The 52,069-nt window shown below is 54.1% G+C and carries 48 protein-coding genes, 1 tRNA gene and 1 pseudogene (1 of these 50 cut by a window edge); 17 read left to right on the top strand and 33 right to left on the bottom strand.

Translation table 11 applies throughout. The features are described from left to right. From ACN08V_RS02785 to ACN08V_RS02745, 9 genes and pseudogenes are all read left to right on the top strand, one after another. Positions 1 to 706, top strand: a pseudogene (locus ACN08V_RS02785) (hypothetical protein); the annotation flags it as partial. Positions 707 to 1,107: 401 nt separating this feature from the next. Then, on the top strand, positions 1,108 to 1,854 hold the full coding sequence (locus ACN08V_RS02780) for a CDP-alcohol phosphatidyltransferase family protein (RefSeq protein WP_419104464.1): 747 nt from the start codon (positions 1,108 to 1,110) through the stop codon (positions 1,852 to 1,854). Positions 1,855 to 1,859: 5 nt separating this feature from the next. Next, entirely contained in the window at positions 1,860 to 2,783 is a 924-nt protein-coding gene (locus ACN08V_RS02775; RefSeq protein ID WP_419104463.1) for a glycosyltransferase family 2 protein, read from the top strand. Between the two features lie 6 nt (positions 2,784 to 2,789). Then, on the top strand, positions 2,790 to 4,079 hold the full coding sequence (locus tag ACN08V_RS02770) for an O-antigen ligase family protein (RefSeq protein ID WP_419104462.1): 1,290 nt from the start codon (positions 2,790 to 2,792) through the stop codon (positions 4,077 to 4,079). Beyond that, positions 4,079 to 5,605 carry a lipopolysaccharide biosynthesis protein gene (locus tag ACN08V_RS02765; RefSeq protein ID WP_419104461.1) on the top strand — a complete coding sequence of 509 codons (1,527 nt, stop codon included), beginning with the start codon at positions 4,079 to 4,081 and terminating at the stop codon, positions 5,603 to 5,605. The genes ACN08V_RS02770 and ACN08V_RS02765 overlap by 1 nt, the downstream gene beginning before the upstream one ends. Positions 5,606 to 5,647: 42 nt before the next feature. Beyond that, a complete protein-coding gene (locus ACN08V_RS02760) occupies positions 5,648 to 6,856 on the top strand; it encodes a YveK family protein (protein ID WP_419104460.1) in 1,209 nt (402 codons plus the stop codon). Between the two features lie 6 nt (positions 6,857 to 6,862). After that, complete coding sequence (pssD, locus tag ACN08V_RS02755) at positions 6,863 to 7,312, top strand: PssD/Cps14F family polysaccharide biosynthesis glycosyltransferase (protein WP_419099844.1); 450 nt, start codon at positions 6,863 to 6,865, stop codon at positions 7,310 to 7,312. 14 nt (positions 7,313 to 7,326) lie between these two features. Continuing rightward, positions 7,327 to 7,902 (top strand): glycosyltransferase, encoded by a 576-nt coding sequence (locus tag ACN08V_RS02750; RefSeq protein ID WP_419099845.1) that lies wholly within the window; start codon positions 7,327 to 7,329, stop codon positions 7,900 to 7,902. 169 nt (positions 7,903 to 8,071) lie between these two features. Continuing rightward, the gene (locus ACN08V_RS02745) at positions 8,072 to 8,578 is read left to right on the top strand and encodes a DUF2505 domain-containing protein (protein ID WP_419099846.1); all 507 of its coding nucleotides are present in this window, start codon (positions 8,072 to 8,074) and stop codon (positions 8,576 to 8,578) included. Between the two features lie 77 nt (positions 8,579 to 8,655). On the opposite strand, the gene ACN08V_RS02740 is transcribed toward ACN08V_RS02745, so the two are convergent. The 7 genes from ACN08V_RS02740 to rfbB form a co-directional block, all read right to left on the bottom strand. After that, a complete protein-coding gene (locus ACN08V_RS02740) occupies positions 8,656 to 9,084 on the bottom strand; it encodes an adenylyltransferase/cytidyltransferase family protein (protein WP_419099847.1) in 429 nt (142 codons plus the stop codon). A 238-nt stretch (positions 9,085 to 9,322) separates the two neighbouring features. Next, positions 9,323 to 9,781 (bottom strand): Fe-S cluster assembly sulfur transfer protein SufU, encoded by a 459-nt coding sequence (sufU, locus tag ACN08V_RS02735; RefSeq protein WP_419104459.1) that lies wholly within the window; start codon positions 9,779 to 9,781, stop codon positions 9,323 to 9,325. Positions 9,782 to 9,880: 99 nt separating this feature from the next. Next, on the bottom strand, positions 9,881 to 11,188 hold the full coding sequence (locus ACN08V_RS02730; RefSeq protein ID WP_419104458.1) for a SufS family cysteine desulfurase: 1,308 nt from the start codon (positions 11,186 to 11,188) through the stop codon (positions 9,881 to 9,883). A gap of 115 nt (positions 11,189 to 11,303) precedes the next feature. After that, on the bottom strand, positions 11,304 to 11,897 hold the full coding sequence (gene pth, locus ACN08V_RS02725; RefSeq protein WP_419104457.1) for an aminoacyl-tRNA hydrolase: 594 nt from the start codon (positions 11,895 to 11,897) through the stop codon (positions 11,304 to 11,306). A gap of 88 nt (positions 11,898 to 11,985) precedes the next feature. Next, positions 11,986 to 12,609: a 50S ribosomal protein L25/general stress protein Ctc gene (locus ACN08V_RS02720; RefSeq protein WP_419099851.1), complete on the bottom strand. Its 624-nt coding sequence runs from the start codon at positions 12,607 to 12,609 to the stop codon at positions 11,986 to 11,988. Positions 12,610 to 12,846: 237 nt separating this feature from the next. Next, positions 12,847 to 14,265 carry a dTDP-4-dehydrorhamnose reductase gene (gene rfbD / locus ACN08V_RS02715; protein WP_419104456.1) on the bottom strand — a complete coding sequence of 473 codons (1,419 nt, stop codon included), beginning with the start codon at positions 14,263 to 14,265 and terminating at the stop codon, positions 12,847 to 12,849. Next, positions 14,265 to 15,263, bottom strand: a complete 999-nt coding sequence (gene rfbB, locus ACN08V_RS02710) for a dTDP-glucose 4,6-dehydratase (RefSeq protein ID WP_419104455.1) — start codon at positions 15,261 to 15,263, stop codon at positions 14,265 to 14,267. Before rfbB ends, rfbD begins: the two co-directional genes overlap by 1 nt. An 84-nt stretch (positions 15,264 to 15,347) precedes the next feature. Here rfbB and rfbA point away from each other — a divergent pair, with 84 nt between their 5' ends. From rfbA to ACN08V_RS02690, 4 genes are all read left to right on the top strand, one after another. Beyond that, positions 15,348 to 16,208, top strand: coding sequence for a glucose-1-phosphate thymidylyltransferase RfbA (gene rfbA, locus ACN08V_RS02705; protein ID WP_419104454.1), 861 nt, complete (start codon positions 15,348 to 15,350; stop codon positions 16,206 to 16,208). A gap of 127 nt (positions 16,209 to 16,335) precedes the next feature. Then, a complete protein-coding gene (locus ACN08V_RS02700) occupies positions 16,336 to 17,775 on the top strand; it encodes a polysaccharide biosynthesis tyrosine autokinase (RefSeq protein WP_419104453.1) in 1,440 nt (479 codons plus the stop codon). Between the two features lie 94 nt (positions 17,776 to 17,869). Beyond that, on the top strand, positions 17,870 to 18,727 hold the full coding sequence (locus ACN08V_RS02695) for a nucleotidyltransferase family protein (protein WP_419104452.1): 858 nt from the start codon (positions 17,870 to 17,872) through the stop codon (positions 18,725 to 18,727). After that, positions 18,724 to 19,023: a PqqD family protein gene (locus tag ACN08V_RS02690; protein ID WP_419104451.1), complete on the top strand. Its 300-nt coding sequence runs from the start codon at positions 18,724 to 18,726 to the stop codon at positions 19,021 to 19,023. Before ACN08V_RS02695 ends, ACN08V_RS02690 begins: the two co-directional genes overlap by 4 nt. A gap of 67 nt (positions 19,024 to 19,090) precedes the next feature. On the opposite strand, the gene ACN08V_RS02685 is transcribed toward ACN08V_RS02690, so the two are convergent. The 17 genes from ACN08V_RS02685 to ACN08V_RS02605 all read right to left on the bottom strand — a co-directional run bounded on the left by ACN08V_RS02685 (position 19,091) and on the right by ACN08V_RS02605 (position 37,840). Then, entirely contained in the window at positions 19,091 to 20,212 is a 1,122-nt protein-coding gene (locus ACN08V_RS02685) for a glycosyltransferase (RefSeq protein ID WP_419104450.1), read from the bottom strand. A gap of 21 nt (positions 20,213 to 20,233) precedes the next feature. Next, complete coding sequence (locus ACN08V_RS02680; protein ID WP_419104449.1) at positions 20,234 to 21,175, bottom strand: glycosyltransferase family 2 protein; 942 nt, start codon at positions 21,173 to 21,175, stop codon at positions 20,234 to 20,236. A 1-nt stretch (position 21,176) separates the two neighbouring features. Next, positions 21,177 to 22,217: an acyltransferase family protein gene (locus ACN08V_RS02675; protein ID WP_419104448.1), complete on the bottom strand. Its 1,041-nt coding sequence runs from the start codon at positions 22,215 to 22,217 to the stop codon at positions 21,177 to 21,179. A gap of 28 nt (positions 22,218 to 22,245) precedes the next feature. Further along, positions 22,246 to 23,298 (bottom strand): glycosyltransferase family 4 protein, encoded by a 1,053-nt coding sequence (locus ACN08V_RS02670; protein WP_419104447.1) that lies wholly within the window; start codon positions 23,296 to 23,298, stop codon positions 22,246 to 22,248. 278 nt (positions 23,299 to 23,576) lie between these two features. Then, on the bottom strand, positions 23,577 to 24,788 hold the full coding sequence (locus ACN08V_RS02665) for an O-antigen ligase family protein (protein WP_419104446.1): 1,212 nt from the start codon (positions 24,786 to 24,788) through the stop codon (positions 23,577 to 23,579). Further along, positions 24,785 to 25,915, bottom strand: coding sequence for a glycosyltransferase (locus ACN08V_RS02660; protein ID WP_419104445.1), 1,131 nt, complete (start codon positions 25,913 to 25,915; stop codon positions 24,785 to 24,787). The genes ACN08V_RS02665 and ACN08V_RS02660 overlap by 4 nt, the downstream gene beginning before the upstream one ends. Further along, complete coding sequence (locus ACN08V_RS02655) at positions 25,906 to 28,149, bottom strand: N-acetylneuraminate synthase family protein (protein ID WP_419099865.1); 2,244 nt, start codon at positions 28,147 to 28,149, stop codon at positions 25,906 to 25,908. The genes ACN08V_RS02660 and ACN08V_RS02655 overlap by 10 nt, the downstream gene beginning before the upstream one ends. A gap of 6 nt (positions 28,150 to 28,155) precedes the next feature. After that, positions 28,156 to 28,878: a cytidylyltransferase domain-containing protein gene (locus ACN08V_RS02650; RefSeq protein WP_419099866.1), complete on the bottom strand. Its 723-nt coding sequence runs from the start codon at positions 28,876 to 28,878 to the stop codon at positions 28,156 to 28,158. 5 nt (positions 28,879 to 28,883) lie between these two features. Further along, positions 28,884 to 29,981 carry an RNA-binding protein gene (locus tag ACN08V_RS02645; RefSeq protein WP_419104444.1) on the bottom strand — a complete coding sequence of 366 codons (1,098 nt, stop codon included), beginning with the start codon at positions 29,979 to 29,981 and terminating at the stop codon, positions 28,884 to 28,886. After that, a complete protein-coding gene (locus ACN08V_RS02640) occupies positions 29,972 to 30,976 on the bottom strand; it encodes a CgeB family protein (RefSeq protein ID WP_419104443.1) in 1,005 nt (334 codons plus the stop codon). Before ACN08V_RS02640 ends, ACN08V_RS02645 begins: the two co-directional genes overlap by 10 nt. Then, entirely contained in the window at positions 30,977 to 31,990 is a 1,014-nt protein-coding gene (locus ACN08V_RS02635; protein WP_419104442.1) for an NAD-dependent epimerase/dehydratase family protein, read from the bottom strand. Between the two features lie 12 nt (positions 31,991 to 32,002). Continuing rightward, the gene (locus ACN08V_RS02630; RefSeq protein ID WP_419104441.1) at positions 32,003 to 32,551 is read right to left on the bottom strand and encodes an acyltransferase; all 549 of its coding nucleotides are present in this window, start codon (positions 32,549 to 32,551) and stop codon (positions 32,003 to 32,005) included. Then, complete coding sequence (locus ACN08V_RS02625) at positions 32,548 to 33,441, bottom strand: glycosyltransferase family 2 protein (protein ID WP_419104440.1); 894 nt, start codon at positions 33,439 to 33,441, stop codon at positions 32,548 to 32,550. The genes ACN08V_RS02630 and ACN08V_RS02625 overlap by 4 nt, the downstream gene beginning before the upstream one ends. Positions 33,442 to 34,612: 1,171 nt before the next feature. Further along, on the bottom strand, positions 34,613 to 35,596 hold the full coding sequence (locus ACN08V_RS02620; protein ID WP_419104439.1) for a ribose-phosphate diphosphokinase: 984 nt from the start codon (positions 35,594 to 35,596) through the stop codon (positions 34,613 to 34,615). Continuing rightward, positions 35,596 to 37,077: a bifunctional UDP-N-acetylglucosamine diphosphorylase/glucosamine-1-phosphate N-acetyltransferase GlmU gene (glmU, locus tag ACN08V_RS02615; RefSeq protein WP_419104438.1), complete on the bottom strand. Its 1,482-nt coding sequence runs from the start codon at positions 37,075 to 37,077 to the stop codon at positions 35,596 to 35,598. The genes ACN08V_RS02620 and glmU overlap by 1 nt, the downstream gene beginning before the upstream one ends. A gap of 65 nt (positions 37,078 to 37,142) precedes the next feature. Next, a tRNA-Gln gene (locus ACN08V_RS02610) sits at positions 37,143 to 37,214 on the bottom strand. Positions 37,215 to 37,339: 125 nt separating this feature from the next. Beyond that, positions 37,340 to 37,840: a hypothetical protein gene (locus ACN08V_RS02605; RefSeq protein ID WP_419099873.1), complete on the bottom strand. Its 501-nt coding sequence runs from the start codon at positions 37,838 to 37,840 to the stop codon at positions 37,340 to 37,342. 262 nt (positions 37,841 to 38,102) lie between these two features. Between ACN08V_RS02605 and ACN08V_RS02600 the strand changes: the two genes are divergently transcribed. After that, positions 38,103 to 39,932 (top strand): ABC-F family ATP-binding cassette domain-containing protein, encoded by a 1,830-nt coding sequence (locus ACN08V_RS02600; RefSeq protein ID WP_419104466.1) that lies wholly within the window; start codon positions 38,103 to 38,105, stop codon positions 39,930 to 39,932. Positions 39,933 to 40,077: 145 nt separating this feature from the next. Next, positions 40,078 to 40,725 (top strand): SA1002 family membrane protein, encoded by a 648-nt coding sequence (locus tag ACN08V_RS02595; protein WP_419104437.1) that lies wholly within the window; start codon positions 40,078 to 40,080, stop codon positions 40,723 to 40,725. Positions 40,726 to 40,747: 22 nt separating this feature from the next. Here ACN08V_RS02595 and ACN08V_RS02590 read toward each other — a convergent pair whose 3' ends face one another. From ACN08V_RS02590 to rsmA, 6 genes are all read right to left on the bottom strand, one after another. Beyond that, on the bottom strand, positions 40,748 to 40,891 hold the full coding sequence (locus tag ACN08V_RS02590) for a hypothetical protein (protein WP_419104436.1): 144 nt from the start codon (positions 40,889 to 40,891) through the stop codon (positions 40,748 to 40,750). A gap of 93 nt (positions 40,892 to 40,984) precedes the next feature. Further along, the gene (locus tag ACN08V_RS02585) at positions 40,985 to 41,869 is read right to left on the bottom strand and encodes a glycosyltransferase family 2 protein (RefSeq protein WP_419104435.1); all 885 of its coding nucleotides are present in this window, start codon (positions 41,867 to 41,869) and stop codon (positions 40,985 to 40,987) included. Beyond that, the gene (locus ACN08V_RS02580) at positions 41,859 to 43,046 is read right to left on the bottom strand and encodes a glycosyltransferase (RefSeq protein ID WP_419104434.1); all 1,188 of its coding nucleotides are present in this window, start codon (positions 43,044 to 43,046) and stop codon (positions 41,859 to 41,861) included. The genes ACN08V_RS02585 and ACN08V_RS02580 overlap by 11 nt, the downstream gene beginning before the upstream one ends. Next, a complete protein-coding gene (locus ACN08V_RS02575; protein WP_419104433.1) occupies positions 43,043 to 44,854 on the bottom strand; it encodes an ABC transporter ATP-binding protein in 1,812 nt (603 codons plus the stop codon). The genes ACN08V_RS02580 and ACN08V_RS02575 overlap by 4 nt, the downstream gene beginning before the upstream one ends. Positions 44,855 to 44,904: 50 nt before the next feature. Further along, positions 44,905 to 45,828, bottom strand: a complete 924-nt coding sequence (locus tag ACN08V_RS02570; protein ID WP_419104432.1) for a 4-diphosphocytidyl-2C-methyl-D-erythritol kinase — start codon at positions 45,826 to 45,828, stop codon at positions 44,905 to 44,907. Next, a complete protein-coding gene (gene rsmA, locus ACN08V_RS02565) occupies positions 45,825 to 46,715 on the bottom strand; it encodes a 16S rRNA (adenine(1518)-N(6)/adenine(1519)-N(6))-dimethyltransferase RsmA (RefSeq protein ID WP_419104431.1) in 891 nt (296 codons plus the stop codon). The genes ACN08V_RS02570 and rsmA overlap by 4 nt, the downstream gene beginning before the upstream one ends. Positions 46,716 to 46,880: 165 nt before the next feature. On the opposite strand from rsmA, the gene ACN08V_RS02560 reads away from it, so the two are divergent. Next, complete coding sequence (locus tag ACN08V_RS02560; RefSeq protein WP_419104430.1) at positions 46,881 to 48,134, top strand: glycosyltransferase 87 family protein; 1,254 nt, start codon at positions 46,881 to 46,883, stop codon at positions 48,132 to 48,134. On the opposite strand, the gene ACN08V_RS02555 is transcribed toward ACN08V_RS02560, so the two are convergent. Together ACN08V_RS02555 and rsmI are read right to left on the bottom strand one after the other, a co-directional pair. Beyond that, on the bottom strand, positions 48,093 to 49,172 hold the full coding sequence (locus tag ACN08V_RS02555) for a TatD family hydrolase (protein ID WP_419104429.1): 1,080 nt from the start codon (positions 49,170 to 49,172) through the stop codon (positions 48,093 to 48,095). The genes ACN08V_RS02560 and ACN08V_RS02555 overlap by 42 nt on opposite strands. Before the next feature lie 5 nt (positions 49,173 to 49,177). Beyond that, the gene (gene rsmI / locus ACN08V_RS02550; RefSeq protein ID WP_419104428.1) at positions 49,178 to 50,062 is read right to left on the bottom strand and encodes a 16S rRNA (cytidine(1402)-2'-O)-methyltransferase; all 885 of its coding nucleotides are present in this window, start codon (positions 50,060 to 50,062) and stop codon (positions 49,178 to 49,180) included. A 68-nt stretch (positions 50,063 to 50,130) separates the two neighbouring features. Between rsmI and ACN08V_RS02545 the strand changes: the two genes are divergently transcribed. After that, a complete protein-coding gene (locus ACN08V_RS02545; protein WP_419104427.1) occupies positions 50,131 to 51,738 on the top strand; it encodes a dolichyl-phosphate-mannose--protein mannosyltransferase in 1,608 nt (535 codons plus the stop codon). A gap of 14 nt (positions 51,739 to 51,752) precedes the next feature. Here ACN08V_RS02545 and ACN08V_RS02540 read toward each other — a convergent pair whose 3' ends face one another. Then, a protein-coding gene (locus ACN08V_RS02540) for a TIGR01906 family membrane protein (protein WP_419104426.1) crosses the window boundary here: on the bottom strand, positions 51,753 to 52,069 show its 3' portion. The gene runs 709 nt beyond the window's last position; 317 of the gene's 1,026 nt are visible here — the last part of the coding sequence; its start codon lies off the right edge, out of view — the gene reads right to left on this strand; the stop codon is at positions 51,753 to 51,755.

The raw sequence follows: 52,069 nt of genomic DNA, 5'->3' as shown, positions 1-52,069 counted from the left end.
AGGCGAGGATCCGCTTACCCCACCGGATCAGCCGGAGCCCGGGCAGGACCCGGATCAGCCCGCCGATGGAGCTGACCCAGTGGCTCCCCCCATTGGGGAGGACACTCCCGCTGACCCAGAACAACCCGATGTTGAAGATAATCCGGCTCCAGCTGACCCGGTGGAACCGGTTGAGCCGGAGAAACCAGCCGACCAAAAAATCATTGCCTCTGGAGATGACTGGCGGGTAGCTTTTCACCTCTTCAGTGACTTTGACCGTAGCTGGCGCGATACCAATTACAGGTACAACACCGCCTGGCAGTGGTACACGGCACCAACTTCAATCGGTTGGGGTGAAGGTAGCCTGAAGACCCAGCTGACCTTCAACTTCTTCACCCAGCCCTCGTCCTTCTTCTTGCGTAAGGAGTTTACCTTGAACCCCGCCCCCAACCAGGAGCTGGTCCTGACTACCTACGCTGATGATGGCATCGCTATCTATGTCAATGGCAAGGAAGTGGCCCGTCAGAATCTCCCTGCCAATGCCTACCCCAGGACGGCTGCTCTTGCACGAGTTTCTTATACTGATGCAAAGGCTAACCCGCTTACTATCACCATTCCGTCTAAGGATCTCAAAGATGGTAAGAACGTCATCGCGGTTGAGGTTCATTCCTACCGTCGTGGCGAACCTACCACCTTCGATATGGATGCAACTCTGGTAACACGCTAGAGACTGCTCGGGCAAAGAATAGAAAATCCTGCTCCCCAAAGGTTTCCCTTTGATGTGCAGGATTTTCTATATTCGTATACAGCCCGGTAAAAGATTAAGCTCTGGGTCTTCTACATGTTTAGCGGCGGCTTATGAAGACAGGTGATCCTTTCGTCCACCGTTTAGCTGACAAATGATTGGGACAAGTCCTTATAAATATGGGTCTTGTCCCAAGAAGGTCGGCTACTGTTTGAATCTACTCTGACCTAAAATTGAGGGATATACCCCCCACCCTTGAGCGGTATCTACCTTTCCCTACACCTGAGGGGTAAAGCAATGATAGGCCGCCTCAGGGGTTAACAAGCGGTCCGCACACCGCACTTATCTGCTCGCACTTTATTAGGGACTTCCAGGGCATGGCTATGACCTCTTCTTCCTCTGGCACCAAAGGCCGGTTCAGGGAAACACTTTCACATTTGAATGCAGCGCAGAAGCCCGGGGTGGGCGTACCTGCTTACACCCGCTGGGTTAATCGTCGGGTCGCACGCATCTTTGCAGCCGCTGCCGTTAAGTGTGGTATTACCCCAAACGGCGTCACCGCTATCAGCGCCCTCACCTCGCTGCTAGCCATGCTTCTCTTGCTGACTGCCCAGCCCGCTTTGGCTGTGGGCGCGCTTGCAGCTTTCCTCTTTGCCCTGGGCTACGCGCTCGACTCCGCTGATGGCCAGGTTGCCCGCGTGACAGGCAAATCCTCCCCCGCCGGGGAATGGCTAGATCACGTCGTTGATGCTATGCGTACCCCCGCCATGCACCTGACCATCCTGATCGGCTTCATCAAGTACCCCGGCAGCTGGCCTGTGACAGGCTGGCAGCTCTGGTGGCTACCCCTGGCTTTTTCGGTTCTGATGACCGGCCACTTCATGAGCCAGATTCTGGCAGAGCAGCTCCGTAAAAAGCACGCTAGGCAGGAGCCACCCTCGGGGGGAAGTCTTCGCTCTTTTATCAATCTACATATGGATTCCGGTACTTTCTGCTGGGTCTTTATTCTCTGGGGAACGGGCTGGGGCTTCCTCATTGCCTACGGCCTCCTCTTCCTCTCAAACGCAGCAACGGTTCTTCTCTCCATGCGCCGTAAGTTCCTGTCACTCAGTACACCTCAAGGAGCATAGGTCCCATGTCCGACGTTAAAATTTCAGCACTTATTGCAACCGCAGGGGCACGCCCCCAGCTGTTGCGACAGACCGTTCAATCGATGTTTGACCAGGACTACACCGGTCACATCGAGGTTATCGTTGTGTTTGACTACGTTGATATCGATGATCTATCCGATATGACGGTACCGCCCAACCGCTCTCTTAAGACCATTGTTAACTCACATTCGAAGGGTCTTGCCGGCGGACGGAACACCGGTGTGGTTGAGGCCAGCGGTGAATGTGTTGGCTTCTGCGACGATGATGATTATTGGTACCCCACCCGTATCTCTGAACAGATCAAACTCTGGAAAGAGCACCCGGAGGCTATCGCCATTTCATCTGGCATCGTCATTCGTTCTGAAGGTAAGGAGATCGAACGTCTTGCTCCTGCGCTTGCAAGATTCGACGACTTCCTGCGCTCTCGCATCACCGAGATTAATCCCTGCACCACGCTCTTTAAGCGCGATGACCTAGTTCCTGGCGGGCGTATTGGGCTGGTTGATGAAAAGCTCCCCGCTGCCTATGGTGAAGACTACGATCTGCTCCTGCGGGCAACCCGTTGCGGTGATATTTACTCAATTCAGAAGCCCGGCGCGCTCATACTCTGGGATCGCCCCTCCTTCTTTGCGGGGCGCTGGCAGTCAATGGTCGATGGTCTTACCTATATTCTCCAGAAGTACCCCGAGTTTGAGCGTCAGCCCAAAGGCACCGCGAGAATCGCCGGTCAGATCGCTTTTGCACATGCTGCCCTGGGCAACCGCAAATCCGCGCAGGCATACGCGAGATCAGCACTGCGTCGCGACCCCCTACAGGTTCGGGCCTGGGCCGCACGCTGTATTGCAGCGGGACTCATCAAGCCCGAGTTTCTACTGAACCTGGTGAATAAAACAGGTAGAGGGCTCTAGATCCGCATGACGGTTCCACTCTCCCCAACCTCACACTACAATCGATTTCTGTCGGCGGTGCCCCCCACCGTGGACGCACCGCTCCCGGCCTGGCCCATTTTAATCCTGCTCTATGGCTTCCCCCTTGTGTGGGCTATGGGTTTCATGCAGTTCGCCCCAACGGTTCTAGCCTTGATCATGATTGTTCTCATGGTCATGCGCCGACACGTGATGGTTCATTCCACCATGTGGGTCTGGTTCGCTCTCATGTTCTGGGGGCTTATCTGCCTTGTCTCCATCAACACAGGATCGGAGTTTTTAGGCTGGTTCCAGCGCTACATGAACATCTTCAATGTGGGCATCTACACGGTCTATTTCTTTAACGCCCGTGAACGGATCCCTAACCACATCATGCTGGGCGGCCTGCTGACTATATGGGCAACGGTCGTTATCCTGGGCTACGCCGCCCTAGTTTTCCCCAACTTTAGGCTTCAAACGCCCATGAGTTTTGTCTTGCCGGGTTCGCTACTCAATAACGACCTGGTAAAAGCCTATGTGCTCCCCCCCATGGCAGAAGTTCAGCTCCCGTGGGGAGTCGACGTACCCTACAACAGGCCCTCAGCGCCTTTCCCCTACGCCAACTCATGGGGTTTAGCTTATGCGCTACTCACCCCCGTTGTTTTTGCTGTGATTACCGGGGTTCACTCACGTAAAACCCAGATCCTTCTTGTCCTTGCCGTAGTTGTTTCGCTAGTCCCAGCAGTGGCAACCTCAAACCGAGGTATGTTCATTGGCCTGGGCGCAGCTTTTGCCTATGTCCTCTTCCGTTTGCTTCTTCGCGGTGACTGGCGTGCTTTGGGTATAGGCTTTGTGCTCTTCCTTGGGGGCATCACCTACCTCACGGTTTCCGGTGCTATTGAGGAAATCTTGGGCCGCCAGGAGTATTCAAACTCAACCGGTGGTCGGGCCTCACTCTACGAGCTCACTTTTGAGTACACCTTGCGTTCACCACTCGTAGGCTATGGAACCTCCAAGATGGCCGATAACGTCGGTGTTTCAATGGGCACCCAGGGCCAGGTGTGGGCTCTCATGTTCTGCTTTGGTTTTGTTGGTCTGGGGCTCTTCCTACTCTATGTAGTCTCAGTCCTCATCAATACCTGGAACGTTGCATCGCTGACCGGTATGTGGGTTCACTCGGTGATTGTGGCAGCGCTAGCAGTGGTCTTCTTCTATTCCTTCGACGTCATTCAGCTCACCGTTCTTATGCTGACGGTAGCCATGATGATGAGATCTCGAATGTACGGGGAGGGCCTCTAATGGCTCGTTCTCTTGCAAAAAGTGGAGCTTTCTCAACGCTGTACGTCATGTACGGTTCGGCTGCGGCCTTTGTGGCTACGCTTATAGTGTCAAATGGTGTAGGTAAAGCCGGTGCGGGTTCCTTCTTTCAAGTCATGGCACTCTTTGCGATTGCGACTTCGCTCTGTGTCTTTGGTGCAGATACCGGCCTTGTAAGAGCCATGAGCGCACAGCGAGCTCTGGGGCAGTATTCCCTTCTACCGAGGCTCTTACGATATGCTTTTGGCCCCGCAACCCTCATTGCTTTCACGGTTCTTATTGCGGCAACCCTTATCGCGCTACCGGTTGTGACCCCCAATATGGGCACTGAAAACCGAACAGCTATCCTTGCCAGCGCACCTTTTATTCTGGTTGCGGCCTGGATGACACTGTGCTTCGGGGCACTCCGGGGACTGGGCTACACCGTAGAGTTCACCTTTCTCCAAAGCGCGCTCCTGCCTACCCTTCGTATTCTGGCTGTTCTGCTCGCTGTCAGTATCTCGGGGGCCATTCTCTCTTTGGCCCTGGCATGGTCACTCCCCCTGCTCCTTGTCTTTGCAGTTTCAGCGCTATGGGTTCGAAAGTACATGCCTCAGGGTGAAGATCTTCCCAGCTATCCAGCAAAGCATCTAGCTATTGAAGCCATGGCAAGTACACCTGTCACTGCGCCCGAGACCGCAAAAAGTTTCTGGGCCTTCAGCTCAGCGCGCGGTGTCTCGGCCATGGTCGAGGCGGTCCTGGAATGGATTGATGTTCTGCTCATCGGCCTCTTCTTAGGCCCGGCAGCCAGCGGCGTCTACGGCGCTGTCAATCGTTGTGTCCGTGTCGGTGCAATGGTTGAGCATACCGCCCGCGTGGTCACCGGACCAGAGATTTCCTCAGCAATCGCTCGGGGTGACCTTATTAGAGCTCGCCAGATCTTTGTCTCCTCAACCCGGATTCTGGTGGCTGTTGGCTGGCCTTTTTTCATCACCTTGGCGGCCTTCGGCCCCGCGCTACTGGGATTCTTTGGCTCCGGGTTTGTTGAGGGAGCACCGCTCTTTTGGATCATCGGGGTAGCTATGCTGGTTCAGATGGCCGCCGGTGGCGTTCAGAGTGTACTTCTCATGAGCGGGCGTAGCCGCTGGCAACTTTACAACAAGCTCTCCGCACTAGCTGTTGCAGTCGCTCTCAACCTCACCCTGATTCCACTCTGGGGGCTAGCTGGGGCAGCAACCGCTTGGGCCTCAGCCGTCCTCACAGACTGTGTGCTGGCCACGGTCCAGGTCTACGGAAAACTCGGCATCAGGCCCCGCCCTTCCGAGTTGCTCCCGGTCATGGGTCTTGCGGCTGGAACTCCGTCTCTTGGAGCCGTGGGAGTTCACCTCATCTGGGGAAACCAATTCTTAGGACTCATCATCTACCTAGGTACGGTGGTACCGCTCTATGCGGCTCTCATCTACCGTTTCCGACATCAGGTAGGCCTGGAACAAGTCATCGACTCACTCACTCGCAAATTTAGCCGCTAGGCAACAATATCTTGATTAATCTTTAGGGAAGGACTCATACTCATGGAACGCCAATCACGGTTAAGAACCAAGGACCAGCAAGCCACACCCGTATCGCTCGGAGCAGCAGCTCGGCGGGTTCTGCGACACCGCTTTGTGGTTCTTACCAGTTTAATGATCTTCGCGGCGCTGGGCGCTGTGGCAGGGCTTATCCTTCCTAACTCATACCAGTCTAAAGCCGTGATCAATGTAACCCAGCCCAGCTCCGGCGCATCGGGACTCCGTGCTAGCCTGAACACTATTGACATGGATACCGAAGAGGCTATTGCAGGTTCCCGCACTGTACTCGAGGCAGCTGCCGATCAGCTGGGTTTAGATGCTGATGACCTCAAAGATATGGTCAGTGTGGCAGGCCATTCCAACAGCACCATTCTCGATATTATGGTCAGCTCGGATTCACCTGAAAGATCAGCCGAGATCGCTAATACTGTAGCCCACGCTTACCTCAAACACAGGTCAGATACAATCCGGACAACCCGGGAAGAAACCCGCAAAAATATCGACGCTGTCTCTGCGGGGATGGATTCAGGAATCGTCAACCAGGCTATCCTGAGCCTAGAGGCCACCTCCACAGATACCGGCACTATTATCTCAAGCGCCCAAGCCCCTAGCAGACCATCAAATTTCACTCTGGCGCAAACCATCTTTATTGGTGCAGGAATAGGCCTGCTCCTAGGAATTTTTGCAGCCTACATCGTGGATAGAACTTCGAGGGTTCTCGGCTATCCCGAGCGTCTCTCTGAAATTGCTCAGGCTCCCGTCTCTATCATCAAGAGTGGTTCTGAAGAGGAATCTATTGCCCAGCTTCTCCGCCGAATGGATGTTGCCGATGGCAATCTCAAGAAGGCTAACTTTGATGGTGTTACTGTCTTCTCCCCCACCCCTCGCGCGGCAGGTGCGCTGACTACCTTTCTCGTCAAGGGGATTTCTGACCCCGATTTTGTCGTAACCGAGGCTCCGGCTTTCAACTCTCTAACCAACAATCAGGTCAAGGCTCATATCAAGCAGAACAAGCCGCTGATTGTAGAAACTCCGGCCTCAGCCTCTCTTGCAAAGGTCCTCCTTTCAGCTGACCAGAGCGGCGTTCTACTCCTGCCTTTTACCCCCAAAAGCACGGTGAAGAGCGTACAACGCCTGTTTAGTGAGCTCACTCCCTCAAGCTCCACCCAGGTTATCCCTGTTTACTTTGACACGCATACTCACGAGAAATAATCACCCATGAAGGTCCTTCTAACAGCAAGTGCTGGTGGCCATCTGGCTCAGCTTATAGCCCTTGAAAAGTTCTGGAAAGAGCACGATCGGGCCTGGGCAACCTTTGAGCTACCCGAAGTTAAGGCCGCTTTAGACGGCGAGCGCACCTACTGGGTACACTTCCCGACAACCCGGAATATTCCTAACGCAATCCGGAATATCGGTGTTGCCTGGCGGGTACTCCGCAAGGAGCGGCCCGATGCCGTTATCTCAACCGGTGCTGCGGTTGCCGTTCCGTTCTTTATTATCGCCAAGCTTCTTGGCATCAAAACGGTCTTTATTGAGTGCTATGACCGTATTACTATGCCAACGCTCACCGGCCGCATCTGCTACCCCATGAGCGATCTTTTTGTGGTGCAGTGGGAGGAGCAGAAAAAGATATTCCCTGAGGCCGTCAATATCGGCCATATTCTCTGAGCGAGGAGGTAGCTTTGAGCGAGAAAAAATATGATCTGGTTGTATCTCTGGGCACTGATTACCACCATTTTGACCGTCTTGTGCATTGGGTGGATGAGTATCTTGCGGCACGCCCTCAGGTGAGCTGTCTTGTTCAACATGGTTTCACGGCTCCTCCTCAACATGCTGAGGCTGTTGAGCGTTTGCCCCGTGCTGAACTGCTGGAACTCTACCGCTCTGCGAAGGTGGTCTTGGTGCAGGGCGGGCCAGGGTCAATTTTGGATGCTCGTGAGGTAGGTGCGATTCCGCTGGCAGTCCCCCGTGTTGCTGAACTTGATGAGGTAGTTGATAATCACCAGGTTGAGTTCTCTCGTGTGATGCAGACACACGGTGAGACCATCGTGGTCAACAGCGCAGAAGATCTCCTGAATAAGCTTGATGCAGCTTTCGCTGACCCGGATTCTCTGCGAGGAACCTACCGTGTACCCGGCAGTGATAAGGCTGCCGATAATCTTACGGAGTCCTTTAGCCGCATTGGTAGTGGCCAGCCAAGTGGGTTTGTTCGCAGGGTCTGGCAGATTCTGTTGGGAATGTGCAGGCGGCCAAGCTAGGTCTGCCCCCCCTTACCGCTAGCGCATTAAGGTACAAGCCTGTGGATATCTGCTCTTAGGCTCAACGATTTAGCCATCAGTGAGCAGGGCTCGCATTTCTCAGTGTTCAAACATGTTAACCCCGTAGAATGGGGCAGGACAGAAACTATTTGCCCTGAAAGGCTTCACTATGGCTGTTCAAAGCTCCACCACTATTAACGCCGGCATCGATTTGGTTGCACGTGCTTTTGCCGACGAGAACTTTGCCCGTTTTGCAAGTGAAAAGGTACGGGTAACTTTTGAGTCTTTCCAGCTTCAGGGTGACCCTGCGGCAGCTTTTACCACCACCACTGTTCGCTCCGTACCTGCTGATCGTCTGCCCGATATGGCCAAGAAGATCCCCGGTGCTTCTCATGGCATCTCCCTGACCCAGGTCGATCAGGTCTCTGCGCCCGCAGCTGATGGTTCACGCACCGTTGTCTCAGAAGTATCTGTTAAGGGTGTTCCCGTAACCGGCAAAGCTAGCCAGAGCCTTACCCCCCAGGGAGATACGACCGTAGCTAATGTTGAGGGCGAAGTTAAGTGCTCTATCCCGCTGGTAGGTAAGAAAATTGCGGCGGCAGCTGAGCCTCAGATTGGCCGCGTGTTCTCGGCTCTGGGTTCCTGCGCAGAAGAGTTCATTCAGAACAACTACTAGGCCAGATAGCCCCATAAAGCTCAAGAGGCGCCCTACCCATTCGGGTAGGGTGCCTCTTTTCTTGGCTTCAATGGGACTTAGGCCGCAGATGGCATAGAAAGTGCCTTCAGGGCGGCGCGTAACTTAGTGCTGGAGGTGTGAGCGGTGTAGGGGAAGTAAACTACGTGAACACCGACCTCCGCAAAACGGCGCTCTAACTCCTTACCACGAGCAGTACCTTTCCAGTCGTCACCTTTAAAGAAGGTGTTGAAGCGAACCTGTTCCCAGGTCTCTAGCTTATCTTCTACCGTTTCTGCTCGAACTTCATCGACAAAATCAATGTGAGAGACGATTTCCATACGCTCAGCCAAGGGCACGATGGGGCGTCGGCCCTTGGTCAGCTCTAACATTTCATCTGAGACGACTCCTGCAATCAGATAGTCGCAGTTCTTTTTTGCTTCACGCAAGATGTTGAGGTGGCCTACGTGAAAGAGGTCAAAAGCGCCAGCGGCGTAACCGATATTCATTGTTCCCCTGAAGAAAAGTGCGAAAGAACCCGCGTGCGAAAACGGGATGTTAGTGTATTTTCAGTCCTTAAGACTACGGGAGTTAACCTGCTATTGGTAGCCGTTTGAACCGGCTCTTTGGGGGACAGCCCACACTGAAAGAGGCTGGCGTGACCTGCAACAAGACCCGCCCCCTTAGCTATCTTCCATAGCCGGGACGGGCCTTATGTCAGGGGCTAAGCCGCAGATAATACCGGGCCTAGAGGGCAGCGGCTTCCTTAGTGGCTTCTTCTGCCGCGACCCACGAAAGCATGGCACATTTCACGCGGGCCACAAATTTGGAGACACCGGCAAAAGCTGCAGCATCGCCGAGCGCTTCCTCATCGGGTTCAATCTGACCGCGTGAGCGGAGCATCTCGCGGAAGTCATCAACAAGTTTTTGGAACTCTTCTACGGTCATGCCAGGGGCCATCTCCGATAATACAGAAGCCGCCGCCATGGAGATTGAGCAGCCGTCGCCTTCCCAGGAGACCGACTGGATAAGGGGTTGGTTGGTATCAAGAATAATCCGCAGGTTAATCTCGTCACCGCAGGTTGGGTTGTACTGGTGGTTGGTGGCTACCCGTGCCCCTTCTGCCGGTTCAAGCAGGCCCTCACCGCTGCGCTGTTTGGAATGTTCAAGGATAATTTGCTGATAAAGCTGTTCTAGGCCGCTCATTACAGTATCTCTTCTTTCGTCGTAGGTCTTAGAAATGGTGCAGACTAAGCACCCGCCCTCCCGGGTTCTTGCGGAGAGGGTAAGGGACTACAGCAGGTCTTAGTCGGTATACCCGAAGTAGGGGCGTACCTTTGCTAGCTCTTCAATGAAACGCTCAACGTCCTGGGTGCTCGTGTAGATGTAGGCTGATGCTCGCGTTGAGGCGGTGACGCCTAGGGCGCGGTGGAGGGGCTGGGCGCAATGGTGACCCACACGAACCGCAATGCCCTGCTGGTCCAGCAGCTGACCCACATCGTGCGGGTGTACCCCATCGACATGCACGGAGACAAGCCCAGCACGCGGCTGCCCCACTGAGGGACCCAACAACCGCACACCGGGAATCTGGCTCACACCCTCAGCTAGGAGCTGCCCCAGGTGAGCTTCCCAGGCGTGGACGCGGTCCATACCTAGGTGTTGCAGGTAGCGCACGGCCTCGGCCCAGGCAACAGCCTGGGAGACCCGCTGGGTACCGGCCTCAAACTTGATGGGAGCAGGCATCCATTCAGCTTCGGTCATGGTGACCTTGGTGATCATAGAACCGCCCGTGAGGAATGGTGGCAGAGCCTCTAAAAGTTCATGCCGGCCGTACAGGGCACCGATGCCGGTAGGTGCCAGCATCTTGTGCGCAGAAAACACCGCAAAATCAACGCCGAGCGCTTTGACATCGACCTGCATGTGGGGTGCAGACTGGCAGGCATCGAGAACGGTTAGCGCCCCCACCCGCTCTGCCAGCTGGACCATGAACGCCACATCGGTCATGGAGCCAGCAACGTTAGAAACATGGGTGAAAGCTAGGACGCGGGTACGCTCTGTGACGATATTCTCCGCCGCCTGGTAGTCAATCAGCCCATCTGCCGTCACCGGGACATAACGGAGGGTTGCCCCGGTGCGGGCCGCAAGAATCTGCCAGGGAATAATGTTGGCGTGGTGTTCCTGCTCCGTAGTGATGATTTCATCACCGGGCTTGAGCGCAAAAGCTCGGGCGGCTTCTGCCCCAATACCGTCAGATGCGTTGCCCAGGGAGTAAGCCAGGAGATTCAGGGCCTCGGTGGCGTTTGAGGTCCATACCAGCTCGTTCTCCGCAGCTCCAAGGAACCCAGCTACCGTGCGCCGGGCGTCCTCAAAGGCATCGGTTGCATCAACTGCTAGGGTGTGGGCACCGCGGTGAACCGCAGAGTTAGCGCCCAGATAGTAGTTGCGCTCAGCATCAAGGACCTGAAGAGGATTCTGGCTCGTTGCACCCGTGTCGAGGTAAATCAGCGGTTGGTCGTTGACCGTGCGGTCAAGAATGGGGAAATCCTTACGCACTTCGGCCACAAGATCATCTGTGAGTTCCACCCCGGCCGGGGTGCGGTACTGGCTAGCCACTGATATCTGCCCTTCTTTCGAATCCTGCCTGTATAACGGCATGCTTTTATAGCCTATTCCCAAAAAAGGAAGAAAGGTAGTTAGGTGGGGCTGGCCTATTCCAAGTTCACAGCATCTAGGCCTGGTCCCTCTTGACGTGAAAATTTTGTTGGGCCGCAAGAAGCCCATCAGTGATCAGCAGTTCAAGGGCCTGCGCCGAATCAGACACCAGAAAGGGGAGCTCTTTCTTCTCAAGTTGTGAGAAGGGCCTGAGAACGAAATCTGCGGTCTGCATACGGCCTGGGGGTCGGCCAATCCCGGTACGCACCCGATAGTAATCTTTGGTTCCCAGTGCCTTGGTCATGTCGCGGAGCCCATTATGCCCGCCTTCTCCCCCACCGATTTTCAGTTTGATAGTGCCGAAGGGGATATCCAGTTCATCGTGTACTGCGATAATCCGCTCAGGCTCAATACCGTAAAATCGCGAGAGTTCTGCCGCGGGGCCACCCGAAAGATTCATATAGGTTAGAGGCTTTGCCAGGATCAGGCGGGGGCCTCCCATGCCCAGACGTCCTTCTAGCACTTGGGCACGAGCTTTCGTGTGCTTCTTAAAGTTACCGCCAACCTCACGCGCTAATTGGTCTAGGACCATCTGACCTATGTTGTGACGGGTTGCAGCGTACTCAGTACCGGGGTTCCCCAGACCGATCACGAGCCAAGCCTCTGCCATGTAACTCACCTTTCTGAGCTGATGATACAAAGAGGGTCTGCGCCGTAAATGCTACGACGCAGACCCCTGAGGTTAGAAACCTCTAAACTTATTCAGCTTCATCTACCAGGGCATCAGCTTCGGCACCCTCAGGAGCGTTTTCGCCTTCTTCGCCGGTTTCGGGAACGTCAAGTTCCTCGGGCTCAGAAACGTTAACGATTAGAAGTTCGGGATCTGCTACCAGGGTAACGCCGGCGGGCAGTTCAATATCAGATGCATGAACGTGCTGACCGATTTCGCGACCTTCGATGTTAACAACCAGGCTCTCGGGGAGCTTGAGGGCATCTGCTTCAACCAGCAGGAAGGTTTCTGTCTGGTTTGCGACAGCGCCAACTACAGGCTCGCCCTCAACATGGATGGAAACTTCAATCTGAACCAGCTCGCCACTCTTAACGGTCTGCAGGTCAAGGTGCTGGAGTTCGGGGCGGATGGGGTGACGCTGGATGTCCTTGATCATGACAAGGTGTGATTCACCTTCGATATCGAGTTCGAGGATAGCGTTGTCAACGCGAGCAGCCAGGGTGGTTGCGTGGCCGGGCATGATAACGTGCTTGGGCTCTTCGCCGTGGCCGTAAATTACTGCGGGGATGTCGCCTGCCATGCGGATGCGACGAGCGTAGCCCTTGCCGAAGTCGTTGCGGGGTGTTGCGGAAATCTTGATGGTATCTGACATGGTCAGCCATCCTTTCTATGGTTAGGAGTGATGCGCCAAGTGGTGTAGTGAACTGGCGCCAGAAATCACTTTCTAACCAGCCACCGTCAGGTTCGGACCTACCGTCTATAAGACGGTATTCCACTGCCTTGGCCTGTCGCACTATTCAGTGCAACTTTTCAAGTATGACCGATTTCGGCGGCAAAGACAAGAAAAGCGCTGTGGTCTTTATAGGTCACCACAGCGCTTTGCCCTGTTTTAGTGCTCTGCCATGTATTCTGCAAGGGCTTCCCCGTGATTACGGGGGGTGAAGCCCGCTTCGATAATTTTTGACAGGTCCATTGCGGAGTTGGTGGGGCGGGGCGCGAATACCTCAGCCTTGGCGAAGTAGTCTGCCGTGCTGACAGGGCGTACCCGGTCAGCCGAGTGCCCGCCTGCTTCAAAAACAGCTTGAGCGATCTCTGCCCAGGTCACTACATCACCGGTGTTCGAGACATGATAGGTGCCGTAGTCACACTGATTTTCGAGCAGGTGCACAATGGCACCGGCCAAATCGCGGGTGAAGGTCGGACGCCCGTGCTGGTCGGCAACCACCGTGGGGTCGATGCCCCGCTCAGCTAGTGACTTCATGATTTCGATGAAGTTCTTACCATCGCCCATGACCCAGGAGGTTCGAACAATATAATGGCGGGCTACAGAGCGGGCCGCCATTTCACCAGCAGCCTTGGACTGACCATAGACACCCAGCGGAGCCAGCGGTGCATCCACTGCGTATTCCTGCCCCAGTGGCAGGCTACCGTCAAAAACATAGTCGGTGGATACGTGTACCAACGGAACCCCGGCCTGATCGGCGACACGGGCAAGAGCGGCGACACCGGTGGCGTTAGCAGCCCAGGCATCGGCCCGACCCTGGGCGGTCTCTGCCAGGTCCACAGCGGTGTAAGCCGCCGCGTTGATGATGCCTCGTAAGGAGCGCCAACGATAGGCCTGCACCCACGAATCGGGGTCGGCCAGGTCAAGCTCATCACGGCCGGCGGCCAGGTAGGGAGTACCGCTTGCCTCAAGCTGTTTGACCAGTTCACGGCCCAACTGGCCCTTGGCACCAACCACCAGGAAGGGAGCGGGGGCAAGGGGTTCTACCTGAGCCAGACGGGGGTGGTTCTTGTCCTTCTCCGATAGCTCAGCATCTTTAAGAGCAATGGGCCAGTCGATAGCTACGGTCTCATCGGCCAGGTTCAAGAAGGAGTACTCGGACTGGGCATCAGCCGACCAGTGATCGTTGACCAGGTAAGTGTAGGCGGTGTTATCTTCTAAGGTCTGGAAGGAGTTACCCACACCGCGTGGCACGAACACCGCGGTGTCGGGGCCGAGTTCTACGGTCACGGTTTTACCGAACGATTCTCCGGCGCGCAGGTCTACCCAGGCACCAAAGATGCGGCCGGTTGCCACAGAGACATACTTATCCCAAGGCTCAGCGTGAATACCCCGAGTGGTGCCCACTGAGGCGTTAAAGGAAATGTTGTTCTGAACGGGTCCGAAATCGGGCAGACCGGCGGCCAACATTTTCTCCCGCTGCCAGTTCTCCTTGAACCAACCACGGTTATCACCGTGTTGCGGAATATCAATGACCAGCAGGCCGGGAATCTCGGTGGTGTAAACAGCAAGGTCTTTGGGCATTACTGACCAGCCTTTGCGTATTTAGCCTCAACCTCAGCTTTGAGGGGCTCCCACCAGGCGCGGTTATCGGTGTACCAGGCGATGGTGTCAGCAAGCCCAGCCTCAAAGTTGGTGAATTGCGGCTCCCAACCAAGTTCTTCGCGCAGGCGGGTGCCGTCAATGGCGTAGCGCAGGTCGTGACCGGGGCGGTCAACAACGTGCTCAAAAGCGTCCTCAGGCTGACCCATCAGGCGCAAGATAGTACGAAGCACCGTGATGTTGTTCTCTTCACCGTTTGCACCGATGAGGTAGGTCTCACCGATAGCACCCTTTTCCAGAATTGTATGAACAGCGCTGGAGTGATCTGATGCGTGAATCCAGTCGCGGACGTTCAGGCCTTGGCCGTAGAGTTTGGGCTGGATACCTGCCAGGATATTGGTGATCTGGCGAGGAATAAACTTCTCGATGTGCTGGTAGGGGCCGTAGTTATTGGAGCAGTTAGAGATAGTTGCTTCAATACCGAAAGAACGTACCCAGGCACGCACCAGCAGGTCGGAACCGGCCTTTGTTGAAGAGTATGGTGAGGAGGGATTATAGGGGGTAGTCTCAGTGAACTTAGCGGGGTCATCAAGCTCAAGATCACCAAAAACCTCATCGGTTGAGATGTGGTGGTAGCGGGTCTTGTGCTGACGCACGGCCTCTAGGAGGGTGAACGTACCCACCAGATTAGTATGAATAAAAGGGCTGGGGTCGTTCAAGGAATTATCGTTGTGTGACTCTGCAGCATAATGGACGACTGCATCAGCCTCTCTCACCAGAGGGTTGACGACGTCCATATCTGCGATATCGCCTTTAACCACTTCACACCGGTCAGCAGGCAAGCCAGCCAGTGACATTTCATTGGCGGCATAAGTCATTTTATCGAGGACAAGAACACTATGATCAGTTTTTTCAAGAAGATAGTGAACAAAGTTTGAGCCGATAAAGCCGGCACCGCCGGTAACAAGAATTTTTCCCATGAAGCTAACAATAGTGGTAAATCACCTCAAAGTAGAGGCTATGTTAGCCCCACGAGATGTGGTGTTCATGCCACAATGGAAACTATGAAGGGAATTTTACTCGCAGGGGGTACCGGTTCGCGCCTCCACCCCATTACGCTCGGCATCAGCAAACAGCTCACGCCTGTTTATGACAAGCCGATGATTTACTACCCCATTTCGACCCTTATGTTGGCCGGAATCCAAGACATCCTGATTATCACAACGCCCCAAGATCAGGAGCAGTTCAAGCGGCTTCTCGGTGATGGTTCGCGGTTCGGTGTCAATTTCAGCTACCAGGTTCAGCCCTCTCCAGATGGACTTGCTCAGGCCTTTATTCTGGGTGAAAGCCATATCGGAAATGACACCGCAGCCCTTGTGCTCGGTGACAACATTTTCTACGGCCCCGGTTTGGGCAATCAGCTCCGCAAATACAATGATGTGGATGGTGCTGCTGTTTTTGGTTACCGTGTTTCGGACCCCACTGCCTACGGTGTTGTTGAATTTGACGATAATTTCAGAGCTATTTCTATTGAAGAAAAGCCAGAAATTCCTAAAAGTGATTACGCAATCCCTGGCCTCTACTTTTACGATAACAAGGTTATTGAATACGCCAAGGCCATTAAGCCCTCCCCCCGTGGCGAACTAGAGATTACCGACCTCAATAGGATCTATCTAGAGCAAGGCAAATTGCAGGTTGAAGTTCTTCCGCGCGGAACAGCTTGGCTCGATACCGGAACCTTCGGCTCTCTTGCCGATGCAACAAATTTCGTCCGCACGGTTCAGGCCCGCCAGGGTCTTTCCATCGGCGCCCCCGAAGAAATTGGCTGGCGCATGGGTTGGATTGATGACGACCGGCTTGCTGAACTTGCACGACCTCTCGCTAAAAGCGGTTACGGCAAGTACCTGCTGGGCCTTCTCAAATAAGAGATATTTAACATTGCTGGTGTCTTGGGGTGAGTTCTGACTCCTAGGACTGCCAAACAGCTGCTGTTAGAATCAAAACAAACTTTATTCTTTTTTCAACTGCTTTAAACTCACATTTAGGTTACTGATGACCATACTTGACTTCGTGCGAATGTTACGCGCCAATCTAAAATTTCTCATAGTAGGAGCCTTGATCGGGGCTTTGCTGGGCTTTGGCTACTCCCTCCTACAGCCCAAGGTTTACTCCTCGTCGTCAACTGGCTATGTAACCGTTGGGGACGGCAGCGGTATTGGGGACGTTATAGCCGGATCCACAGCAGCCAAGGAGAAAGCCAACGCCTACCTAGCCCTGGTTAATAGCGGTGCTGTTGCTGAGGAGATCGTCGCCGCCAACCCCAACCTGAACCTGAGCCGGGGACAGGTCCAAGGCAATCTTTCCGCAAGCGTTGATTCCAACTCCGCACTCATCAAGGTCTCAGCCACAGGGTCAAGCCCCGAGACGGCCCAGGCTCTAGCCAACTCTTCGCTGGAAGCTGTAGCCAAAGTTGTTAACGACATGGAAGGCTCAAGCAGCGTAAAGGTTATCCCGCTTGAGGATGCCAGCCTTAACCAGCGTCCGGTAAGCCCGGATACCCAGAAGCTGGTTCTGACCGGCGCTGCCGCTGGCCTGGGGCTAGTTCTAGTAACTATCCTTTTGCGCCGAACCCTTGATACCAAGCTCCGCACTCGCAACGATGCCACTCAAGCAACCGAAGCTGGGATCTTGGGAGTACTGCCTGTGTCAGACGAGCTTGATGAGGAGAACATCCTCAAGGCAGGTAAGGATCATGTTTCACAAGAAGCTATCCGCCAGATGCGCACCAATCTGCGCTTTGTTAATATCGATAATCCCCCTCGTTCGCTGATTGTGACCTCTGCCGAGCCCGGTGAAGGTAAATCAACCGTATCGACTTCCCTGGCCCGGGCCCTGTCCGATGCTGGTGAACCGGTTATTATTATCGACGCTGATCTTCGCCGCCCTACTATTGCCAAGAAGTTCAAAATTGACTCTAAGGTGGGTCTGACCCAGGTGCTAGCTGGCCAGGTCGAACTTGCCGATGCCGTTCGCCAGTTTGAGGACTCTCAGCTCTTCATTCTTCCAGCCGGCCGCATCCCCCCCAACCCCTCAGAGCTCTTAGGGTCCGAGAAAATGCGTCAGCTCATCGCTGAGCTAGCCGGCGAGTTCGTTGTCATTGTTGACGTCCCCCCGGTCCTTCCTGTTACCGACGCGGTCCTTCTCTCAACTGCTGTGGACGGTGTTGTGCTGGTCGGTACCGTGGGCAAGACCCGCAAGGAAAACCTGGCAGAAGCTACTGCCAACCTGCGTAAGGTCAGCGCTAAAATCCTGGGGGTCGTCATCAATAAGGCTCCCCGCACGGGTCTGGGTAACTCCTACTATGGCTTCGCCTACAGCTCCAATAAGGGTTACACCAGCTACTACGGCCAGGACACCACCAAGTCGAAAAAATCTAAGAAGGGGAAGAAAAGCTCAGCTAAGTCAGTTGAGTCCGCACCCCAGGAGTCTTAGAACTCAAATAGTGCTGTGAGGTGAGTTTTATGCCAGTCGTTTATGTAGCGACTGGCATAAACTCTATAACCCAGGGATTATCGGAGTAAGGTCTATGCCAAAAGAACAAAGTGCCCAAACATCAGCTGTCTCTGATGTTCCCCTTGCATTGCGTATCAGCCTTTCTCATGCTTATTTCCAGCATTTAGCTAACCGGCACGGCATCGATATTCTGCATGTGAAGGGTTATGCCTTTGCGCAGGAGGTCTACCGCCAGGGTAGGGTGAGCACAGATGTTGATTTGCTGGTCCGGCCTGAGCACCTACAGAAGCTCATAGAAGCTGCCCAGAGTGATGGCTGGGAAATCATTGCTCGGTTTGAGACAGGGTCAATCTTTGAACATGCTATGACCCTCTACCACGGGTCATGGGGGCTTGTTGACATCCACCGGTACTTCCCTGGAATCGGTGATGCTCAAGGCTCAGCCTTTGAAACTCTCTGGCAACAACGGCGAACGCGGGAGATAGCTCATTATCCCTGCTACCTGCCTTCTCTGACCGACTCCCGTATTTTTGTTGTAGTACACGGGGCGCGTTCCGAAAATGAGTACAAGGCCGATATTGAGTATCTTCGTAAGACCCTCTCCCCCGGTCAGTGGCAGGACATGAGAGATCGTCTACCGGCGCTGGATGCTGAACTTGCTTTCGCGGCTGCTCTGCAGGAGCTGGACAGTTTCAGGGGTCACCCTGACTATCTGCTCTGGAAGTCAGTATCGGAAAAGACCTCAACCTATATCCGGTGGAAGGCCCGGTTCATGCATGCCAAAGGGCTCAGGGCAAAAACGAGGGTGGTGTTCAGTATCGTGATGGTTAATAAAGATCATCTCGCCATGGAGCTAGGGCACCCACCCACCAAAGAAGAAATCCGCCAGAAGTTCTTCTCCCGGTTTATCTTCTGGAAAAAGAAGTCATGAAGGAACAAACCATGCGATACAGCCGCGCGAACCATATCGGCTTCATCATGGGGTTCGAGAGTGGGCAAAGCGCAGATGATGAAACCTATGTAGCGAATCTGCTGACCTCGGAGATTTCTGTTCTTCGCGGGCCCAGCGCCTTGATATGGGAGATTCTGGACTCTCCCCGTAGTTCCGAAGAGATTATCGCTGATATGCAAGATATCTACGGTGTGCCCCGTGAAACCGTGGCAGATAGCGTCCTCAACTTTCTGGACTCGTTAGTCCGGCAAAACCTTCTAGAGCTCACGGACTAAACCTAAAACTGATGAGGGCGGGGAACAGCTAGCTGTTACCCGCCCTCTCCTTTTAAGACCCGGTGCACTATTGCTTGACTTGTTCCCTGATTTGCTGGATAAACCGCTCCTCACTGAACTGGGAGATATGCTCCTGGATTCTCTGGGCTGAGTAGTCATCGGAACAAAAGTCTTCAACAGCCCGACGGATCTCAGGGGCTGTTGGCAGGTCGATGAAGGTACCGGTGATTCCCTCACGGATAGTGTCGAGGAAGCCACCTGCTTTAAGGGCAATGGTGGGCTTACCGAAGGCTCCACCCTCAAGCGGGGTGATCCCGAAATCTTCGTGAGAGACCGCTAGCAGAGCTCGCGCATGAGCGTAGGCGTACTGCATCTGTTCATCGCTAAGTTCAGATGCGAAAGCTATGTTGGGGGTGCTCATCGCTTTAAGATCATCCGCCATAGGTCCGGAACCGATGACCAAGAGTTTCTGGTCGAGCCCAGCAAAAGCCTCGACGGCATGCTGGATATTTTTGTAAGGTAGCAGACGGGAAACAAGCAGATAGTAGCCATCTGCCATGAAGTCTTCAAGACCCGGGATGGGACTCAGAGGACCGTTTGAATCCATAGAATGTGGGGGGAAAATTACCCTAGCTTGTTTGCCGTAGACATCAAAAATTCTTTGCTGGATGATGCTGGAGTTGGCTATATAGTGATCATGCCTGCCAGCAGCGCGCTGATCCCACCGACGCAAGAAGGGGCGCAAGGCTTTAAAACCTAACTCAATGGCCTTATTCATGCTGCTGCCCATATATTGATCCGTGAGGTAAATCCAGCGGGCAGGAGAATGGCAATAGATCAGGCTCTGTGCGGGAAGGTTGAACCCGTGGGCCCACCCGGTTGACGATACGATCACTCTCTCAGCATCAACTTTGAGTCTGCTCGAGAAGAAGGGAAGTAGCGGTAGCGCTAGGCGGTGGTCTTTACGGAAGAGACCCACCTTGTTAAGGGGAGAAGTGATAACGGTGCAGTTCTTGAACTCAGGGTAAGTCTTCTCTGGGTCATAGAGAGTGGTGTAAATGGGAGCGTCAGGGAAGGCCTTGTGCAGGGCAAGAACTACCCGCTCGGCACCACCACGCTGGGTGAGGTAGTCGTGAGCTATTGCGACCGGGTAGCTTGCCTCTGCCGCAGAAGTAGAACGAGAACGCATGGGGGTGGGTTCTTCTTTCAGCTAGAAATTTTTTTGTGCACGGTGGGGGTATCTTGTACCAGCATAGCTGGAGGATTCAACGACGAGAGCAATAATCTTTTCAGCTATTTGGGCAGGCACCCGCGGGGCCAGCCAGTCAACTAGATTTCCCAGATAGTTTACGCTTCTTTCTGTCATAAACTGGGCCATAAACCTCACTGCAAACCCCCAAACCCCTGAGGGTTTTATTGGTTTCAGCGCATCCTGACCGTGTTTTTCAAGAAATATATTTCGAGCAGAACCGGAAAAGAGCGCTCTGCGAGCTTTTCCTGCAGTTGTTGTTGCCGCAATATAGTGCCTTACTTCAAGGTCACGGGCAAGAACAAACTTTGCCCCAGCATCGGCGAGCATCTTGCCCATATCAACGTCTTCCCAGCCGTAGAGACGATATCGCGGGTCATAGCCACCTACCGTGTGGTAAAGCTCGGAGGGCATTGAGCAGTTGGCAGCCCAGTAGTGCCACCAGCCTGCGGGGTCCGATGAATAGGCATCGTCCCTGAACCTTTGATCGCGGTAATGTCCATAAAACTTAGCGTGAGGGGTATCGGGGAAGATGTTGTGCACAAGACCCATCACAGCACGCCGAGGCTGTTCCTGATGATACGCAATGTGTCTAGAAATGTATTCCTCGTTCATTTCGATATCGTCATCGCAGCGTATCAAAATAGCGGCGTCGGCGGCCCGGTAGCCTGCATTCAGGGCAGCGACCCTCCCCTGGTTCTGGTCAAAAACAATCATGCTGAGGTTAAGTCGTCCACGGTCAATATAGCGCTGGACAACAGCCGCTGAATTGTCGATATCGCCATCAAGGACGACAATAACCTGAAAGTTCTTTTCGGTTTGAGCTTCTAAGGCATCCAAGGGGTAGTGCAACTTGGGCGCTCCCCCGCGGCTTGGGATAATAACGGCGGCTTCGTAAGTCATTTTACTTCTTTACTTTCTCGACCAGTTGCAGAGCTTGGGGGACATTAAATAACCAGGGTACCCGCTTTTCTAAAAGCACAGCTGTAACCAGAGGTAATCCTACTCCAGTAATCAGTGAAATTACCATGAGAATAAAGGGGTTATCGACCCCGCTACGCACCAGTAAAATTCTGGTCAGTGGAGTAATCAGCAAATGCATGAGATAAATATGCAATGAATAACGGCCAATGAATTCTAGAGACGCAAAAGAGACCCATCGAGAGGCGGACGCAACGGCAAGAACAAGGCCCGTAACACCCGTAAGTGTTGCGATAATCCCAAAAAGAATACTTGAATCAGTGCGGTAGGGGTCATCAAGCGTGGGTGTAGAAATATCAAGATTCGACAGAACCATCGACAGGAAAACAATAAGGCTGGACAAAGCAACCGAGATAGTTACCAGAGGCCGTGCCTTATCGAGCTGGCCCATTCGCTCGGTGCCGATGAGCGAACCAACCAAAGCAAAAAGGTAAATCGCTATACCGCTACCGAAGATCACAGCATAGTTCACTCCCCACAGCGCTACGGCAAAAGTAGCACATACGGTCAGCGATAAGACTGCGCGAACTTTTGTTTCCCAGGGTCTGACGATAACGAGGCACCCGAAGATAAAGACCATCCATGGCAGGTACCATAGGTGCGCGAGAGGACGCGAAAGATTGGCAACATCAGCCCAGGTTGTTCCCCCATTGGAGAACCGCGCTCCCAGTACTTCTGCGGTGCCCTGTATCAATGACCACACCAGGTATAGATAGATAAACCCCATGATGCGGTTGGCAGCGTATACAAAGCTCCCCCGCCGTCTCCAGGAACCAGGTATATTCAGCCCAAATAGTAGGGCGAATAGTGGCATGTGGACGCTGTATAGAGCGATGTTAAGGTGCTTATACGCTTGGGGCGCATCTTGTGTCAGCCCGGCCTGCATAATGCCCAGGTTGATGTGACCAAGGACTACCGCAAGGATGGCGATTCCTCGGAGGGCGTCTATCCAACGAATACGCATACTACTTCTTTCTGAAAAGCCTGTTGGGCTATGCACTGGGTGGGACTGTTCCCAGGAACTGTTGCACCGTGTGTTTGCCGGCCTCCGGTGAGTAGTTCTCCTGCCACCGCCAATAAGCCGATAAGGCTTCGTTCTCTGCCTGCTCGGGGAACTCTATCAACTGGTGGGCTTTAGCTTCAATCATATGCGCTAGTTGATCGCTGTTGCCCTGCGCAAAAACCCAGGGGAAGTCTGGGCCTACGACTTCGGGTAGTGCCCCGGCATCGGAGACGATGAGAGGATGCCGGGCACTCATGGCTTCAGCTGCTACCAGACCAAAAGACTCATCAACTTCCGAAGGAACAACCAAAATATCGGTCTGTTCAAAGAGGGCTTCAGGTGTCACCCAGCCCAGTAGGCGGACCTTATCCCCCAGGCTTTCTAGTGACTCAGCAACAGTCATCTGGCTCTCTGAATCTATAAATTTAGCCTCACCGCCAATGACCAGTTCATAGGTGAGAGCCCCCGAGGCGTTTAGAGAACACAATGCCCTCGCTAGGGTATGGGTGCCCTTAATGGTGGAGGGCCTGCCCAAGAAGCCCACACGTACGGTGGAGGTTATCTTCTCTTGGGATTGCGGGCGGCCTGCTGCTGATGATACCCAGTTCGCGAGCACACGTGAGCCCTTGATTTTCCCAGCAATAAAGTTGCTGGGGACGATGACTTCAAGCGCTCCCCTACGAGCAATACCCAGCGCATACTTCTGTGCGCCTAACGGTAGCTGGTGCAGGTGAACAATACGGTTTTTGTCCCCTGCTGTCGCTAAGGAGGGCACTAGCCCGTTGCACCAGAGGAGTCCCTGCCGGTTGCGGGAACGCCAAAGGCGTAGCTGAGCCATATAGGCTTTACGGTTCTCAGCGGGTAGAGCCACTGTGGTAAAGCCTTCGTCCCGCGCCGCTTCGAGCAGTTCATCGGGCTGGCTGGGGGCAATCACGGTCACGCGGTGCCCTAGGGAACGAAGGGCACGGGCGATATTGAGTAGCATCACTTCGCCGCCACCAATCTCGCCGTTGTTGGCCGCTATGCAGATGTGTTGAGTCATAAGTGGTCTCCCAAACGGCTAAAGGTGATTTATAAGTGTTCCTGCAAAAAGCGTTTCAGCCCCGTGCTGAGTCTGCGTTCTAGTAGCTGGTAGCTGATGTAGGCCATTGCTACTACCGCGATGAAAGCAAATGCTCGACTGCCCCAAACCCCCAGAATATTCTGAGTTCGGTGAATAATGATACACTGGGATAGCCTTAGGCAAAAAGTTTACCAGGCAAGTTTTCCAAGGCGCCAGTTGCATTCTCTTATGAAATAAACAGCTGTTTCTAGGTTGCCCTAAGTTACAACGAAGTTCTTCTCTGCACCCTGCTTTTTTGGCCGTGCAGTCAAGCTCAGGGCAAGGCCAACAGCAAAAACCCATGGCAAGGTCAACATCACTTCGCCCAGCCGCCAACTACAAATAGCAAGAAATACAGTTGCCGCTTCGGCAGTCAAGACGCGTTGGCCCTTTACAATTCCGTGTTGCTTCCACATAAATACAGCCAGCAGGGTTAGCCCCGCGACCAGTGCAAGCCAGATAATACCGCCCTCGACCAGAAGGGTCCAATAGGAATTGTGGAAGAAAAACCTATGGTCCTGAATATTCACAGTTGCCTGACCCATACCCCAGCCTGACCAGGGGGCCGAAGAGACTTTCTCCCAGGAGGCCTCATCGATACGCGCCCTTAGTTGGTCGCTACCGGCCCGATCACCGAAAATGGGGTTATCCGCATAGTTTGTCTGAAGCCATTCGAAGAGCCAGGCCACAAAAGCCCCCAGACCAAACTTCACCACGATATTTGCTTTCTGAGCAAACAGAATCCACAAAACACCAATGAGTAAGCCCGCCATACTGGTGCGGGAACCGGTCTCCCACAGCATTGGTAAGAAAACAAGCAAGGTGATAATACGATGGCTTCTTTTGGGGAAGAGACCAAACATCAAAATGGGGATAATGCCGTAGTGGAGGCCGGATACGTTCTTATCATTCAGCCAACCTGTTAGCGCACCACTATAGTTATCCGGTGCGATACCGGCGTAGAAAGCAAGCGCATTGCCCACTAAACCAATAGCTAGACCCAAAATTAGCGACCTGAAATCGATACGGCGGTCAGCGATCAGCAAGAGAACTGCAATCAGAATCGAGATACGCGCTAGACGCCTACCCACATCGTCAGGGGTTGAGATACCGACGTTGAGTGACGTAATGGCCACGTAGGTTAGACCTACAAGAAGTACGGCTACAAAAAGACTCCGATTAGGCACATCAAAACGTGAAGGTTTGCTGATCCGCAAGAAGGTCAGGACAACAAGAAATATCAGACCCATGGGAAAGCCGAAGAAAGGGACCCCCATTGTTACCAGAAAAGCACCGGTGATTACTTCAACCATTACCAAGGAGCCTGTGCCCTCCGCAAGAATCTTTGCTTCTTGGCCCAGTGCAGCGGTAAATCTGCTCAGTCTCTCTTCGGCGCTACTCTTCTGTTCCTGTGTATCTGGAAGGCTCACAGTTCCCTACCCTTGTTATATGAGCTCACGATGCCCTCGGCCATGCGTGAAATAGATGTCCATTCAAAGTCTTTCTGCGCCCCGGTAGTTTGCACCATGCGCTGGGCAACCGTTCTTGCGGCGACCTGGCGGTTCATCTGGTTGAGCGAGGGCACAAGCTCCTTACCGTCCAGGATCTCGGGGTTGCCCCCAACCGCTGTTGCTACAAGAGCTAGCCCGGCTGCTTTAGCATCCAGCAGGGTATAAGAACAGTTCTCCCAGACCGAGAGCTGAACCAGCAGGTCTGATCGGCCCATAGCTTCGATGGGGTCCACAAAGCCGGGAAAACTCACGGAGCCCAAAAGCCCGAGTTCTGCAACCTGTTTCTGTAGGTCTTCTTTCAGTTGACCGCTACCGGCAATCTCCAAGGTAGCCCCCGGAATTTCCTGACGAACAGCGGCGAAAGCCTCCACCAGTACGTCCAGCCCCTTCTCAGGAGCTAGTCGAGAAAGCGATAGCACACGCAAAGCACCGGGGGCAGGCTGAACACGGCAGCTTTCAACGGCTGAGGCGACCCGAGCTGTATCAAGGCCGTTATAAACCACCGCAACCCCACGAGCACCCCACTTACCTTTCATCTGGTCAGCGGTGGACTGAGAAACAGCCAGCAAGCCATCTGTCCCCCACAAACGCACGCGGTGCACCAGCTCCATCACCCGCGAGCGCCAAGAAGTACCGTGGTAGACCGCGTCTTCCCCGGCAATACCGTGTTCGGTTGTAAATACCCGAGGTATATGGGTGCCCCTGCGCAGTATCTTGTTGACCTTGCGTAGGTTCACGGTCGCAGCGGCTACCACATCCGCATAAGCCAGGTGGCTGTGCACGATTGCTGGTTTGAGTTCGTCAATGACGGTGTTGAGGGTTGCCCGGGAAGTTGAGAATCCTGCAGCTGGCCCAAAATCAGCTTGGCGTACTTCAGCCCCGAGTTCTTTAAGTCGAACGGAAAGCTCCCCTGGCGGGCAGAGAACCACCAGGCGGTAGCCGGGTAGCCCGACCTCAGCGAGGTCGCTGATGTGCCGGGCTACACCACCAAAATCGGGGACCGGAACGCAGTGAAGCGCCACCGGTAGGTCGCTGTTTACAGCCACTTTTCCAGCCTATCCAGGGCAGTGAAGAAGCCCTCACCGTTGTTGACGTGGCCCTGCCAGATTTCGGGGATAAAGGATGAGTTGGGGGTAAGTTCGCGCAGCTGCTTGCCCAGCGCGGCCCAGTCCACGTCGCCTTCGCCCACCTGGACGCCTTCGCCGTCCACGCCCACACCGTCAACTAGGTGCAGGTGGATAGAGCGGGGGGCCAGCAGGTCCACGGCTTCTGACAGCGGCATCTTGAGGAAGTTAGCCGCCAGCATGGTGTGGGAGATATCCAGGCAGAGGGCGGTGTTGTAGGTATCGGAGAACTCTGCGGTGTCCTTGGGGTCAAGGAAGAGGTTGTGGTACTGCTGGCCACCCATGAGCCAGGGGTAAGGGGGCAGGGTCTGAGCAGCAATTCGCACGCCGGAGGTGTCCAGCTTAGCCAGGGCCTGGCCGATACGCTCGTATTTGTCGGCACGGGCGGCCGGGGCAATGTGGCCGTCCTTGGTGAAACCGCCCATGGTGACAACCATGACCGGGTCATCATCTAGGGTGAAGTAGCGGGTCAAGTCGCGGGTGATGTCGATGGTGCGCTGGACCTCGGCAATGGAGCGTTCCCAGATTTCCTGGTCGCGTGAGGCTAGGTCTACCAGGAAGTCCCCGGCGAAGAGGTCGGGCAGGTGGGTGGTGAATGACATGTCTAACTTGCGGTCAAAGACATCGTCAATGTTGACTTCCAGGTCCTTATAGCTGAAGTGGAATTCAAGGAAGTCAGGCTTGGCTTCTGAAATCAGCGGCTTGTAGTCGTGGTAGCGAACGGGCAGGCCCCAGGGGCGGTCAAATTTGAAGTCGCGGCGGGTCACCAGGTCGTCTTTGAGATCGCCCTCGAAGAAGAAGGAGCCGGCCTCAACCTCGCGCTGCATGGTGCGTCCCAGGAGCTGGGGCAGGTAGTTGGGCTGCAGGCCACGGCCAGGTGACTTGACCTCAACGTCGGCTTCGGTGACGACCTCGCCCTTGGCGATAGTACGGGTAGCCACCAGTGACTTAGCCAGGTTCACACGGTTCATAAGCTCACCTGTGGATACTTGGCGGGGTGCGGCGGTACCGATGGACTCCTCAACCTCACGAATCTGCTGGACCATAGCCTTGAACTCTTCGGGCAGCAGGGAGACGGTATGGTCGTTGCCCTCAAGGGTCTTGTCAATGGTGAAGTGCTTCTCAATAATCTTGGCACCGCGAGCAACAGCAGCGATGGGTACATGATAGCCGCGTTCGTGGCCGGAGTAGCCAACCAAGCACTGGCCGATTTCTGCCAGGCGGTCCATATAGGCCAGGTTGACATCCTTGAAGGGCGCAGGGTAGGTGGACTGGCATTGGAGTAGCCCATAAGAGGCACCGAGTGAACGGAGCAGTTTGACCGATTCACGGATCTCTTCTTCGCGGCTCATGCCGGTTGAGATCAGCATGGGCAGGCCCCGTGAGGCCATGTCACGGAGCAGGTCGTGGTTGGTTAGGTCTGCTGAGGCAACCTTGAGGCCCTGTACACCGTAATCCACCAGAGCCTGTACGGAGGGGGCATCCCAGGGGGTGCACATGATGTCCATGTCGTGCTGTTTGACATGGTCGAAGACCTCATACATCTGATCTACGGTGAAGGAGAAACGAGAGAGCAAATCGAGGGTGTACTGAACGCCCAGGTCCTCGCCTGCTGACTTGGAGCCTTTCTGGCGGTAGAGAGCGTCCATGTCACGAAGCTGGAACTTAACAGCATCGGCACCGGTATCAACGGCCAGGTCTACCAGGCGCTTAGCCAGGTCAACGTCGCCCTGGTGGTTGTTGCCGATTTCAGCAATGATGAAGGCTGGTGAGTCCTCGGAGATCTCGGTGCGGCCAATACGCAGGACGTTCTGCTCATCCATGGCGATAGCGACCAGGTGGCCGCGCTCATCGACCAGGGGAAGGTGGCTAATCCCCTTGGCAAACTCCTTCTGAAGTTCAGCGGGCTCAGAACCAACCGGTGCGGTCTTGACGCCCAGGTGAGCGACGTCAAGGGCGCTGGTTTCCAGCGAGGCGGTGGGGTTGGCAATCAGCCAGCGCCGGAAGTCGCCGTCGGATAGCGAGCCTTTGAGAACGCCGGATTCATTGACCAGGAAAATGATGCGCTGGCCGTTAGCGGAGATTTTGTGGAGGGCGGTTAAAACCGGGTCCTCTGAGAAAACGATGTAGGGGGTGATGTTACGTTCGATAATCATGGGGGATTAGCCTTTTTTCTTGTGCGAGGGTGCGAGGGTGGTAAGAAGCTGGTGTTCAGCGAGGGAGAAGTCAATCATGGCATCAATGTCCACGCCTTCTACCTCATCGAGAATGAAGAGCTCAATCTTTCCGCCCAGACGGTTATGGAGGCTTTCGTAGAGCTCTGTGCTGGTGATGTACATGGAGCCGTTTTCGCGGTAGCGGAAGGTCTCACGGGTGAGTTCCTGCCTGCGAGGCCGATTCATGACTTCGTATTGGGCTGTCGGAGGCTCTGTTGCCGCCCAGATGAAGGGGCCGATGGGGATAACCCCCACCATGGAGTCCGAGTCTGAGTCTGCGAACTGGCGGATAGCCCGTTCCAGGGTGCCGGGTAGGCGGACGGGGCTGGTGGCCTGCAAGAGCATAACCGCATCCGGCCGTCTGCCGTCCTGCGTGTAGAAGTCAATCGCGTGCTCAATCACCGGTTCGGTTGCGGTGGTGTCCTTAGCCAGGTGGGCCGGGCGGATAAAGGGCACCTCTGCCCCGTATTCACGGGCAGTATCGGCTAGTTCGGCGTCGTCGGTGGACACCACAACGTCTACTGTATGTTCACCTGCCAGAGCTTTCTGCGCCTCAAGAGCCTGCTCAATGGTCCAGGCAACCAGCGGTTTCCCAGCGATAGGCTTGAGGTTCTTGCGCGGGATTCCCTTAGACCCGCCGCGAACGGGTATCACGCAAAGAATACGCATGCTGTCTAGTTCTCCAATGATTGAGTGAGGATATGTGCGATGGTTTCCGCCGGTTCACGGCTCGGAAGCTGAGGTGCCGGGGTCGGTTCGCTCCCCCAGGGGCTCATGCCGTAGCGCCCCCAAAAATCCTGCAACCACTGCGGCGGATGCGGGTGGTAGACCCAAGCTGGAACCCCGCGAATAGCGGCTTCTAGCACTCCTGTTGAAAATACAGAGACCACCGGGGAATTCAGCGTATTGAGGGGCTGATGATAAGAATCTATCTCTACACCCATTTTGGCCCACAACCTATGGGTAAGTACAGATAATTTATCTTTTTCACCGGGATGGGGCCTGTACCTGGCTCCGTGCTGACGGCAAAAAGTGTAGCCAGCGCGTGCAAAGGAGGCGCGGGGTAGTTCTGCCCCGTGCATTTGGCCTAAGAAAACAGGCCGATCTTGAAGTGGGTGCTGAGCAATCTGAGGTGCTCTCTGCGCCGCATCATAGAAGAGTTGCGAACCTACCACGCGGTAGTCCACATCGCTTCGTCCTGAAATCCAAAACCGTGCGTCGTCATCAGAAAAAGCTAGCAAAGTGCAGTTGGCAGGTAGCGGGGGGGCATAAGGTGTAATAAGTCCGTGTTGAACCACCAGGTAGGTGGCTTTTTGTTGACGGGCAAAACGGTAGGCGGCAGCACCTAGTGGTAAGTAGTGCCCTGCGGCCAGTACCTGTTGCACTGTGCATAGTTCGGAAAGCTCTGCTTCAACAATCGTTTGAGTTGCCCAGCCCTGACCGGGTAGATGATCGCTGACATCCTGTAGCGCAAATACTGCCATTGGAAGATCGGTGAGAAACTCCAAGGGACGCACCAAAGAACTCATAGTGGTAGGTGAAGTTGAATCCAGCACCACCAGAACCTGGGGTTCACTGCCGCGAACGTGAAGGACCCCGCTGACCAACTCCGCCTCGTCAGGAGCACCAGAACCTGAAACCAGACCCGAAACAATCGTGGGCAGATTCCGTACCATTCCTTTGAGCCTACGTAGACCGTCGGCCTGTTGCTGCCACTCGTACCAGGTGGCTAGGTCTTCGGGAATATTCAGACCATACTTGGTTACTTCCACAGCACCTCCAAGGCCTTGATACGATGGTCAAAAGTGTGTTCGGCCAAGGTACGTTTCTGCCCAGCCTCGCGAATCTGCTGTGCCCACTGCTGGTCCGCCAAAATGCGTTTGCACAGTTCAATGAGCTCATCCCCAGACTCGTATGCCAGGACTTCGGTTCCGACCTCGTAGTAGCGTGAAACGTCGGTACGGTCAATGATTTGTAGACCGCCCACACCGGATGCCTCAAAGGTACGCATGGTGAAGCCATCCTGATCCCCATGGATATTGAGGGTTGCGGGGGAACCTGCCATCAGGCCATAGGCCTCAGACCGGTCCAGGTCGCGGCCTGCAGGCACACCGGAGTCTTTCAAGTTCCGGGTACGTGCAACGTCCCACCAGTGACGCGACCACTGTTTTCCGTAGGCTTTCACGGGGACACCAGCGCCTTGCAGCTGGTTCAGCATCTGTTCGCGCCCCAGGTAACGGGCCCCCACAAATGTAATGTCGTGGTTTGGCTGAGGCCTGAAATGCATGGCAGAGTCAAATGCAAGGGGTACTTCCACGGCATCAAAACCCTGGCCTTTAAGATTCTGGACGTCCGAAGGGCTATAGCTGGCTATGGGGCCGAGCACCCCCAGATCGAAGTCCTTATCTGAGTAGCGCATACGTCGGAACTCGTCGTACATCCAGGTAGCGTACCGGGTGCAGGATTCCTGGAGGGAATGCCACCAGGCATCGCCTAGCTGGTCGCCTTTGACAACCAGAACGATATCGGGGTGCTCTTGGGTAAGCCGTGCGATGGCTTTATGGGTTACAAGGTTCTCGAACGATGCCGGCCGGAAACGCTCCGGCAGATCGTGCAGGGCCTTGTTCCGTACGCGCTCAGCTAGGTTAGTGGGCACATCGTACAGGTGACTAATGACCTCGTAGCCTTGCTTGCTGAGGGAATCAGCAATTGTTTTCCAGTAGCCGTAGAAAACAGGAGAGACCAAAAGAAGTTTTGGTTGCTTCATTTATTCGGCTAGCCCTCGTTCGGTAAGTTCTTCAAGAGCGGTATCCCAGGCTTCGCTTTTCGCGCCAGGAACGGTCCAAGACTTTTGAATGAAATCAGCGATAGATTGGCGTGCGGTCCAACGGGCCTTGGGGGCCCCGAGAGAGTAGGCAAAGCTCATATCGGCCAGGGCGTGGTTGATGTCGCCAGCTCGTTTAATCTCAACGTGCTCGATAACGGACTGTGAACCGCCGGGGACAGCGTCGATAGAGAACTGTGCCAGCTGGTCCAGGGTGATACGCTCACCGGAACCCAGGTTCAGAGTGCGCGGTGACTCTTCGATAGCCGGGGAGTTTTCCAAAGCCCAGACGATGAAACGGGCGACGTCTTCTACGTGAATGAAGTCACGGGTTGCGGTACCGTCACCGTAGACAGAGAGGTTTTTACCTTCGCGGAGGCGGGCTAGGAAGGCTGCAAGAACACCGGTGTAGGGGTTGTGCAGGGCCTGGCCGGGGCCGATGACGTTCTGGGGGCGAATAACAGTTGTGGGGACCTGACCGCTGGTGACCTCCCGGACAGCCTGCTCGCCCTGGGACTTGGTTTCGCCGTAGACGGAGAGGGGGTTGTGGTCATCGTTTTCGGTGGTGCCGCGGTCTTCGAAGCCTTCGCCGTAGACGGCGCGGGAGCTGAGCGAGATAAGCGGTGCATCCCATTTAACGGCGTACTGGGCTGCCAGGCGGGTACCTTCCACGTTCACGCGGCGGTAGCGCTCGGTTTCGTACATGGACTGGGCGGTGCCGGTTTCAGCGGCCAGGTGAATGATTGCATCGGCCGGTTCCAGGGCTTCCCAGGCTGCTGGGTCGGACACGTCCCCCACGATGATCTCACCGGGGAACTTCGCTTTTTCTGCCTCGATATCCTGGTGGACCTGTTCAAGGAGGTTATCGAGGGCAAGAAGGGTGTGCCCCTGCTCTGCCAGGTGGGCTGCTACCTTAAGGCCGATGAAACCGACGCCGCCGGTAATAAGAATTTTCATAAGATTAACTTTCTAAGCGTTAGATGGAGAAGTGATGGCGCGGGCTGGAACACCAGCTACGGTGGCACCCACAGGCACATCTCTAGTGACGACGGCACCCGCTCCCACAACCGCATTATCACCGATCGTTACACCACCAAGAATCACTGCATTCTGGCCGATAAAGACATGTTCACCGATTGTGATAGGACCTGTTCCCTGTACCTGAGCCAGGTTTTCTTTCAGATGTTCTGCAGAGTTGATCAGCACGTTATCAGCAATGACTGTATTGGATCCGATGGAAACCTGGTCATAGGCGTGGATATGGCACCGGTGGCCGACGTAAACGCTATCCCCTATCATTAGTTCCCCCTCGGCTTCAGCCTGCAACCAGCACCCTTCAAAGATAGAGACATTTTTACCAAGGCTGATGTTCTCTAGGCCTCTAAGTTTCAGGGGCGAAACAATGACGCTTTTTTCACCAAACTTTTTGAATGCTGCCGAATAGAGCCTTCGAGAAATCAGGCTAGATGTTTTCCACCGCAGGGAAGGTATTTTCTCAACGATAGTTCGTCTTATCATGATGCCACCTTGAGATAGGAGAGTTCCTGGTTCAGTATTTCTTTTGCCTTAACTCCGGGACTCCGGACTTCTCGAATCCTATTCACGGCAAAGTTAGCGTAGCTGGTCAGCTTCAAAGCAACGATGAGCTTCTTTTGCTCATCCCATTTCTGTGCATATCTAAAGCGAGACTCAAGAAGCCAACGGCGGCGGCGGGTACTGTCACCGCTGGAACCGCCACCAAGGTGTTCGACCGTAATCGTTCCGTCAAAGACTCGGGGAACCCCCCGGTCACGCAGGCGGCGTTGCAGGTCTACCTCTTCACAGTTCATGAAGAATGACTCATCAAAGCCACCGATCTCCAGGAACAGCTCTGTCGGTAGCATCATGCAGGCACCGATAACCCAATCGGTTTCAACGACTGCTCCGGTTGTGCATTTGAGGTCATGGCCCACCATACGGTGCCAGAAGCTGCTTGAGCGGAAACGCGCTAAGGGGGTGAACCATTCCCACACATAGTGAAAGGTCGTGGGGAAGGCACGGCCCACCCACTGGCCAATACCCTTGTGGTCAACTACCTGGGGGCTGACCAGAGCATGCCCCAGGCGTTCACCGGAATCAACCATAGCCTGTAAGAAGTCAGGCTTGATAGTCAGGTCGCTGTTGAGGATAAACAACCAGTGGCCGGTGGCCACGGCAGCCCCTGAGTTCACAGCGCTACCAAACCCGCCGTTTGTCTCCCGGCAGACAAGGCGCACTGCCTCGGTCTGGGGAAAGGGCTCAGGTGAGCAATCGTCCGCAACAATAATCTCGAACGAGTAGCCGGTATCTTGGTGCTTCAGCGCATCGATAAGTTCAAGGGTTGGCTCCGCTGAACCGTAGTGCGGAATAACGATAGAAATATCCAACACCGCTTCCTTCCGCTGGTGGTCGGGATGAGGATGAGGGTGATCAGGGCACCTTTCTCCCCTGATCTATCACGCGAAGAGCGATAGACAGCTGTTAACATGTAAAATTTTAATGCAAGTTGCTTGAACCATTTTACACGTCAATTATTCGATATCCTGGGGATTGTAGTTGCTCTAGTTGTTACCTCTACCTCATAAAATATCTGTATGAACGACTCCTTTCAAGTGATAAAATCTTCGCAACTTCTCCTGTTCGAAAGCCATAAGGAGAGCTACACGCCAGAATAATAAGTTTAGGGATTGGAAGGAAAACAACTCACCCGATACACAAATATACTGGGGTCTCTAAGACAAATAACAAGCCTGAGCAATACCACTTTGGCGCTCTAGGATATTTGTATTCAGGGGTAAGAGCAGTTCCGAAAATATGCTCATCGCGGCCATTGCTACTTTTAGTTCGAAAGCAGGCGCTTCAGGACTTGAGCTAAAATCCACCACACTGCAAGAACACACTGCCTCCGCTATCTTAGTATCCCAGGCCCGGATAGTGGGAAGCTCAATAAGTGAGTTCTCAGCAGTCGCAGAGATCACTATTTACCAGCCTACATTTCACCTCATGTGCATTGCCGAAACCTGTCTTTCAAAAGGATATTGAGGGAAGAACTATACACCTCGAATATCCGTGAATTCATAAGCCAGTTTTCCATAATCTACCCAGATTATTCAAAGAACAAATCTCGCAAAAAAAATAATTAACCAGGATAATATTATTGATATTGTCCGTGGAGGACCAGTGTTCCAGGGATTCCACCAAGCGCAAAGAGTCTGGTTGGAGCCAAAAAGGCTACGTTAATAGCCGATTGTCGAGTCTAAGACGATCCGACGATTGTGGTCAGTGGTACCGAATTGCGCCTAAGCAAGACTGGTCTAGGATCCTTCTCACCTCTTGCGAACCCAAGTTTGCCTTTGGGTGCAATAGGCACCTTTCACTGCTTGAGATCACATTGCGTATACCCGCGTCATCTTAAAGCTAAGACAATACTCGACCTGAATCTCGCTGTAGGTGTCGTGATAACCACAATGGCGACCAGCTGAGCACCTGGGATGGGCTAGCTGCTACCGCACATTATGAAAGATTTCTATTAGCTCTTACTAGTGAGGTATTCCAGGACGATTAGTTTGACCGACCATCAAAGAGGCTAGTGACAGAGCCTTCATCGAAGACTTCCTTGATAGCGCGTGCCAGCAGGGGGGCAATGGAAAGCACGGTCAGGTTCTCAAACTTCTGTTCGGGGCGCAGTGGCAGGGTATTAGTGACAACAACCTCGCTAGCACCGCACTGGCTTAGCCTTTCAGCAGCAGGCTCAGAGAAAACCGCGTGGGTTGCCGCGATAATAACGTCCTTAGCGCCATTGTCCTTAAGGACCTTGACCGCACCGGCAATAGTGCCACCGGTGTCAATCATGTCATCAATCAGAACACAGGTACGGCCCTTGATATCGCCCACCACGGTCTTAGAAACAGCCTGGTTGGGCACGTTAATATCGCGGGTCTTGTGAACAAAAGCCAGAGGTGCACCGCCCAGGAGCTCTGCCCACTGCTCAGCGACACGTACACGGCCGGTATCGGGGGAAACAACAGTAACGTTTGAGGCGTCTACCTTGCTGGCAACGTGCTCAGCAAGAAGCGGGATAGCCATGAGGTGATCCACAGGACCGTCAAAAAAGCCCTGAATCTGGGCGGTGTGCAGATCAACGCTCATCAGACGGTCAGCACCAGCAGTCTTGTAAAGATCTGCAACCAGACGGGCTGAGATGGGCTCGCGGCCCTTATGCTTTTTGTCCTGGCGGGCGTAAGGGTAGAAAGGAGAAACAACAGTAATGGAACGGGCGGATGCTCGCTTGAGCGAGTCAATCATAATCAGCTGTTCCATGAGGGCATCGTTAATGGGTGCCGGGTGAGACTGAATCACGAAAGCATCTTTACCGCGTACCGATTCGTTGAATCGGACGTAGGTTTCCCCATTAGCAAAAGTGTAGGCAGATGAGGGAAGAACCTCGTTTCCTAGCTCAGCAGCAATCTGCTCAGCCAGTTCGGGGTGGGCACGCCCGGAGACCAAGGCCATCTTCTTTTCGCCCGGATTCGTAATCTCAGTCATTACTGCTTATCGCTTTCCTTTTCAGGCTGTGCCGACTGCTGCGCCAAAGCCGACTCGGCGGCTTGGGCAGCCTCTGTTCCAGCGCGTTTTTCAATGACCCAGCGCTCGATATTGCGTTGGGGAGCTTCGTTGATGGCAAGAGCCCCAGCGGGTACGTCCTTGCGGATAACGGTTCCAGCACCAGAATACGCCCCGTCACCAATGTTTACGGGAGCAACATACATGTTGTCTGAACCCATGCGAACGTTACTTCCCACGGTTGAGCGGGACTTATTCACACCATCATAGTTAACGAACACTGAAGCGGCTCCAATATTGGAGTTCTCACCGATGGTGACGTCGCCAGCATAGGACAGGTGGGGGAGCTTAGATCCGGCACCGATCTCTGCGTTCTTGGTTTCCACGAAAGTACCGATCTTACCCTTGACACCGAGCTTGGTGCCGGGGCGCAGGTAGGCGAAGGGGCCAACACTTGCACCGTCTGCAATTTCTGAGTCGTAGCCTTCGGTGCGTGAAATAGTGACCTTCTCCCCTACCTTGACGTTGGTGAGCGTGGTGTCTGGGCCAATCACGGAGCCGGTAGCGATGTGGGTGGTTCCCTTGAGGTGCGTGCCGGGAAGAATGGTGACATCGTTCTCGATGGTTACGGTGACATCAATCCATGTGCTCTCTGGGTCAACAATGGTGACACCACCGACCATGTGGCCATGAGTAATGCGGTCGTTGAGTTTGCGACCCAGCTGAGCCAGCTGAACACGGTCATTAGCGCCTTCTACCTCCCAGCGGTCCTCGATATCGAGTGCCGAGGTGCGGTGGCCGTCTTCGCGAGCAATGGATAGGACATCGGTAATGTACTTCTCGCCCTGAGCGTTATCGGTGGTGACGCGGGTTAGCGAGTTACGCAGAACAGTGGCATCGAAAGCATAAATACCAGAATTAATCTCGGTGATGGCAAGCTGTTCAGGGGTGGCATCTTTAGCTTCAACGATAGCAGTGACTTCGCCTGATTCGTTGCGGACGATACGGCCGTAGGAGCCGGGCTCCTCAAGGTGTGTCGTCAGAACAGTGACAGCGTTTTTGCCTTCTTCGTGAAAAGCGATCAGCTTACGCAGACTTTCGGTCTTCAGCAGGGGAACATCGCCGTAGGTGACAACAACTGTGCCCTCTACCTGACCCACTTCGGAATCAAGGCCCAGCAGGCCGACCTCTACAGCGCGGCCGGTTCCGGGAATCTCGTCCTGATCGATGATGGTGACCTGCTCATCAAAGGCGGTGACATGCTCAGCCACCTTGTCACGCTGGTGACGTACAACAACGGCAAGGTTCTTGGGTTCAAGTTCCCGCGCCACGGCAACAGCGTGCTCCACCATGGAGCGACCACCGATAGGGTGCATAACCTTGGGAGTTGATGACTTCATACGGGTTCCGGCCCCCGCAGCCAGAACGATCACGGCAGATGGGGCTGATGTAACTACTGTCACTGTATGGAACTCCTCAAGTGAGTGATACCCCAAAAATATGCCATGAAGGCACCGGGGTGGTTGAGCTCCGCCACAAGGACTCGAACCTTGAATAACGGCTCCAAAGGCCGCTGTGTTGCCAATTACACCATGGCGGAATAGGGCTGCCCTAGCTCAGTCCCATGCTGGGTTGAGCAGGAGCAGACTTAGACCATAGTAGCAAAGATAAAGTTAGGGTGCTAAATAAGAACTTTCTGAAAGCTACCGGGTAGCTGATAAATTGCTAATTCCCTAGCCAGGGCACGACAATATCCAGTGCTTCTTGAATTCGCTGGACAGCTACCTTGGCGGCCTCTGGTCCACGCAGGTAAGGATCAGCAACCTCGTCTTGGGCAAGAGGTTCTTCGTCATACTGCATCATGAAAGCTACCGGGTCAACGCGCTTGCCTGCTTGCTTCTGCACCCTGGCCATCTGGCATAGCAGGTGAACCTTTGAACGGTACTGGGGCCATTCATGCACGATCCAGTCCAGGTGCTCTTTCTCCATGACCAGCACAAGAGCTGACTCTCTGACCAGGCGTTCCGTGATTTGTTTGGCAAGGTGCTGATCGTACTGAGCACCACGTTGAGCGAGTTCGATATCAATATGGCGGGCAACCCCTGCCCCGACCATTGCACCGGTACCGGCACTATTAAAAGTCCAAGTAGAGCCATCCTCTAGCATTGCCTCTGCCAGATATTGGGCACTGGCGGAACGGGCTATATTACCGGTACAGACGAACAAGACCTCTTTTTTTGTATCTGCATGATCCGGTTCAGGATCTGTTCGATCCCCCACTTTTCTCAGTAGCGAGGAAACCCCAAAACTTATCATTGCACTCCGCTCAATCTCTCTTGTTTAGGCAAGACACCTGCCGCCCATAGAGATTCTACCTGCAAATCACAGCTTGGTGGTGGGCTAACACTCTGGGGATCTAGCCCAATACCCGCATGCTGTTTTCCTTATTTTTACCTCCTCATGTTCCCTAAGGCTGTAGCCTAGTGTGGTGGCACATTTACTGGGCGGCGAAGAGCTGCATATCGAATTTCCTACCCGCACTATCTTTGAGGGCATCACCGTAGGCCTCAACGAGGGTGACCGCATCGGCATCGTGGGCCGCAACGGTGACGGTAAATCCACTCTGCTTTCCCTACTGGGCGGGCGCTTGGCCCCAGATTCCGGCAAGGTCACAGTGCGCTCGGGCACACGAATTGGCTACCTTGACCAGGCTGATATCCTGGACAACACCCTGACCGTGGGCCAGGCAATTGTGGGCGATACCCCCGAATACGAGTGGGCATCTGACCCCAAGGTACGCGACGTCATCGCCGGCCTGGTCTCTGACCTGAACTGGAATGGGCCAGTTGAGTCACTCTCAGGCGGTCAACGCCGACGCGTAGCCCTTGCAGCGCTGCTAGCCGGTGACTGGGATGTACTCATGCTCGATGAGCCCACCAACCACCTCGATGTTGAAGCCATTACCTGGCTAGCCCAGCACCTCAAAAACCGCTGGCCCAAGAATGCCGGGGGGCTGCTGACAGTCACCCACGACCGCTGGTTCCTGGATGAAATCTGCACCGGCACCTGGGAAGTCCACGACGGCCTGGTAGAACCCTTCGAAGGTGGCTACGCCGCCTACATCCTTCAGCGCCTTGAACGCGACCGTCAGGCCGCAACTGCCGAAGCTAAACGCCAGAACCTGATGCGCAAGGAACTGGCCTGGTTGCGTCGCGGCGCCCCGGCCCGCACCTCCAAGCCCAAGTTCCGTATCGATGCGGCCAATGCTCTCATTGCTGATGTCCCCCCGGTCCGCAACACTGTGGAGCTCTCCCAGATGGCGGTAGCACGCCTGGGCAAGGACGTGGTCGATATTGAGGATGTGGATGTTAGCTACCCCGATACCCAAGACCCAACCCGCACCAAGGATGTCCTCAAAAAGGTCACCTGGAGGATAGCCCCAGGTGAGCGCACCGGCATTATGGGCGTCAATGGGGCCGGTAAGTCGACTCTGCTGGGTCTGATCACCCGTGCTGTGCAACCGACCCGTGGCCGGGTCAAGCACGGTAAGACGGTCAAGGTGGCTACCCTGACCCAGCAACTCGATGAGCTCACAGAAGTGGCTCACGAGCGGGTTTCCGATGTCATTGGGCGCAAGCGCAGCACCTATGTGACCGGTGGTAAGGAGATGACTCCCGGCCAGCTTCTTGAACGGCTCGGCTTTACCTCTGCTCAGCTTTCAACCCCGGTGAAGGATCTTTCGGGTGGGCAGAAGCGCCGCCTGCAGCTGCTGCTCATTTTGTTGGATGAACCCAACGTACTCATTCTTGATGAGCCCTCCAACGACCTGGACACGGACATGCTGGCAGCTATGGAGGATCTTCTTGATACCTGGCCCGGCACCTTGCTGGTAGTCTCGCACGACCGCTACCTAATGGAGCGAGTCACCGACCAGCAGTACGCCCTCTTTGACGGCAGGTTCACACACCTGCCCGGTGGGATTGACCAGTATCTGCTCATGTCGGCACAGGCGGCGGCTCACCCTGCCCAGACTGCCCTTGATTCGTCGCCCCTAGGTAAGCAGGGGTCTGCAGAAAGCGCTTCTAAGGTGGGCGGCGCAGAGCTGAGGGCCGCCCAGAAGGAAATCAACCAGATTGACCGTAAGCTCACCAAACTGGCCGAGCAGAGGCAGAAGCTGGCTGAGAAAATGACGGTTCACGACCAGTCTGACTACACCGGTCTGGCGGAGCTGGGCGCCCAGCAAGAGGCAATCCAGAACGAGGTCGAAGAACTAGAAATGCGCTGGCTAGAACTTGCGGATAGGGTTGAGGGGAATTAGTACTGGCCAGGAGCCAATTGGAGGGCCCCTAAAGGTTGATGGACTTTCCGCCAGGGCATTTCTTGAAAACTGCATCCCTTAACCTCTTGAGGTCTTATCCCCCTGGTTTCCGCTACTAGTAATTTTGGTTTAGGTTGATGACTTCATGACGTTCGTAATTCAGTTAATAGTATTACTATCCTTGCTCTACCTGGTGGGCAGACTCTCGAATCCCAAAAAATTTCGGGATTCCAATGATGATTATTCATTTATCACGGTTCTGGCCCATATGCTGATTATTTTAGTGACCTCAGCTTTGATTCTCAGCGGGCAGATTATAATTCTTTTGGCTGGTCTTGCGCTCTACACCTGGTGTACACAGGACCCGGCTGCCCCAGTACCGCTTGAAGACGACATGCTGAACGTGGGTTTCAGTAGCTATAAGTTTGATGGCGGAAACTTTTTGCTAGGGATCGCAATACTTATTCTCATAACAGCTATTGTCCACTTTTGGGTTAGGGCAAAATTTTTTGAAAGATTTCCTCGGCATAGCCCTGACATGAAAGAAATTGAAATATCTGAATACTTCATACAGTGGCTAACCATTTATCTTGCTGTCTATCAGTTTATTTTTGACGGACTTAAAAACGCATTCTCTTTTGTAGACACCCCAGAAAACACAGCAGCTTTCTTTAATATTGCCCTGACACCGCAAAACATTAACCTAGTGCTCCAGCCGCTCCTTATCGCTTCTTGGATCACCCTTGTGATCTCAAAGATACGCCTACAACGTAAGCATGAAGCAGATTTATAGAATCTAAGACTTCAAGCGCTTCTTAGCCTGTGGCTCTCGTTCTTCCACGGATGCTTACAACGGTTGGACCGGAGCCGGACACAAAGCTGGCAGCTACACCCGGTTGGTGGGCTAGCCGCTTCAGGGTTGATCGGAGTTCCGGCAGAAGAGTGCCGGCAAGTCTCAACAGAGAGCTCAGGCGGTACGGGAAGAGATTTTAGATGTCATATTTTCAACGCACGGTCCATTAGTCAGGGCAAAATATATTGCCTCTATAATTTCAGCGATCGACCAGCACCCTATCCGGCTTTTGACCTAATGACCTATAAACGAAAACCCCATAGAGACGTCCCAAGTCCCAGGATAGTTGCTGGAGACGCGCTCGTGATTTATCGCGTGATAGTAAATATTCCCTTAAAGTAACTGCCAGCTTACGCGCCATGAGCTTGAAACTCGGGATATACTCATTAAAATCCGGAGAAAAATTAAGAGCAAGCTGAACCCAAGTCCTGCCATAGTTATAAAATTGCTTAAACAAAGCTTTATCGCTGACACGTTGCCGATACTGTATCAGAGGCTCTGAAATCCACCCCTGGGTGTAGCCGAGACGGGAGGCGCGTAGACAAAAGTCAACCTCATCGTGACCACCACGGTAAGAACAGTCAAAACCGCCAAGAGTTTCAAAAACAGTCTTCCTCAGGGCTAGATTTCCCCCTAAAAGATATTTTTGATTAGCAAAAACCTTTGGTTGGTCGATGACAACTCGCTCTTGAACATAAGTAGATAATTTATCGCTATAGACCAGTTCCTGATGACCACTACCCACCAAATCATATGCGCTGAGGGAGGCGATCATTTTTTGAGCCCAGGTGGAAGCAACAATATCATCGGCATCACATATTAGAACATGTTCATGACGGGCATGAATTATACCTACATTTCGGGCGTAGTTAACACCCTGCATGGCGGAAGAATCAACTATTTCTAAGACCGGAATAGTAAGTTGAAGTTTTTGTACTACAGAACAAGTATTATCTGTTGACCCGTTATTCGAGATAATTATCTGATCAGGCTTTAATGTACCACCCCATACAGCTTGAAGCTGCTCCTCAATAAAACTTTCTGCATTATAGGTAGGAATCACCACTGAGAACTTAAAAGACATTTTCTGCACCATATATTTCATTAACTTTACACAGGTACTTTTCTTGGGAATAAGTCGAAGATGCCTCATTCCTAGCAAAACGAACCTTTTCAGAATATCTCTCAGGGTTCTCAACTATAGCTAGAATAGCCTCAGCAAATTTTTCCGGACTGTTGGCAATTTCTGTAATCCATTCGATGTTTGCAATCCCCTCCGCCCCTGCAGTGGTCGAAACTACTGGGACACCACGCAAAATGGCATCGAGGGTCTTAAACTTAACACCGCTCCCCAACCTAATTGGCGCCACTACCAGGGTAGCCTTAGAGTAGGTGGGCTCTAAGTCTTCAACGAACCCCATAAATTCAACTCGGGGGGCTGCGATTGAGTCCACGAGGGTTTTAGAGGGGCTTGAACCGATCACTTTGAAATTTATCTCAGGATCTTTCGCCCAAACCAAAGGCAGCACTTTTTTAACAAACCATCTGACCGCATCCTCATTTTCCCATCGATACATGGTCCCCACAAAGATAATTTCTTTTTCGCTAGGTCTGCGCACCTCAGGTAAATTCGTATTCAAATAGACGGGGGGTAAAACCGTTTCAATCTTATCCCTGTCGCATCTTTTGTAGCTGAGAAGATTGCGGTCCTTCTCCGAGAGCACCACAGCAGTTTGCAGATATTTAGCTGTAGCCCTATCTAAGTGCTTGGATATCTTTGCTTGTGCCGACCAAATTAATGATTTAATCTTTTGCTCTTCCTCAGTTGCCCTCCGGACCAGGCGTTGTGAATTGATGTCATGAAACGTTCCAATCAACTTTGCTGAGGGATTCATCTTTTTAATAGAACTTCCCAACAAGATGTTAGTTGACCATTGAAGATCGATGATGGATGCATTCCGTATTAGATGCCGAGCCCTTTTATCGCTCTTAATAGCTAGCAAAAATTCATAATTTGGTGTCCAAGTGCCTACACGATCACGAATTCTTAATAACAAGTTGTTACGATTTACAGGGACAAAATGATAATTTACATCATACTGACAGTCTAAAGATCTAGTTGGAGTCGGAGCGATAACAATTGGTTTATGCCCATTCTTTACAAGAGAGAAATAGAGCTCTCTTACGAGCCGCTCACCAGCGCTGGTTGGTTCTGGCTTTGGAACCAGCGGGGATATAATCACTACCGGATAACTACTCATAATTTTCCTAACTCTACAAGCTCTTTAAACTCGGAATTAGTTTTGGTTAGCTCACTAAAACTTCCCTGGTTAACTACCCGTCCATCTTTCATATAATATATAATGTCTGCTTTCTTAATTGTAGACAACCTGTGAGCCACCATAATAATTGTCATCTCGCCAGCTAAACTCTCGATTGTTTTAGTAATTTTATGCTCAGTTTTATTGTCTAGAGCTGAGGTTGCTTCATCTAAAACCAATAAACTGGGGTTACGATATAGAGCCCTAGCTATCCCTAAACGCTGTCTTTGTCCACCAGAAAGTCGGCTGCCATCTTGCCCTAGATCTTCTTCAATTCCGTTAGGCAATGAATCGACCAGATCACCTAATTGCGCAAGCTCCAAAGCTCTTATTACTTGTGCATCATTAATTTCGTCTGGGTCTAAACCAAATGCAACGTTGACCTTCAGCGATCCAGGTAGAACATAAACTGACTGTGGTACAACAGCCAGTTGCGATTGCCAGCCTTTAAGGTCCTCCATGACAGGTTTACCCCCACATAGCAAGGAACCTTGCGATGGAACAAGCATGCCTAAAACGATATCTACCAGCGTTGATTTTCCAGATCCGCTAGAACCTACAAAAGCTACAGTCTTGAATTCTGGTATTTGAATCGATACCTTATCCAAAACAGCTGGACCATTTTCTTCATACTTGAAGGTAACGTTATCGATTTGAATATCTCCAGAGAACGAATCTCCTGACATGGGAAATTCGGAGTATCTTTGCATTTTCTTAAAATAGGATACTTCCTTATTAAGAACATCAACCCCGTGAGTACCGACTCTAACAATATTAAGAGAAGCTATAGCAGAATTAATGGCCGGAAGAACTCTTACAGCGGCAACGCTGAAAACACCCATAATGGCAACGGCTTCTGCTTGATCCCTCGTGGCAAACATGAACGTAGCTAAACCGGCAATGCTCATAATGAACACGATCTCCATAATATTCTTTGGCAGTTCGCCGATGACGCCCTGCTGCCTATTAGCTTGAGCACGCATATCGGCGCCGGATTCGTACCTTCTGACAAATCTCTGAGAGACATCAAAGAGTCTCATTTCTCTGAACGCTTCAAGTGCAGGCATTGAGGCATACCAGGACACGTAGTCTGCCTCTATTAGGTTCTTGCTAATCTGAGTGAGTCTCCTGCGAAGCAAGAATGGGATCAAGTATCCAAAACCAGCAAAAATTGTAAAAGCAATCAGTGCTACCTGGGGGGAAATAATAAAAGTTACCACAACCATCATCGCAATTGTCAGTAAACTTGTCAGAAGACTGGTGGTGCCCAAAATTGCTTGGCTGTAGGCTTGGCTCACCGATGTGGCGAGTCTTGTGTGTATTTGTGACAAATCCCGGCGCTTGTGGTCCTGATAGGGCGCATCAAGGTAGTAGCGCAACAATGAAACCCGAGCACTCTTTTCCATGCTATTTATAAAGCCAATCTGCCACCAACGGAAAGATATGGTAAAGAGAGCCTTGGCTATGAAAGCCCCGATAACACCAACTGCCGTGTAGATAATAAGAAGCTGCCTATCGTTTGTCCCGGCAAAGCTAGAAAACTTTTCAAGGATAGGATTATCTAAACTTTGACCGGACGCAAGCAATAATAATGGATAAGTTCCAAGCACCCCTAGAATCTCCAGCAATGAAACAAAAAAAGCACCCACTACAGAGAGGGATATTTTAGCTCTTACTGGGAATTCAACTAGATAAAATAGATTGCGTAACTTAGTTAACATTCCCCCCGCTTTGTTTGTTTTATGCATAATTCTTTCCTAATAATTATACTCTATCTGCTCAAGCTTAAGTAATTCCCTTATGCTTTATCTGGTGAGATATAGACTACGGTTGGCCCGGAGCCGGACACGAAGCTGGCAGCTACACCCGGTTGGTGGGCTAGCCGCTCCAGGGTTGATTGGAGTTCGGGCAGAAGACTGCTAGCGGGTGCGGCTAGGTCATTGCGGAGTAAGCTCGAAATGATGGGAAGACGCTCAGCCAAGGGAGCTTGTGATGTCAAGGCCTCAATCAGGGTAGCAGGTACCTCCAGAACAGGGTCCGGTGCCGGGTAGCGCCCGGCTTCCCTGCCCGCGTCCAGTTCACGGAAAACCGCAGGTGTCGATAAGCCCGCCGAAGCAGGGTAGAAGCCAAAGCAAAGCTGCTCTGTAGCTTCCGGCACTTCAAGAGGGGTGAGCTTCTCCCCCAGGCCCAACCCCACGGCTAAACCGCCAAGCAGGGCAAAGGGCACATCCGCCCCTAGAGAGGCCGCTAGCTCCAGCAGACGCTCCCGGGGAACAGAATCCTGCACCAGGTCTGCCTGCACCAGATAGGCGTTCATAGCTTTCATGGCGGCCGCCGCATCAGCTGAACCGCCTCCCATGCCACCGGCCACCGGCACCGCCTTCTCAATGTGGACTTCCACCGAGATATCTTGCAGCCTGAGTCCCTGCTCTTGGAGCACGGCCAAAGCTCCCCGGTAGGCTAGGTTACTGGCATCCAGCGGGACCAGGGCCGGGTCAAAAGTACCAGCAGCCACCTGCTCTGCCACGGGTGAGCCGGGAGTTACGCTCAAAGACTGGGTAATACCCGGGGCCTTAGCGGAACGAACGGTTACCCGCTCTAGAACATCTACCGCTGCGTATAGAGAAGCTACCTCGTGGTAGCCATCAGCGCGCAGAGGTCCTACTGCAAAATACAGATTAACCTTGCCGGGGGCAGTTGCAGAGCAGCTCAGCACGGTCATTGCTCACCACCGGTAGAGACCGAGAAACCCTCTGCGGGTACCTGCCGCGCCGCTTGGGCAATCTTGATGTAGTCGTGGATATCCAGCTTTTCACCGCGCTCTTGCGGGTCAATCTCTGCGGCCTCAAGCACAGCCCCGGCACGAGCAGCAGAACCCGCCCAGCTCGCAAGCGCGGCCCGCAGGGTCTTACGACGCTGAGCAAAAGCGGCATCGACAATAGCGAAAACTTCCTCACGCGGCAGGTCAGACAGTAACTCTTTGCGGCGTTTGAAGGATACCAACCCGGACTTGATCTTGGGGGCAGGCCAGAAAACATTGGTACCAATAACACCGGCCTTAGAGACCTCAGCAAACCAGTTGGCTTTCACACTCGGTACACCGTAAATTTTAGAGCCGGGCTGAGCCGATAGGCGGTCAGCTACCTCATCCTGAACCATGACCAAAGCATGTTCAATAGAGGGGAAAGTCGCAAACATGTGAAGCAGAACAGGCACAGCGACGTTGTAGGGCAGGTTAGCCACCAGGGCGCTGGGCCTGCGGGGTAGCTCGGTCACTCTCATAGCATCGGAAAGTACTACATCGATCCGGCTCTCGGAGCCGGGGCGCATAGCGGCAATAGTTGTTGGGAGCTCTTGGGCCAGGGGCGGGTCGATCTCTACAGCGACCATATCCTTGGCGGCATCCAGTATGCCCAGGGTTAAGGAACCCAGGCCGGGGCCAATCTCCACCACCGTCTCGTCGGGGCCGATATTGGCCGCCGCAATAATACGACGAATGGTGTTGGGGTCAATCACAAAGTTCTGCCCCAGGGTCTTGGTGGGACGGATGCCTAAGCGGTCGGCCAGGTCGCGGATTTGGTGGGGGCCAAGTAGTTGCTGTTCAGTCATCCCTCCAGTCTAGCGGTATCGCAACTTAGAGAGACCCCACAGGTAAACTCCACAGGGAAACCACTTACCCCGGGTAAGCCACACCGCTCACTGGCTCGGAGCCTTTAGCCCGGTAAGCCGGTAAAATCATTGACCGTACTTGCTTTCCCACACCCAGAGGTTGCTATGCCCAATCGTCCCGCTGAGCCAACCCTACCGAGCATCGGCGTAAGCCTTGCGCGGGCGCTCACCAGCAGATGGGCCTTAGCCACAGCCCTGGCTCTCACAGTGCTCAGTATCTATCCCTTCCTCTGGGACGAGAAAATGCAGGCCCGGCACTTCTTTGACCTTCAGGTCTACTACGGCGGGGTAGCTCACTGGCTGGAAACCGGCAGGCTCTATGACTGGGCCTTACCGCCCGAGGAGGTCTACGGCTTCACCTACCCGCCCTTTGCCGCCCTGGTCTTTACGCCCTTTGTTCTGCTGACCAATGCCCAAACAGCCGGGCCGATCTTCCTCATCTGCAACGTGGCGGCTCTGGTTAGCCTGGTCTACCTGAGTTGCCGGGGTATGGGAGTCAGCAAGCGCCCAGCTCTGGCGGCAGGTTTGTGGCTCACTCCTCTGCTGCTCAAGTTCTTCCCCATCAGCTTTAACATGGAGCTGGGGCAGATTAACCTCTTCTTGGTCCTACTCATTCTGACCGACGTTATCTACCTGAAGAACACCCGCTGGCACGGAATCCTGATTGCCATCACCGCCTGCATCAAGCTCACCCCGGCTGTCTTTGGTCTGCTCTTTCTGGCAACCCGCGACTGGAAATCACTCGCCCGCTTTGTAGGCACTGGCCTGGCCAGCATCGTGCTCAGCTTCGCGGTTGATTTTGAGATCGCCCGCGAATACTTTACTGAAAAGATCTTCGAATCCGGGCGGGTAGGGAGCATCACCGGAGCGCTCAACTACAACCTACTGGGCACCTGGGCCATGCTCTTCCCCACAGGTATTGCAGCAGTTCTCTTTGTCATCTCTGCTGTATCCGCTCTGGTGCTTTCCTACCTCGCAGCACGTTCCCTAGCCCGGCGGGGCCAGTACCTGGGGGCCGCCAGCGCGGTTGCGGCGCTGGGGCTACTACTCTCCCCCATCTCCTGGACCCACCACTGGGTCTGGTTCGTTATCTTCATCATCTTTGCTACCCTCTACGGGCTGGCCCGCAGGCAGAGTAGCTACCTCTACCTGGCGGCCACCGGCACCTTACTTTTCTCCATGCCTTTCGCCGTATGGTTTGGGGGCTATAACTGGGGAGGGAATGAATGGCCTAATTCATTGGCTCTCATTCACTCTCTACCAGTTTTCTGGGCTTTGCTGTATCTGCTAGTCCCAGTCCTTGAAGGGCGCAAAACCCTAGAAGCCCTCGATACCCCAGCTACCGTAAGCGGCCAGTGAGTTAGCCCTAATATCGCGGCACAACTCTTCGAGATCGCGGTCTAGGTGCGCGGCCATATACCGCACCGTGTAGTTGGTCATGTAGCTGGCATTGGGGCGGCCCCGGAAGGGGTGCGGGGTCAGGAAAGGCGCATCGGTTTCTGCCAGAATCAGCTCACGGCGAGCCATGCTCAGCGACTCCTGGATATCCCGTGAGTTCTTAAAGGTTACGGTCCCAGCAAAGCTCATATACCAGCCCCGCTCATTGCAGATTCGCGCCAGTTCTGGCCCACCGGAGTAGCAGTGGAAAATCACCGTCTCGGGTGCGCCCTCATCCAGCAGAACCCGCACAACATCGTCGTGGGCATCGCGGTCATGAATCTGGAGTGCCTTACCGTGTTTTTTAGCCATACGGATATGGGTACGGAAGGAGTCCTCCTGGGCCTGACGGCCATCTTTACCGGTGCGGAAGTAGTCCAACCCGGTTTCGCCCAGGGCACGGACGCGGGGGTCAGCGGCCAGGGTGTTGATGACGGCCAGGGCGGCTTCGAGCTGCCCGGCCTCGGCCAGTTTGGGTGCTTCGTTGGGGTGCAGGGCTACAGCGGCTAGAACGCGGGGGTCAGCCTGGGCCATGCTCACGGCATAGAGAGAGCTGGAAACATCGCAACCCACCTGCACGATAGCACCAATGCCCAGAGCCTCACCGGTGTCCAGAGCATCACGGGCGGTAATGGCTACCTCTCCATCGAGCAGGTCCATGTGAGTGTGATTATCCACGATTGCGTAGGGTAGGGGCGCGGGGGCGGGCGGAAAGGTTAGGTTACGACGGCGGCCGTCTTCCCCGGTGGTACCGCGGCGACGGGTGCCCTCACCGCTGGCTTCGCCCTCCACCCGGTAGTGTTCTGCCCGGTAGGCCGGGGGTATTTCGCCCTCATAGATTCTGGGCGGGTTCTCAAAGATACTAACTCCCTGCTCCTGCCTATCGGGCAAGAGGGCGGCAAAACGCTCAGCTAACTGGGTGAGTTCTTCGGGGCTCAGGCTATGGTCACTGGTGCACATGGTTTTTAGCTTTCCTGGTTTTTAAGATCGAGAACTGCCTGGTAGAGGTCGCGTTTGGAGACCCCGTGCGCTTCGGCCACCTGGGCGCAGGCCGCTTTCAGGCGGATACCACCCTCGGTCATTTCAAGGACAAGGTCGGTCAGGTCTTCAGCCTGCGCAGCCTCAGGAGCGCCCGCGCCTTCAAGCACAATCACGATTTCACCGCGCATCTGCTTGGATTCGCTCCACTCAATCAGCTCTGCCAGGGTTCCTCGGGCTATCTCTTCGTGAAGTTTGGTCAGTTCCCGGCAGACCGCCGCCCGGCGTTGCTCCCCAAAGTTCTTAGCAAAGTCTTTGAGGGTCGCAGCCAGCCTGTGGGGCGACTCGTAGAAGACCATGGTGCGCTCTTCTGCTACCAAAGAGGTCAGCCTGCGGGAGCGGTCAGAACCTTTACGCGCCAGGAAGCCCTCAAAGGTAAAGCGCCCAGACGGCAGGCCAGATAGGGCCAGGGCAGTCACCATAGCTGAGGGCCCGGGGAGAGCGGTGACGGTCAGGCCTGCTTGGGCTACAGCGGCAGCGGCTACATAGCCGGGGTCAGAAACTGCAGGCATACCGGCATCGGACATGAGGAGGACTGTCTGCCCATCGGCCACAGCCTGCACAATCTGTCTAGCCCGTTCGGTTTCGTTGTGGTCGTGGTTGACCAGCACACGCCCCCGGGTGGTAACGCCCAGCCCGGAGGCCAGTTTACGCAGGGTGCGGCTGTCTTCAACGGCAAGGATATCTGCAGTTGCCAGGGCTTGGCGCAGGCGGTGGCTAGCATCGCCCAGATTGCCGATAGGGGTAGCGCCCAGTATGAGGGCACCGCTGCTTGTCTCGGTCTGGGCTGTAGGCTGTGGGGAAGATTCCATAGCTTTTAACCCTACTATCTCAGGTTGGCTCGAACCATGTGGCGGGCCAATCAATTACCATTGCTTAGGTGAAAGCAAACCCAACCAACGCCGTCCTTTCCCTACCCGAAGCCTTTAGCGAGTCCGCTTTGCGGGCCCGCCTGGCTGTTACAGCCCTTACTTTCCCGCGCCGAGGGTGGCTAGCTCCCCTGCTGGTACTGATCCTGGCGGGGCTGATGCGTTTTGTAAACCTTTCAAACCCGAACGCTATTGTGTTCGATGAAACCTACTACGCTAAAGACGGCTATTCCCTCTTGCATTTTGGGTATGAGCGCAACTGGGTTGAGGGTGCTAACGACAGCTTTGTAGCCGGTGCCCCCAGCGGTATTTTGGAGACCCCGGAGTATGTGGTTCACCCGCCGGTTGGCAAGTGGATGATTGCACTGGGCATGGCGGTCTTTGGGGACGATAATCCCCTGGGTTGGCGTTTTGCTGCGGCTCTTACCGGTACCCTGTCGGTGGGGTTGGTCATGCTGGCGGGGTGGCTGCTCTTCCGTTCGGTAACGGTGGCTTCGCTGGCCGGTTTACTGATTTCGGTGGACGGACTTCACCTGGTGCAGTCTCGGTTTGCTCTGCTCGATATTTTCTTGATGTTCTGGCTCCTAGCCACCTTTGTTGCCCTGCTTCTGGACCGCTACCAGGGCAGGCGCAGGCTAGCCTCACGGCTGGCAGAAGCCGCCACCGCTAACGGGGGCACCCCGCCGGATAGCCTCATGGTCTACGGCCCCACACTGGGCTTGCGCTCCTGGAGATTAATTGCCGGTATCTGCGCGGGCCTAGCAGTCGGTGTTAAGTGGAACGCCCTCTTTTTTATCGCTATCTTCGGTCTGATGACCGTCTTCTGGGATGCCAACGCCCGCCGTATAGCCGGTATCAGGCGCTGGTACCTGGCCGGTTTCCTGCGCGACGGTATTCGGGCCTTCTTCTCGCTTATTGGGGTAGGTCTGGTCACCTACCTGGCTACCTGGAGCGGCTGGTTTGCCTCACAGGATGCCTACGACCGTCACTGGGCGCAGGAGCACCCTGGTGAGGGTGTTCTGTGGCTACCGCAGTCCCTGCGCTCGCTGTGGGAATACCACCGCTCAGCCTATGCCTTCCACTCGGGGCTGGATTCCCCGCATACCTATGCTTCACCGGCCTGGCAGTGGCTCATTCTGGGGCGGCCTACCAGCTACTACTACGAGTCCCCCAAGATGGGTACTGACGGTTGTACTGTAGATTCCTGCTCGCAGGCTATCTTGAACATTGGCAACCCGGCTATCTGGTGGAGCTTCCTTGTGGTTGGCGTGTTCTCCCTGGTTATTTTTCTGATTCGCCGCGACTGGCGGTTCGGTGCTCTCTTTGCGGTTTTTGCGGTGGGCTACTTCCCCTGGTTTGCCTACCCTACGCGCACCATGTTCTACTTCTATGCGCTCTCTTTTGAGCCCTACCTTATTCTTATGCTGGCAGGTGTTCTGGGTCTGGCCTTAGGACGTTCTGGCGATACCGTCCGCCGACGCAAGCTGGGCTTGGCTTTGGTTGGGGTCTTCGTGGTCTTTGTTCTCCTGGTCTCTACCTACTACTGGCCTATTTGGACGGCGCAGACCGTGCCCTATACCGAGTGGCGCGAGCGCATGTGGTTTGACGGTTGGATCTAGGAGGGGCCTGGTCTCTAGGCTTTCTGGTTGGCAGCACGACGTTTGAGAGCCTCTTGCCTGCGGCGGGCGGTGGGCCAGGTACTGACCAGAAGCACAAGCGTTACCAGCAGAACAATAATGCCGGAGGTCAGAGCGGCATCTAGCCAGAACTGAGGCGGGTAGAGACGAATCAGGGTGTCAGACATACGGAACTGCCAGTTTCCCTGGGGGAAGAAGACCTGGTGGAAAGTAGTGAAGAAGGATTCCCAGCCCAGGATTCCAGAGACGCCCAGAGCGGTAGCGAGTAGCAGGGTCAGCAAGCTGCCGGTAAAGAGGCTCGAGCGCACCAGAC

Source organism: Rothia sp. P5766, from assembly GCF_048513555.1.
Taxonomy (GTDB): domain Bacteria; phylum Actinomycetota; class Actinomycetes; order Actinomycetales; family Micrococcaceae; genus Rothia.
The sequence above is the reverse complement of the archived record's forward strand: the minus strand, read 5'-3'. Positions and strand labels throughout refer to the sequence as shown.

Bases quoted from the DNA above. Each gene is read 5' to 3' on its own strand.
- ACN08V_RS02780 (WP_419104464.1), top strand. From the start codon at position 1,108: ATGACCTCTTCTTCCTCTGGCACCAAAGGCCGGTTCAGGGAAACACTT.
- ACN08V_RS02775 (WP_419104463.1), top strand. From the start codon at position 1,860: ATGTCCGACGTTAAAATTTCAGCACTTATTGCAACCGCAGGGGCACGC.
- ACN08V_RS02770 (WP_419104462.1), top strand. From the start codon at position 2,790: ATGACGGTTCCACTCTCCCCAACCTCACACTACAATCGATTTCTGTCG.
- ACN08V_RS02765 (WP_419104461.1), top strand. From the start codon at position 4,079: ATGGCTCGTTCTCTTGCAAAAAGTGGAGCTTTCTCAACGCTGTACGTC.
- ACN08V_RS02760 (WP_419104460.1), top strand. From the start codon at position 5,648: ATGGAACGCCAATCACGGTTAAGAACCAAGGACCAGCAAGCCACACCC.
- pssD (WP_419099844.1), top strand. From the start codon at position 6,863: ATGAAGGTCCTTCTAACAGCAAGTGCTGGTGGCCATCTGGCTCAGCTT.
- ACN08V_RS02745 (WP_419099846.1), top strand. From the start codon at position 8,072: ATGGCTGTTCAAAGCTCCACCACTATTAACGCCGGCATCGATTTGGTT.
- ACN08V_RS02740 (WP_419099847.1), bottom strand. From the start codon at position 9,084: ATGAATATCGGTTACGCCGCTGGCGCTTTTGACCTCTTTCACGTAGGC.
- sufU (WP_419104459.1), bottom strand. From the start codon at position 9,781: ATGAGCGGCCTAGAACAGCTTTATCAGCAAATTATCCTTGAACATTCC.
- pth (WP_419104457.1), bottom strand. From the start codon at position 11,897: ATGGCAGAGGCTTGGCTCGTGATCGGTCTGGGGAACCCCGGTACTGAG.
- ACN08V_RS02720 (WP_419099851.1), bottom strand. From the start codon at position 12,609: ATGTCAGATACCATCAAGATTTCCGCAACACCCCGCAACGACTTCGGC.
- rfbD (WP_419104456.1), bottom strand. From the start codon at position 14,265: ATGCCCAAAGACCTTGCTGTTTACACCACCGAGATTCCCGGCCTGCTG.
- rfbB (WP_419104455.1), bottom strand. From the start codon at position 15,263: ATGGGAAAAATTCTTGTTACCGGCGGTGCCGGCTTTATCGGCTCAAAC.
- rfbA (WP_419104454.1), top strand. From the start codon at position 15,348: ATGAAGGGAATTTTACTCGCAGGGGGTACCGGTTCGCGCCTCCACCCC.
- ACN08V_RS02700 (WP_419104453.1), top strand. From the start codon at position 16,336: ATGACCATACTTGACTTCGTGCGAATGTTACGCGCCAATCTAAAATTT.
- ACN08V_RS02695 (WP_419104452.1), top strand. From the start codon at position 17,870: ATGCCAAAAGAACAAAGTGCCCAAACATCAGCTGTCTCTGATGTTCCC.
- ACN08V_RS02690 (WP_419104451.1), top strand. From the start codon at position 18,724: ATGAAGGAACAAACCATGCGATACAGCCGCGCGAACCATATCGGCTTC.
- ACN08V_RS02685 (WP_419104450.1), bottom strand. From the start codon at position 20,212: ATGCGTTCTCGTTCTACTTCTGCGGCAGAGGCAAGCTACCCGGTCGCA.
- ACN08V_RS02680 (WP_419104449.1), bottom strand. From the start codon at position 21,175: ATGACTTACGAAGCCGCCGTTATTATCCCAAGCCGCGGGGGAGCGCCC.
- ACN08V_RS02675 (WP_419104448.1), bottom strand. From the start codon at position 22,217: ATGCGTATTCGTTGGATAGACGCCCTCCGAGGAATCGCCATCCTTGCG.
- ACN08V_RS02670 (WP_419104447.1), bottom strand. From the start codon at position 23,298: ATGACTCAACACATCTGCATAGCGGCCAACAACGGCGAGATTGGTGGC.
- ACN08V_RS02655 (WP_419099865.1), bottom strand. From the start codon at position 28,149: ATGATTATCGAACGTAACATCACCCCCTACATCGTTTTCTCAGAGGAC.
- ACN08V_RS02650 (WP_419099866.1), bottom strand. From the start codon at position 28,878: ATGCGTATTCTTTGCGTGATACCCGTTCGCGGCGGGTCTAAGGGAATC.
- ACN08V_RS02640 (WP_419104443.1), bottom strand. From the start codon at position 30,976: ATGAAGCAACCAAAACTTCTTTTGGTCTCTCCTGTTTTCTACGGCTAC.
- ACN08V_RS02635 (WP_419104442.1), bottom strand. From the start codon at position 31,990: ATGAAAATTCTTATTACCGGCGGCGTCGGTTTCATCGGCCTTAAGGTA.
- ACN08V_RS02630 (WP_419104441.1), bottom strand. From the start codon at position 32,551: ATGATAAGACGAACTATCGTTGAGAAAATACCTTCCCTGCGGTGGAAA.
- ACN08V_RS02620 (WP_419104439.1), bottom strand. From the start codon at position 35,596: ATGACTGAGATTACGAATCCGGGCGAAAAGAAGATGGCCTTGGTCTCC.
- ACN08V_RS02595 (WP_419104437.1), top strand. From the start codon at position 40,078: ATGACGTTCGTAATTCAGTTAATAGTATTACTATCCTTGCTCTACCTG.
- ACN08V_RS02585 (WP_419104435.1), bottom strand. From the start codon at position 41,869: ATGTCTTTTAAGTTCTCAGTGGTGATTCCTACCTATAATGCAGAAAGT.
- ACN08V_RS02580 (WP_419104434.1), bottom strand. From the start codon at position 43,046: ATGAGTAGTTATCCGGTAGTGATTATATCCCCGCTGGTTCCAAAGCCA.
- ACN08V_RS02575 (WP_419104433.1), bottom strand. From the start codon at position 44,854: ATGCATAAAACAAACAAAGCGGGGGGAATGTTAACTAAGTTACGCAAT.
- ACN08V_RS02570 (WP_419104432.1), bottom strand. From the start codon at position 45,828: ATGACCGTGCTGAGCTGCTCTGCAACTGCCCCCGGCAAGGTTAATCTG.
- rsmA (WP_419104431.1), bottom strand. From the start codon at position 46,715: ATGACTGAACAGCAACTACTTGGCCCCCACCAAATCCGCGACCTGGCC.
- ACN08V_RS02560 (WP_419104430.1), top strand. From the start codon at position 46,881: ATGCCCAATCGTCCCGCTGAGCCAACCCTACCGAGCATCGGCGTAAGC.
- ACN08V_RS02555 (WP_419104429.1), bottom strand. From the start codon at position 49,172: ATGTGCACCAGTGACCATAGCCTGAGCCCCGAAGAACTCACCCAGTTA.
- rsmI (WP_419104428.1), bottom strand. From the start codon at position 50,062: ATGGAATCTTCCCCACAGCCTACAGCCCAGACCGAGACAAGCAGCGGT.